Below are 57,671 nucleotides of genomic sequence, written 5' to 3'. Positions count from 1 at the left end.
ACCGATAAAATAAAATACGAGCGCGCCGAAAACGATATCGACGAATACCTTCATAATAATGCTGACGGCGTTCTTTTGCCTCACGAAGCCTGCTTCCAGCAAAGCGAAACCGCCCTCCATCAACAGGATCATCGCTGCTGTCAAAACGACCCAGATCGTGTCCAGACCTCTTGACAGTTCTGTTACGTCCATTGTTTCATCTCCCATTCTTATTGGTTTGGCGTAAGGTTTTCTCTTACATCCGATCCGTTCATCATTATAAATAGAGGAAGTGAACAATGTCAACGCTGAACGTTACGTTTGTTAACGCATGTCAGGTATTTCTCGACAGCGGGACGGCTCGGTCTAGAGACGGATTCTCATTTCAACCGAGCGTCCCTTTTGTGAAGGATTACCGTCCGTTATACTAGAGCTATCACATAATGAAGGAAGCATAAGGAGCTGGGGCTGCTTGAACGGTAATTTTGCAAGCCGGTTGTTCACAGGATTAGTCATTATTTCAATCGGTGTTTTGTTTTTGCTAAGGCAAACGGGTTATGTCGACTTTGATATAGGAGATGCGATATCGGTATTCTGGCCCGTCATCCTGATTATCGTCGGTATCCGCGGGCTGCTGGCGGGCAGGCTGCACGGCTCCGGCTCGGGCTGGTGGGGCGCAATCGTCCTGCTGATCGGTTTTATTTTTCTGGGACGGAATCTCGGGTGGTTCGAATGGTCGATCAGCGACATTATTCCTTATGTTTGGCCTGTCGTCGTCATTTTAATCGGCATTAACCTCATTTGGCGTCCGAAATCGCGCAGAAACGATCCTCCTGAGGATGATTGGACTTCGTACCGTCCGTTTGACGATCAGACGCCTGTGCCGCCGGCACCGCCGCTGCATCCGGATCCGACGAAAACGCCTATTAATCTGAAGAAGGGGCAGGAGAACGCGTCCGCGGACTCTTCTGACCGGCCGTACGATTTCATGAATGTGCCGACGGCGCCTGAACCGCCTGAACTGCCTAATTATAAGAAGTCCTATAAGGAATGGAAGCATGAGCATAAGCGCCGGCATAAAGAGTGGAAATGCCAGCATAAAGAGCATGTGGAGTGGTGGAATCACAGCGATCCGAACGTTCAGACCCGTTCCGGCTTTATCGGCGACATTCATATCGGGCACGATTTTTGGGATCTGAAGCCATTGAATGTGTCTCATTTCATCGGCGATACCGTGCTTGATTTGACCAAAGCGCAGGTTGCGCCGGGCGAAACGAAAATTTGCATTTCATCCTTTATCGGAGATGTGAAGGTGTTTGTGCCGAACGATTTCGAGGTAGGCGTCCAGGTTGTTTCCAGCGCTTTCATAGGCGACGTAAAGGTACTGGGGCGCAAGGAAGGCGGCATGTTCAACAACATTCATATCCAATCCCCCTTGTACACCGAATCGGACAAAAAAATCAAGCTAATCGTCAGCACGTTTATAGGCGACGTCCGTGTTACAAAGGTAGGGTGATCCGGATATGATGGTCCGATTTTTAAGAAGCGGCAAGTGGGAGCTAATCGGGATGTTTGTGCTGGCTTCCGCCGTATCGCTCGTGCTTGCGGGAGCGGCCTGGATCGGCTTGGCGAAGGAAACGGGACAGACGGAAGTGCGCCTTTGGGCCGCCTCCGTCTTCCTGCTTGTGAGCGCGGCTTTCGGCTATTGGGCGGCGCAGCGTATCGGGCGGCGCATCGATACGCTTCATCTGTCGCTGAAGCAGGCTGCCAACGGCAATTACGGCGTACGGATTATGGAAAACGGCCATAATTCGTTTGTTGAGGTTTATCGTGAATTCAATGAGCTTGCGGAACAAATGGAAGACAAAATGAAATGGCTACAGATGAAGGGCGAGGAGTACGTCATGACGGAGTCCGCCTCTAACGAAGCGGCCGTGCTTGAGGAGCGGAAGCGGCTGGCGAGGGATTTGCACGATACGGTAAGCCAGCAGCTGTTCGCCATCCATATGTGCGCCTCTTCTCTTCCAAAGCTGCAGCAGGTTGACCGTGAACGCGCCGATTCGGTATTGGACCAGCTCGTTCAAATGTCCAATCTCGCGCAAAAGCAAATGCGCAATTTCATCGCCCAGCTTCGGCCGATGGAGCTGGAAGGGCGTACCTTGTATGAAGCGCTAGACAAGTGGTTCCCCGATTATTGCCGCCAGAACAATTTGCAGGGCGAGCTGGAATGGAGGCTGAAGGACCGTCTGTCCGAAGCGAAGGAGCATCAGCTTTTTCTGATCGCCCAGGAGGCGATGGCCAATATCGTCAAGCATGCGCGCGCGAGCGGCTGTACGCTGACGCTGTCCGAGAACGAACGGCAGGTGGTTATGATTTTGCAGGATGATGGAGAGGGTTTTAAGGCCGACGAGGTCAAACGGGACTCCTACGGCTTGTCGACGATGCAGGAGCGGGCGCAGAAGCTCGGCGGTTCGGCGGAAATATGGAGCAAGCCGGGAGGCGGAACGAGAGTAAAGGTGACGATACCAAAAATGTTGCGGGGAGAGCGTGAAGGATGAGCGGAACCGGTACGATTAAAGTGATGATCGTCGATGATCATGATATGGTAAGGACGGGCTTGCGGACGTATTTGATGCTGGAGCCTAAATTTGTCGTGATGGCGGAGGCCGGCAACGGGCAGGCGGCGATCGATCTGCTCGGCACGATGAGCGAGGAGCAGAGGCCGGACATTATTTTAATGGATTTGATGATGCCGGGGATGAACGGAATCGATGCGACGAAAGCCGTGCTCGAGAATTACCCCGATGTGAAAATCGTCATGCTGACCAGCTTTCTGGAGGATGATAAAGTATACGGGGCGATTGAAGCTGGCGCGGTCAGCTATGTGCTGAAAACCGTATCGGCCGAGGAGCTTATTTACGCCATCAATGGTGCCTTTAAAGGAATGCCGGTCATGACGGCGGATGTGTCGCAAGCTCTGACAAGAGGACTAAGGCAGCGTACGGCCCAATCGGGCGACGAAGGGCTGACCGAGAGGGAGAAAGAGGTGCTGCTGCTTATTGCGGACGGTCAATCGAACAAGGAAATTGCCGAGGAGCTGCATATTAGCGTGAAGACGGTCAAAACGCATGTCAGTAACCTGCTGATGAAATGCGAGCTGGAGGATCGGACGCAGCTGGCGGTGCTCGCGCACCGCAAAGGCTGGGTCAACCGCACATAATGAGCCGGGCGTCGGGCATACTACTGCTAGCAATCGTTTAAAGGCTGGCATAAAGGAGTAACCGTCATGATACCTATTTCGTCCGTGCTTGAATCACGGGAGCGGCAGTACCTCGATACGAAAGAGCTGCTGGAGTCGCAGCGGTACACGTTGGGCGGCAATTGGGAATATGATAAAGGCTGTTTTGACAGGGCGTTGGATGAAGATCATAAAGTATGGCTGCGCATCCCTTTTGAGGTGTCCGCCGGAAATATCGATTCGGAAGCTGAAGATACGGATGCCGTCATCCGCCTCGGAACGCCCTACGTGCTCCATCATGAATACAGGGAGGGCAACGATCCTGAAGCTTCCTTCCGTGTCATGGGTGCAATGTTCGATCAATTCCAATCGCCGTCCGATCCGGATGCGGAGGTAAATTCTCACTGGGTGGAGCGGGCTAAGGCGGTGTTGAACGAAACGGAAAGGCTGCTGCTCAATTGATTTTCGCGCCCGGCTTTTCAAAAAACGTTACCAAATATTGATTTGGTGCGTTTTTTTTATTTTTGTTTAAATTCCTTTTAAGTTTGTTTTAAGGTAGAATGTGCATGATAGAGATAATTAAATGTTACGCATCGGAGCGGATGGATGCCCCTGATGCCTTATGCAATATGATTTTAGGAGGAGAGCTCAGATGGACGATCAGAACAAAAAGGGGTTTGACGATTTTTTCCGGAAATCGGACGAGGGGAAAGACACATACGGAAATGATAACGAGAGCGGCGAATCGCGGTACGATTCGGCTTCAGAGCCGGAGGAGCAAGCCTCGAAGCCTTCCTACTATTATTCCTATGGACCGTTTAAACCGGGCTCCGGCGAGGAGCATCCGAGCGCTCGTCAATCGGGCGGGTCGGAGCCGAGAAAAATTATTCAAGACGAGCCTTACGGATCGACGGAATCCGTCAGCTCCCCAAGCGCATACCCGAGTGAGCGGGAAGCGCATTATTTGACGGAGGAAGCGGCGCCAAGGACGCAGCAGGCTCAAATCCGCGCCTTTACTCCTTCGCATCAATCGGGCAAGGGCTCCTGGCAGGTTAGAGAGCCGCGGCGCACGTCATTCAAGGCGGTATTTACATCCTTTTTGGCAGGTGTCGTTGTCGTTGGGGCATTGATGTATACAGCGGACGTGCGTAACTGGTTCACGGGCGCTGAGCTAGCGTCGACTCCGCAATCGGAATCAACGTCAACCGGCGGACAGAAGGCGGCAGCAACCGGCGGCGGTACGGCATCGACGGCCGCAGCAAGACCGGACAATATCGCACAACTGTTCGAAACGGCCAGCCCGGCTGTCGTGAAGATCGAGACGTTCCAAAATGCGGCGAGCAGCCGCGGCAACGGCAGCAGCCTGCTTGACGATCCGTTCTTCCGCCAATTTTTCGGTGACGATTATCCGGGAACGACGCAGCCGAACCAAGGCGATCAAGGCGATCAGAATCAGGGACAAATGCAGCAAACGGGAATCGGAACCGGATTTTTCTTTGAGTCGAACGGCTATATTTTAACGAACCAGCACGTGATCGGCGATGCGGATCAAATTAAGGTAACCGTCCAAGGTTATGACAAGCCGTTTACGGCCGAGCTGCTGGGCTCAAGCTACGAGCTGGATTTGGCCGTTATCAAGGTTACGGGTGAAAAAGCATTCCCGACTCTCCCGCTCGGCAGCTCCGACAGCATCGAAATCGGGGATTGGGTTGTAGCAATTGGCAACCCATACGGCTTTGACCATACGGTGACGGTCGGCGTGCTCAGCGCGAAAGAACGTCCCATCGACATTCAGGATACGGAAGGCGAACGTAATTACGAGCATTTGCTTCAAACGGACGCTTCGATCAATCCGGGCAATTCCGGCGGTCCTCTGCTTAATGTGAACGGAGAGGTCGTCGGCATCAATACGGCGGTCAGCTCGCAAGCGCAGGGCATCGGCTTTGCCATTCCGACAAGCACGATTCAGAACGTGCTTGAGGATTTGAAAAACAACAAAAAACCGGCAGCTCCGTTCATCGGTGCAGAGCTTCAAGACGTAACGGAAGATATCGCCAAGCAGCTTGGCATGGAGAAGGTTGAAGGCTCCATCGTCCGTAATGTATACTACAATTCGCCGGCATATATGGCCGGACTGCAGCAATTCGATGTGATTACCGGCATCGGCGGCAAGAAATACGCGAATACGCAGGCATTGATCGAAGCCATTCAAGCTTTGAAAGTCGGCGACAAGGTGAAGCTGAACGTTGCCCGCAAAGGCACGGCTATGGACCTTGAGGTGGAGATCGGCGATAAAAATACGTTCGGCGTCGAGTAAAGCTGCAGGCTGATCATGAGAAACAAGCGCAGAGACAAAGCGACTCTGCGCTTTTTGTTGCAAATAGAGGGGGATAAGCGGATGAGACAGCACATTGTAGTAGTAGACGACGACGATAAAATTATTTCATTGCTCCGGCGGAGCCTGGCGTTTGAAGGCTATGAGGTCACAACGGCCTCTAACGGCATGGAGGGGCTGAAGGTGCTTCTTACGACGGAGCCGGATTTGCTCATTCTGGACGTCATGATGCCTCAGGTCGACGGCTGGGAGGTTTGCCGGCGAGTCCGGGAGAGCGGCAGCACGGTTCCGATACTTATGCTGACGGCAAAGGACGACATTGCAGACCGGGTGAAGGGGCTGGACCTTGGCGCCGACGATTATTTGGTCAAGCCGTTTGCACTAGAAGAACTGCTTGCCCGTGCCCGCGCCTTGCTGCGCCGGAAATCGGATAAAACCGAGCAGGCAAGCAATCAGCTGCTGTACGAGGATTTGATACTGGATATGGACGCGCGGGAAGCGATCCGGGCTGGCCAAAGGATCGAGCTTACCTCGAAGGAGTACGATCTTCTTCTGCTGTTTATGCAAAATCCGCGGCGGGTTCTGACTCGCGATGCGATCATGGAAAAAATTTGGGGCTACGATTTCAGCGGCGAATCGAATGTTTTGGAAGTATACATCGCGATGCTGCGCCAAAAGGTGGAGGAAGGCGGCAAAAAGCGGATCATCCAGACGGTTCGCGGCACCGGCTATGTGCTGCGGGGAGAGGCAGGTTAAGCGTATGTCCATCCGGCTTCGGCTGACACTTTGGTACTCGGGATTGCTGGCTGCGACTTTAGCTGTATTCGGAATTACCATTTATCTTTTTATTAATTGGAACATTTATTCGGATCTGAAGGAGCAATTAAAAAATCAAGACCGTAATATCGGAGTAGTTATCGGTATTACGAATTTTCTTGAAGAGTTGGATCTGGATCTGGACAGGCAATCGAGAATCGAAGGCAAAAGTATGTTTATCCAGCTTGTTAATTATAAAGAAGGCGCAATCAAACAATCCGTGAATTTAAGTCAGCTGAATTTTGTATTGCCTTATCCCGAAGCGGAGTCAAACCCGGAAGAGGGATTCGTAAAAACTCAAGTTGACGTAAATAAAAAAAGATATAATATGCTCATTCATCAAAGGCCCATTTACTTAAATAACGGATCGTTAGTCGGTCTCCTGCAGGTCGGGACGATTCCTTATAATGAGGATAAGGTGCTGACAAGCGTCCGCACTACACTCATTTTTGCTTCACTGCTGGTCGTATTGGTTGCGTTTACGGTAGGACTGTTTATTGCCCGTCAGGCTTTGCGCCCGATCGAGAGGGTCATCCTTGCCACTGAGCAAATCGGGAAGGGGTCGGATTTGAGTGTGCGGATCCCTGCAATGGGTCCGAAAGACGAGATAGGCAGTCTGGTGAGCACCTTGAATACGATGCTCTCGCGCCTCGAGCTCGCTTACAACGAGCTGGACGAAGCCTACACGGCCCAGCGGAGATTTGTATCCGACGCTTCCCACGAGCTTAGGACTCCACTTACGACAATTCGCGGCAATATCGATTTGCTGGAGCGGATGTGGGACAAAGTGCGCGAGACGAATATGACCCAGGAAAGCGGAGAATGGCTGCCGTTAGATGCGAACCGGTGGGAGCTGTCGAAGGAGGCGATGAGCGACATCTCGTCGGAAGCGAAACGGATGAGCGCGCTCGTGAACGATTTGCTGGCGCTTGCCAGGGCCGACGCCGGCTATACGATGGAGATGGAGCCGGTTGCGGTGCTTCCCTTGACCGAGGAGGTCGTGCGCCGGGCGCAGCTGCTGCCGCGGACTGCCGAATGGAAAGTCGGCGATCTGTCCTCTCTGGAAGGCATAACCGTGAAGGCAAACGCCAATTATTTGCAGCAGCTTTTGTTTATTTTTATTGAAAACGGATTTAAATACACGCCGCAGGGATATATCGAGCTAAGTGCTACGGTCACGGAGAAGCAGGTCGGCTTTATTATTCAGGATACCGGCATCGGTATGAACCCCGAGGAAATTCCTCATATTTTCGACCGCTTCTACAGGGCGGATGAATCCAGGGGAGTAACCGTCGGAACGGGACTCGGCTTGTCGATCGCCAAATGGATCATTGACGAGCATAAAGGCTCCGTTGAAGTGACTACGCGCGAAGGCGCAGGCACGAAGTTTACGGTCTGGCTTCCGATAGACTTTTCGGACGACGGGCATTCGATTATAATAGAAGCTACGGATGAGTTGAAGGAATAGCGGATATCCCGATATCCGCCTCAGAAAGCAGGTGCATCAATTTGGAAATTGTAAAGATATCCCCGCGCGGCTATTGCTACGGCGTCGTCGATGCGATGGTATTGGCGTTGCAAACGGCAAAAAATCTCGAGCTCCCAAGGCCTATTTATATTTTGGGAATGATTGTGCATAACGCCCACGTGACGGAAGCTTTCGAACAGGAAGGCGTAATCACGCTTGACGGCGCAAACCGTCTGGAAATACTCGATCAAATCGAGAAGGGCACCGTTATTTTTACCGCTCACGGCGTATCGCCGGAAGTTCGCAAACGCGCCCGTGAAAAGGGGCTGTCCGTCGTTGACGCAACTTGCCCGGATGTGACGAAGACGCATGATCTGATCCGGGAGAAGACAGCCGAAGGCTATCATATCATTTATATAGGCAAGAAGGGGCATCCCGAGCCCGAGGGCGCAATCGGCGTAGCCCCGGACCGCGTCCATCTGATTGAGCGCGAAGAGGATATTGCTTCGTTGGAGCTTCCGGAAGGTCCTGCGATCATTACGAATCAAACGACGATGTCGCAGTGGGATATCCGCCATATCATTGAATGCCTGATGAAGAAATTTCCGGACGCGGAGGTTCATAATGAAATTTGTCTGGCCACCCAGGTGCGGCAGGAGGCCGTAGCCGGGCAGGCCGGAGCGGCGCAGCTGTGCATCGTTGTCGGCGACCCTCGAAGCAACAATTCGAACCGCCTGGCTCAGGTTTCCGAGGAAATCGCCGGCGTTAAAGCCTATCGTGTAGCGGATGTGTCGGAGATCCGGCAGGAATGGCTGAAGGGCATTGAGCGCGTGGCCGTCACTTCCGGTGCGTCGACGCCGACACCGCTGACGAAGGAAGTCATTTCTTATTTGGAGCAATATGATCACAACAAGCCGGAAACGTGGGAAATCCGCCGTACGGTCAAGATGAATAAGCTATTGCCGAACATTAAGCTCAAGCCGGCGGAAGGCAGCGCCGCTCCTGCAGTCGAGAAAGCGGAGTAGCCTGACGCTAGGTTCTTTCAGGATCAGGAGCAGCGGCATTTTTATTTGTGATCCGAACATGTAAAAAGGCCGATTCGATGAAAGTCAGGTAAGCGGATCGGCCTTTCTGTTGGTTAAATAGGTGGGATGGAATGACCGTAACCGTCCACTCGTATTGAGAACTGGATTCCATGCATCTAATATCGCTAACTGGAACCATTGGTTAAATATAAATGGATTTCGTACATCTAAATTTCACTTTTTATGATAATTATTAATTTCTCTCAGATTTAGCTTCGTAAAATCCATCTAAAATATCACGTTTTCGCGCTTTGCAGTATATAGATGCATGCATTCCAGTTATTTCCCGGGCATGGACTTCTGATGAAGCCGTTTGAAAAAAATATAGGCGAATGGGTTGACTGAAAGGGAAATCTCTTGTATATTTACTTTAGTGATTAAAAGCATAAAAGCCGAAAAGCATAAAAGCTATAAAGCGTATAAGCGTTGAAGTGTAACTGCGAACTAATAACTAATCCAATATATAGGAGTGATCACCATGATCGTCATTACAAAAGCCAATATCGAAGAAGACCGCATTTCCGAAATCGTAGCCCATATCGAAAGAGCAGGAGTTCAAGCGCATGTGTCGAGAGGCACGGACCGTACCGTCATCGGTATTATCGGTAAGGCGGAACCGACGCTCGCCGAGCATCTGCGTCAAATGAAAGGCGTCGAAAACGTCATTAAAATTTCGAAATCCTACAAATTGGCAAGCCGTGATTTCCATCCGGACGATACGGTTATCGACATCAAGGGTGTCAAAATAGGAGGAAGCAATCTCGTCATTATGGGCGGTCCTTGCGCAGTCGAGACACCGGAGCAGATCGACGAGATCGCCCGCCTGGTCAAATCCGCAGGCGGCCAGGTTCTCCGCGGCGGAGCCTTCAAGCCGCGTACGGGCCCATACAGCTTCCAAGGCGTAGGCGTGGAAGGTCTGGCTATGATGGCGGAAGCGGGCAAGAAGCACGGGCTTCTGACCATCACGGAAGTAATGACTCCGGAGTACGTAGACGTCTGTGCGGAATACGCCGACATCCTGCAGGTTGGTACGCGCAACATGCAGAACTTCGACCTTCTGAGGAAGCTCGGCACGATCCAGACGCCAGTTCTGCTGAAACGCGGATTCAGCTCTACCTACGATGAGTTCCTGAATGCGGCGGAATACATTCTTGCCGGCGGCAATCCGAACGTTATGCTTTGCGAGCGCGGAATCCGAACGTTCGAGACTTACACTCGCAATACACTGGATTTATCCGCCATTCCGGTGCTGCAATCGCTAAGCCATCTGCCGGTAATCTCCGATCCGAGTCACGGAACCGGACGCCGCGAGCTGGTAGAGCCGATGTCCAAGGCGTCGGTGGCAGCGGGCGCGAACGGTCTGATCGTGGAAATGCACACGGATCCCGATAACTCGATGACCGGAGACGGCGTACAATCGCTCTTCCCGGATCAATTCGCCAACTTGCTCAAAGATTTGGAAAAACTTGCACCGATCGTCGGCAAGCAGTTCGATACGCCGAAAGCGCCTGCTGAAGCGTTCAAGGAATGGAAAATCTAATTGGCAAAAATCGCCGTGCGGCCTTGATTTATAAGGCCGCACGGTTTTTTTTCAGCCATAATTGGAGAAAATGTGAACAAACGTTCAAACCTGTAAGTATACCTTACATACCCGTAAAAAATACCTGACATAGCTATTGACGGAGTCGAAACGGTAGTTTTATAATAGCGTCATGGATTTGGAGCAATTATTGAACAATATCGCTTCATCACAACGCTAATGTTCGGAAATGGGAGGAGAAATTATTCATGTCAGTTCAGAATGTTTTGGACATTATTAAAGAAAACAACATCCAGTTTGTAGACTTCCGCTTCGTGGACCTTCTTGGCCGCGCGCACCACATCACTCTTCCAGCTGCTGAGGTTGACGCTGATACATTCGTTAACGGGGTAGCTTTTGACGGTTCTTCGATCCACGGTTTCCGCGGTATCGAGAACTCCGATATGGTTATGATGCCGGATCCGGAATCCGTGTTTATCGATCCTTTCACAGATCACCCAACGCTGAACATTATGTCCAACATCTACACGCCGGACGGCGAGCGCTATGACCGCGATCCGCGCAGCATCGCTCAAAAGGCTGAAGAATACCTTCAAACGACAGGAATCGGCACGCAAGCATTTTTCGCACCAGAGCCTGAGTTCTTTATTTTCGACGAAGTTCGCTATGAAAGCTCGATGAACGCGTCGTCTTATGTCGTTGACTCCGAAGAAGCAGCTTGGAACACGAACCGCAAAGAAGAAGGCGGCAGCCTTGGTTCGAAAGTTGCAGTTAAAGGCGGCTACGTGCCAGTAGCTCCAGTTGACTCCCAACAAGATATCCGCAGCGAAATGGTTCGTCTTCTGCAAGAAACGGGCCTTCGCGTTGAACGTCACCACCACGAAGTGGCAACGGCTGGCCAAGCGGAAATCAACTTCCGTTTCGACTCGCTGACAAAAACAGCTGACAACCTGATGAAATTCAAATATGTGATCCACAACACGGCTCGCCAATACGGCAAAACGGCTACATTCATGCCGAAGCCATTGTTCGGCGACAACGGCAGCGGTATGCACGTTCACACTTCGATCTTCAACGGCGACACTCCTTTGTTCTATGACAAAGGCGCTTACGCTAACCTGAGTGAACTGGCTATGCACTACATCGGCGGCGTTCTTTACCACGCTCCGGCTCTGATCGCAATCACTAACCCAAGCACGAACTCGTTCAAACGTCTTGTGCCTGGTTACGAAGCACCGGTTAACCTTGTATTCTCGAAAGGCAACCGTTCCGCAGCAATCCGTATTCCGATTGCAGCTGTAACACCAAAAGGCTGTCGTATCGAATTCCGTACACCGGACAACACTGCTAACCCTTACCTGGCATTTGCCGCTATGCTGCTTGCCGGCTTGGACGGCATCAAGCGTAAGCTTGATCCTGTTGCTCTTGGCTACGGTCCTTTCGACAAAAACATCTACGATCTGCCAGAAGAAGAGAAGAAAGAAATCCGCAGCGTTCCTGGAACGCTTGACGAAGCGCTTAGCGCTCTTGAAGCGGATTCCGATTTCTTGACTGAAAGCGGCGTATTCACAAAAGAATTCATCGAGAACTATGTTGCGATCAAACGTGCAGAAGCGAAAGCTGTTTCGATCCGTGTTCATCCGCACGAGTTCAGCCTTTACTACGATTGCTAATCCGATCGTTTTTCACGGAAACAGGCCCATACAGGGCCTGTTTTTTTATGTTTCCACAAAAAACAGGAATAAAAACCGAATGTTTGAAGTCAATTTAAAGGCGGATGTTCGACTTTTGTATAGAAAAGTTGGCAATTAGACTTGAAGCAGGGCTTTAAAATTGCTATCATAACCATATCATGATTAAAGAATCGAAGGTGGTTATCCCATGACACGAGCGTTCAATTTTAATGCAGGACCAGCAGCAATTCCGTTAGAGGTGCTTAAGCAAGCGCAGGAACAGTTAGTCGATTATAAAGGCGCAGGCATGTCCATTATGGAAATGTCGCATAGAAGCGCTATGTACGAGCAAGTTAACAATGAAGCGCAAGCTCTTCTCCGCGAATTGTTCGGAGTACCGGACAATTATCACGTTCTCTTCCTGCAGGGCGGTGCCAGCACGCAATTCGCGATGCTGCCGTTAAACCTGATTCGTCCTGGCAAACCAGGTGCGTACGTGATGACCGGAGCATGGGCGGATAAGGCGCTGAAAGAGGCGAAACTTGTCGGCGAAACGACAATCGCGGCTTCGACAGAAGCCGACAAATTTATGCGTATGCCTGACTTGTCGGAAATTGTCGTACCGGAGAATGCAGCCTACCTTCACCTGACGTCCAATGAAACGATCGGCGGAACGCAGTTTACCGAATTCCCAGAGACGGGCAGCGTGCCGCTGGTAGCGGATATGTCGAGCGACATTTTGAGCCGTCCGATTGACGTTAGCAAATTCGGCGTCATTTATGCAGGCGCACAAAAAAATCTCGGACCTTCGGGCGTAACGGTCGTTATTATCCGCGACGATCTGGTTAAGGAAAGTCCGAAGACGATCCCTTCGATGTTCCGTTACGAAACGCATGCAAAAGCAAGCTCGCTCTATAATACACCGCCATCCTTCTCGGTGTACCTGGTCAGCCTTGTGCTGCAATGGATCAAGGACAAAGGCGGAGTTGCCCAGCTTGATCAGTACAACCGTGACAAAACGAAGCTGATCTACGACACGATCGACCAAAGCGGCGGCTTCTATCGAGGTGCGGCTCAGAAGCAAAGCCGCTCGCTTATGAACATTACCTTCCGAATCCACAGCGAGGAGCTGGAGAAGAAATTTATCAAGGAATCGGAGCAGGAAGGCTTCGTCGGCCTGAAAGGACACCGCGACGTAGGCGGACTTCGCGCTTCGACGTATAATGCCGTCCCGCTGGAAAGCTGCCAGGCGCTTGCGCAATTTATGGCCGATTTCCAAAAACGGAACGGATAACCTCATACCTTGCCATAACGGAAAGGCCCATGCCAATAAGCATGGGCCTTCTTTCATATAAAGTAAGTTATGCAAAAGAGCTTTCGGCTGCGAGCGGTCCGTTGAGTTTATAGCCGACATTGCGTACGGTCATAATATATTCCGGTGTACGTGCGTTTTTCTCAATTTTGTCCCGCAAATGGCTGATGTGTACGTCAACGATCCGGGTATCGCCAAGAAAATGATAATCCCAGACGCCATGAAGCAGCTGCTGGCGGCTCAGCACCTTGCCTTTGTGACGGCACAGGAACAGCAGCAGCTCGAATTCCTTAGGCGTGAGCTCGACGAGCCTGCCGTCGATGTATACCTCGCGCTGCTCCACCTTCACGTTCAAACGCCCGATATCGAACGTAGTATCCTCGGTTGCACCCGGCAATGCTTGTACGCGCCGGAAAATCGCCTGAATGCGGGAGACAAGCTCCTGGGGGCTGAAGGGCTTTGTCATATAGTCATCGGCTCCGTTATCCAGGCCGGCGATTTTGTCCGTAACGTCCTGCAGCGCAGTAAGCATAACGATCGGCACGGCATTGCTTTGCTTTCGAAGCTCGCGGCAAACTTGGATTCCGTCCATTTTCGGCAGCATGAGATCAAGAACAATTAAGTCGGGACGAAAAGGCTTGAGCATATCGAATACGGCTTCTCCATCGCCTACGCATCTGACGTCAAAGCCCGCCAGCTTCAGATTAAATTCAATTAACATCGAGATGGAAGGCTCGTCATCCACGACCAATATCTTTTTTCGCATTGTTCAACTCTCCTTCACGTGTTTCCGCCTTTTATGAGCTTCATTATGAAGGGAAACCTTCAGCCTCAGATTAACGTTGCGTAAAATGGATGTAAAAATGTAAACGATTTTCGTGTATAATAGGCAAAATGAGAGGTGAAATAGACACTTATGCCATTCCATATCGTATTGGTAGAGCCGGAAATTCCGGCAAACACAGGAAACATAGCGAGGACTTGCGCGGCGACGGGGACGCATTTGCATCTGGTGAGACCGCTTGGCTTCGACACGGACGATCGTACCTTGAAGAGGGCGGGGCTTGATTATTGGCATGCCGTTCAGATCAGCTATTACGATTCCTTCGACGAGCTGCGGGCCTTATATCCGGAGGGCCGTTTTTTCTATGCAAGCACAAGGGCGACCAAGGTGTATTCCGAATTTGAATTTAAGGATGGAGATTTTTTCGTCTTCGGGAAAGAAACGAAGGGACTGCCGCAGGCATTAATCGATGAAAATTTGGAAACCTGCATCCGGATGCCGATGCGGACGGACCATGTCCGGTCGCTCAATTTGTCCAATTCGGCGGCGATCATTGTGTACGAAGCGCTAAGACAAAACAAATTTCCAGATCTTCATTAGATTTGCAGGATCTTAAGATATTATAAGATCGGGAAGGAAATGTCCGAGAACCATCGAAAGACTATATTGCAGGGGTTTCTCAATAATAGCTGCGAAACCAGACACAGAAGAGGTGAAAATGTGAAACCAGCAGGTGTAGTAAGGAAAGTGGACCAACTCGGCCGTATTGTACTTCCAAAATCATTGCGAAAACGTTATCTGATGAACGAGGGCGATCCCGTTGAAATTTTCGTCCAAGGTGACCATATTATTTTAGAGCGTTACCGTCCGAAATGCGTATTTTGTGGTTCAATGGTGGATGTCCGTGATTTCAAAGAGCGTTATGTATGCGGAGTGTGTATGGAGGAAATGGCGGAGATGAAGCATTAATCACGCAGCTTCTTCCATTCCTTAAACGAAATGAAGCTTCCCGGAAGGAGCGCTGCTCTTGTCCGGGAAGCTTCATTTGTTTCGCTTTGCATGATTATAAACGGCCTGCAGGCTGCTTATAGTCCCTGTGTTTTGTCATCGTTGTAGGAGCTGGTAAGAATCGCTCCGATGAACAAGGCAAACACAGTCATGACAATGATAAAATTCATCTGTCCTGCACCTCCAGTAACCTTTCCTTATTATAACCAACGATTCCGAAAAAGAAAACTTTAAAAGTTGTGAACACATTGTTAACATAGAGAGTATGAGGATGCGGGCCTGAAGGCCTGCGGCAAGGAGGAGCTTAGTTTATGGAGTATCGTTTTTCATCCAGAGTATCCCAGCTGCAATCGTCAGCCGTGCGCGACATTTTGAAGCTGACGCAGGGCAATGACTTGATTTCGTTTGCGGGAGGACTGCCTGCCGAGGAGCTGTTCCCTGTACAAGCGGTGCGCGAAGCGGCGGACCGTGTATTCGCTGGAGGGCCCGGGGCGCTGCAGTATGGGGTAACGGAAGGGTACATGCCGCTACGGGAGCAGCTGTGCGAGAGGATGGCCGCCAAAAAAATGACGGTAAATCCGAATCAAATGATTTTGACGACGGGTTCGCAGCAAGCCATCGATTTGCTTGTCGGCGTTCTGACGGAGCCGGGCGATGCGATTCTTGTGGAGAAACCGACATACTTGGCCGGCTTGCAGGTATTTGCAATGCGCGGCCTAAAGGTTATTGCCGCGGAAAGCGACGAACATGGCATCATTCCGGAGGATGCCGAGCGGCTTATTCGCGAGCATCGGCCGAAGCTGCTGTACGCGGTGCCGACATTCGGCAATCCGACAGGCCGCGTGTGGAGCCTGGAGCGTCGGCGGAAGCTGCTTGAGCTTTGCAAGCAAAATCATATTCCTATTATAGAAGACGATCCTTACGGGGACATTAAATTCGACGATCAGGAGTATCCTTCGCTCTTCTCGCTCGAGGAAAGGGCGGAGAAGGGGGCTGTGTTCTATACGAGCACGTTCTCGAAAACGGTAGCCCCTGCCCTTAGAACGGGCTGGGCGATCGGTGACAGCAGCGTAATCGCAATGGCGGCCAAAGCAAAGCAGGCGGCAGATATCCATTCCAGCACGATGGACCAGCAAATATTGAGCCAGCTGCTCCGCCATTTTGACCTCGATGCTCATATCCGGCTCATCGCGAAGTCGTACGGCGAGCGGATGAACGAAATGCACACGCTCCTGACAAAGCAGAAGCTGCAGGATGTCACATGGGCAAAGCCGAAGGGCGGGATGTTTCTGTGGCTGGAGCTCCCGGAAGGGCTCGATTCCGAAGCGCTGCTTCGCGGCGCCGTCCGCAACGGCGTAGCTTTTGTGCCGGGCAGCTCGTTCTATGCGTCTAACCCGCAGCGGAATACGGCGCGGCTTAATTATACGTTTAACACCGGCGCACGCACGCAGCTCGGAATCGAGCGTTTTGTTGAAGCGATCGGGGAATTTACGGCGCGGAGCTGATGCTCACCGTTGCGGCCCATTCGGAGATGACGTCATGGTATTCGGACAAGGCGGCCTCCCCTTCGGGCCGAAGGCGGTATTTGCCACGACCGACGCGCTCGAACCAGCCGTAATAATTGTCCCGCAGCGTTGTTCCGCTGCGGCCATAGCCCGTGATGGCGGCCACCTCGCGCGGTGCCATCGGGCTGCTTCCCTGCAGCGCATAAGCGCAGCGCAGCGCCTTCTCGCGATAGGCGGTTACGAGCTTGCGGCCGGTGCTTCCGCCAATATTGTAGTCGCCGCTTCGTTCGCGGAATTCGGTCAGCAGCTGGGCCTGCTTTTTCCGCCTCATCCCCCGCTGGGGCAGCTCGCCGGGCTCGCATAGAATATCGATGACCGGCGGCTTTGTTTTATAGAAGGTGACGGTCATGAAGCCGAGTCCGAGCATACGGCACAGCTCCGTCAGATCGCCGAACCTTTGGTTGTGGGCGCCGCTTTTTTTCCGGTTGCGTTCTACCGCGAGCACGACATGGCTGTTTATTCTCAAACGTTCAATCCCTTGCAGAAGCAGGGCGAGGTTGAACGTTTTTTTCATTTCGACAATAATCGTTGTTTCGAGCTCCGGGTGGACGGCAACCAGATCGCAGTGCAGCACTTCGCTTTTGACGCTATAGCCAAGCTTCTCATAGTACTTTTTGATGGGATTGTAAAGCTCCTCCTCGCGTATAACGGCCAAGGCAATCAACTCCTTCCAGCAGCCAGGCTGCGTTAATCATCTATTTATTATAGCAAAGGTTTCCTTAAGCTTGTCGTAAATTGATGGATGATGGACAAAAATAATGGGCAATTTCCGGGCCGAATAAGCATAGAAATGTTATATCTCAATAAAGAGTCAGCACTACCTCAATAGAACGTCTAGAGACCAATCCCGGGCGTAGAACGATTAGTGGAATGCGGAAGCGATGGGAGGAGGCACGGTATGGACATTTTTAAGCGAATATCGGATTATCAGGCTGAGAGTGAGAAGCTTGCATGGACAGGATCGTTCAAGGAATATATTGAGCTGCTCAGGAAGGATCCAACTCCGGCCATGACCGCACATTCTCGCGTTTATGAAATGATTGAATCTTACGGGGTGGAGGAAGTCGGCGGGCATAAGCAGTATAAATTTTTCAGCCAGGAAATATTCGGCTTGGACCGGGCTGTCGAGAAACTGGTTGAAGAGTATTTCCATTCGGCGGCCCGCAGGCTGGATGTCCGAAAACGGATTCTGCTGCTGATGGGTCCCGTAAGCGGAGGCAAATCGACGATCGTCACGATGCTGAAAAAAGGGCTCGAGCGTTTCTCCAGAACGCAAAGAGGCGCCGTGTACGCGGTGAAGGGCTGCCCGATGCATGAGGATCCGCTGCATCTCATTCCGCAGGAGCTCCGGCCGGAAATCGAGAAGGAGCTGGGCGTCAGAATCGAAGGCAACCTGTGCCCATCCTGCCAGATGAGGCTGCAAACCGATTACCACGGCAACATCGAAAATGTGCTCGTTGAGCGCGTATTCATCTCCGAGGATAACCGCGTCGGGATCGGCACATTCAGCCCGTCCGACCCGAAATCGCAGGATATCGCGGACTTGACGGGAAGCATCGACTTTTCGACGATTACCGAATACGGCTCGGAATCCGATCCGCGCGCTTACCGGTTCGACGGCGAGCTCAATAAGGCGAACCGCGGCTTAATGGAATTCCAGGAGATGCTAAAATGCGACGAGAAGTTTCTCTGGAACCTGCTCTCGCTTACTCAGGAAGGCAACTTCAAGGCCGGCCGCTTCGCCCTCATCAGTGCTGACGAATTGATTATTGCGCATACGAACGAATCCGAGTATAAGTCGTTTATCAGCAATAAGAAAAACGAAGCGCTGCATTCGAGGATGATCGTCATGCCGGTGCCTTACAACTTGAAGGTGTCGGAGGAAGAGAAGATTTATTCGAAGCTTATTGCCCAAAGCGATATGAGGCATATTCATATTGCGCCGCATGCGCTCCGCGCTGCCGCTATTTTCTCCATACTTACCAGACTCAAGGAAACGAAGAAGCAGGGCATGGATTTGGTCAAAAAAATGAGAATGTACGACGGCGAGGAAGTGGAAGGCTTCAAGGAAGCGGATCTGAAAGAAATGCAGAACGAGTATCTGGAAGAAGGCATGACCGGCATCGATCCGCGTTATGTCATCAACCGGATTTCAAGCGCCTTAATCAAGCGCGATACGCAATGCATCAATGCGCTTGACGTGCTGCGCGCCCTGAAAGACGGGCTCGATCAGCATCCTTCCATTTCGAAGGAAGAGCGTGAGCGGTATCTGAACTTTATTTCGGTCGCCCGCAAAGAGTATGACACGCTTGCCAAAAAGGAAATTCAGAAGGCGTTCGTTTACTCTTATGAGGAGTCCGCCCGCACCTTATTCGAGAACTATTTGGACAATATCGAATCCTACTGCAACTGGTCCAAAATCAAGGATCCGTTAACCGGCGAGGAGATGGATCCGGACGAGAGGCTCATGCGTTCGATCGAGGAGCAGATCGGCGTCTCGGAAAATGCCAAAAAAGCGTTCCGCGAAGAAATTCTGATCCGGATTTCCTCGTACTCCCGCAAAGGGAAAAAATTCGATTTTACAAGCCACGAAAGGCTCCGCGAAGCGGTGGAGAAAAAGCTGTTCGCCGATCTGAAGGACGTTGTCAAAATTACGACTTCGACCAAGACGCCGGATGAAAGCCAGCTGAAGCGGATCAACGAAGTAACGAAGCGGTTAATCGACGAGCATTGCTATTGCCCGAATTGCTCGAATGAGCTGCTGCGCTACGTAGGCAGTCTGCTCAACCGTTAACTCGGCGCCGCGGCGGCATGGAACGTCAGAGAAGCTGATAGACAAATGTCTATCGGCTTTTTCTGCCGTTCCAAAGTTTAAAAAAGATTTCGATAGCTAACAATAATTGAGGCTCCTTTTCCGATATAATAGATGGTAGTCGTTACATACTTGTCATCGGAGAGGTCGTGCAACATGATCAACGTTAAGCCAGAACGTCAAAAACAGCTTGCCTTTACGGGAATAACCGAGCGGGATTTACAGCGGCTGGCGGAATGCAAACCCGTCTTCGAACAGATCGTAAATGAAGTGGTGGACCGGTTTTATGACCATATCGGCCGGCAGCCGGAGCTTGTCGCTCTGATCAACAGAGTCAGCAGCATCGAAAGGCTGAAGGAGACGCAGCGCTGGTATTGGCTGACTCTGGCCGTAGGAGTCGTGGATCAGACGTATATCGATAACCGCATCAAGATTGGGGCTGTTCATTCCAGAATCGGCTTGACGACCGACTGGTACCTGGGCACTTATATGATTTATTTGGATATTGCTACGAGCGTGCTGCAGCGGGTGCTTCCGGGCGGCTGGCAGGAAGTAGTGCATGCGCTCACGAAAATGTTCAATCTGGATTCTCAGCTTGTGCTTGAAGCGTACAACTTGCATGAACAGCAGAAGGTGCAGGAGCTTGCGGATACGCGCTCGGCTATGCTGGTGACGGTGACGAATGCGGTGCAGGAGCTGTCTGCGCTGATGCTTGAGCTGGACGAAGGTGCGCAATCCATCGCAGCTACCGCGATTTCCACATCGCAATCGCAGGATAAGACGCATACCTTGCTGGAGGAACTGCGCGGGGAGCTGAACGGCATTACGGAGATGGGAACGCTGATTCGGGGAATGTCGGACCAGACCCATCTGCTTGGCCTGAATGCGGCAATCGAAGCGGCAAGGGCAGGAGAGCATGGACGCGGCTTCGAGGTTGTTGCAGGTGAGGTGCGCAAGCTGGCCGCTTCGTCCAGGAATGCGCTGGAGGGCATACAAACGAAGCTGTCGGAGATCGATAAGAAGCTGGCAGCCGTTCGACGCGAATCGGAGCAAACATCGGTGGAGGCCCGCAACCAGGCCGCCCGCTCGCAGGAGCTGGCTTCGTTTGTGCATATGGTCGACAAGGTGACCAAGGATTTGCAGCAGCTGAATCAATCCTAGTTCCATACGATCCTTGGGTGAAACAGGAATTCTCTCTTTCGGAGGATTCCTGTTTTTATGTAAAGTAAGTTGACACAATTTTCAGACAATAGTATGATAATCCTAACATTATAGTGCTAATAAGAAAATAATGTTAGGTTTTTTATACATATTTCTAACGCGAAAGTTCGAAATGTGCATCATGGAGGAGGCGGTTGTCATGTCGACGGCCAAGCAGTCGCATTCGCATTTTTACGATCCACAAACCTTTTACGATGAAATGTTCGAAAGGGACTTTTCCGTCCGGAGTCATTATGATAGCGTACACCGATTGTTCGGAAAAATGAAGCCGGCGGAGCTGGCCGTTCGCCAACATGCGATTAACCAGCGGATGATGGAGGAGGGCATTACCTTTACGCTTTACAACGGGGAGCAAAACGAGCCGCTCGAGCGAACGATACCCTTCGATTACATCCCGCGGGTTATTCCGAGGCATGAATGGGATGCCGTCGAGCGGGGCGTCAAGCAGCGGATCCGCGCGTTAAACGCTTTCGTGCATGATGTTTATCACGGGCAGCGCATCGTATCGGATGGAATCATTCCAAGGCGGATGATCGTATCCAATACATATTTCCGCCCCGAAATGGCCGGTCTGCATGTACCGGGGGGCATTTATATTACAGCTTCCGGGATTGATTTGATTCGGGATGAGAAAGGCCGTTATTATGTTCTCGAAGATAATTTACGTTCGCCGTCGGGCTTCTCCTATTTGTTCAAAGGCCGGACTTTAATGAGCGAACTTTTCCACGATTTGTATTTGGCAAGCTCCGTAAGAAGCATCGACCGCAGCTTGAACTGCTTCTTAAGCTCGCTCCGCGCGTTATCTCCTAACGGCAACCGCGATCCGTTAATCGTCCTGCTGACGCCGGGTTCTTACAACTCCGCCTATTACGAGCATACGTTTCTGGCCCAGCAGATGGGGATTCATTTGGTCGAAGGCCGGGATCTCGTGTACAAAGACCATAAAATTTATTTGCGGGACTTGCGCGGTCTGCGCCGTGTGGATGTCATTTATCGCAGAATCGACGACGATTTCCTCGATCCGCTTGCGTTCCAGCCGGATTCGATGCTCGGCGTTCCGGGGTTAATGAACGCTTACCGCGCCGGAAACGTTGCGATTGCCAACGCGCCGGGCACCGGCGTAGCCGATGATAAGGCGGTGTACGCGTACGTACCGGATATGATCAGATATTATTTAGGCGAAGAGCCGATTTTGCATAATGTGCCGACCTATATTTTGACCCGTAAGGAAGAAAGGGATTATGTATTGGACCATCTCGATCAGCTGGTTGTGAAGGAGACCTCGCTGTCGGGCGGCTACGGCATGCTGATCGGTCCGTGTGCTTCATCCAAAGAAATCGAGGAGTTTGCGGACGCGATCCGAAGGGAGCCGGAGCGGTATATCGCCCAGACAACGATGAAGCTTTCGCGGGCACCCGTCATGATCGACGGTGTCATGTCTCCGCGGCATATCGATCTCCGCGCCTTTGCGCTAATGGGCGAAGAGACGCATGTCATTCCGGGAGGATTAACCCGTGTGGCGATGAAGGAAGGCTCGCTTGTCGTCAATTCATCCCAAGGCGGAGGAGTCAAGGATACGTGGGTGCTCAATCGATAAAGAAACGGAGGGAAATGCGATGCTGAACCGGAATGCAGAAGCTTTGTTTTGGATCGGCCGCTATATGGAGAGGGCTGAGAATCATGCCAGATTAATCGATGTTCATTATCATCTGCCGTCGGAGGAGGAGCTTACGTCAGCCGAACGGGAGGCGACAGGCCCGAATGCCAAATGGGCGAGAATCGTCGATGCCCTCGGCAGCCGGGAGGCATACGAGCAGCAATACGGCGATTACAACGAACGGGACGTTCTCTTCTATACGACGCTGGACCGCGATAACACTAATGCTCTCCTTTCCTGCGTCAGTCATGCCCGGGGCAATCTCCGTACGCTGAGGGAGAAGATGCCGAGCGAGTTATGGGATACGACAAATGCCTTTTATTTGTGGCTGCGGGAGAAGCAGCCGGAGGATCTGCTCCGTGAATCTCCGCATCTGTTTTACGGCAAAATCAAAGATTGGACGGCATTATTTTTGGGTGTCAGCGAGTCCGTCATGCCCCGCGAGAACGAATGGCATTTTATTAAATGCGGGCGTTACCTGGAGCGCGCCGAGAATACGCTGAGGATCATCAAAGCGGTAGGCAATGCAGCAAATGGCGCAGGCTGGAACAGCTCGAGCGCATATCCTTATCTTCAGGCCGTTCTTCGCTCCGTAAGCGGCTATCAGGCTTACCGCCGCTATTATGCGGATGTGATGTCGGCGGATGCGATTGTCGAGTTCGTCGTACTGAATGCCGCTTTTCCTCGTTCGCTGCAATTTGCGCTGCATTCGCTGGATGAACATATGAAGCAAATCAAGCTACAGGACAAACAGCTGATGGCCGCTCATGAACGCGTCATCCGGCAGGTCAGCAAAGTTAAAGCGGATATGGCATGCCTGGAGCGGGAGGATATGCTTGTTGACCGGAACGGTGCGATCGTAGCCCATTTGCTCGATGCGTGCCAGCAGCTGGGCTTCTCGTTCGCCAACACCTTTTTTCGAATCGGGGAGGCAAGCGCATGAAGCTGAGTATTTCGCATGTGACCGAATACGAATACGCGGAGCCGGTAACGGACAGTGTCAATGAGATCAGGCTGACGCCGAGCACCAATGAGCGGCAATCCTGCTACCAGCAGGCGATTTCGGTCGAGCCTAACGCTTCTCTCTTTTCTTACGAGGACTACTTTGGGAACAGGGTACATGCTTTCTCCGTCAATGGGCCGCATAAGAAGCTGACCATCCGGACGGCGATGACGGTCGTGACCAGGAAGGCGCCGACGGCGGAGGAAAGGGCACATTACTTGAGCGGGAAATCGCCGTTGCAAGAGTGGGAATGGTTAAAGTCGGAGGAAGCGGCGAACCGGTTCACGGAGTTTATGCTGGGAACGGAATATACCGAGGTAACGCCGGAGGTCGAGCGATTTGCACGCAGTCTGATGGGAGAGAAGGGGAACGACGAGACGTGCGTGCTGGACTGGTTAACCGCTTTGTCGGGAAAAATCCGCTCCGACTTCCTTTATGACCCGGAAGCGACGGATGTCAAGACGAGAACGGCCGACATGTTCGAGCGGAAGCGCGGCGTGTGCCAGGACTTCGCCCATTTGATGATTGCTTCAAGCCGTGCGTTCGGCATACCGTCAAGGTATGTGAGCGGCTATCATTTTGTAGGCGATTTGCAGGGCGGCAGCGCGGATTTCGAACAAGCGTCGCATGCCTGGGTGGAAGCCTTCGTTCCGGGACTCGGCTGGTGCAGCTTCGATCCGACCAATGCGGACCCCGTCGGCGAACGTTATGTCAAGTTGGGACACGGACGGGACTACAAGGATATCGTTCCCGTTAAAGGCGTTTACCGGGGCACGGGCGAGCAAAAGCTTCAGGTTACGGTGGATGTCCGCAATATCGAAGACTGAGAACCGGCTTCAAGCCGAAGAATGAAAAATGATCGCTTGCGACATAATAGATCGGGTTACACAAATTGTTAAACATCAGGAGGAAAAGACGATAATGAACCAATTTAACGCAAACAATTCCCAGCTTTCGTCGCAAGCGGAGCAGCTCGTTCAGCAGCTTATTCATCAGACTCAGCAGGCTTCCATGCAGTATCAGCAATTATTGAAGCAAGAGCAGGAAAATGCGGCACTGCTGCAGCAAATCGCTCAGCGCGAGCAGCAGGCCTCCCAAATTATTCAGACGGCGCTCCACGGTCATCAAACGGCAATCCAACAGCTTCAGCAAATTTCCGGTCTTTGCCATCAAATGGAGAGCAGCATCTCCCACCAAATTCCAACTTATATGAGCTCCCAACAACAAGCAACCGGATATTCGAGCTTCAATCAGCACTAAGTCAATATAGCCGCACAGCAAACCCCCATGCCGGGTAGAGCATGGGGGTTTGCTTTTTTTATGACCGGATTATTTTCAGAGGCTTCTCGGCAGGACCTTCGACCACTTCACCGCGATAGGAGAAGCGGGAGCCATGACAAGGACAATCCCAGGTCCGCTCTCCGTCATTCCACTCTACCTCGCAGCCCATATGCGTACAGGTCGTATCGACAAGGAATAACTGCCCGTCGGTATCCCGATAAGCACCGGCTCTGCGTCCGTTCACCTTGACAACGCTGCCTTCATCGTTAGCCAGCTCCTCTGGCCGCTTATGTACGAGCTCCAGCTTGCCTGCGATCAGATGCTTGGCGACGTTGGCGTTCTCGCCGACGAGGTTCACGATTGTTTTGGCGGACAAGGCACGAGACGGCGAATACAGCTGCTCATATGGATTTTCTTTTTCCATAATCAAATCCCGGATCAGAAGTGCCGCCGCCGTCCCGTTCGTCATGCCCCATTTGCGATAGCCGGTAGCGATGAAAATGTTCGGGGAAGAAGCCGTTATCCTGCCGATGAAAGGCAGCTTATCACCCGTGACAAGATCCTGTGCGGACCACCTGTAGACGATCTCCTTCAGGCCGAACTGCTCCTTCGCAAATTTTTGCAGCTCTTCGTAATGGTTAATCGTGCATACGCCCTGACCCGTTTTATGGCTTTGTCCGCCAAGCAGCAGCATGCCGCCGCCATCGGCCAAATTCACGCTCCGGACCGATCTCTTCGGATCTTCGGCGCTTAAATACATACCGCCCGGATACTCATCTTCGACCTTTAGCCCAAGCACGTAGGAGCGGTCCGCATGCATTCTTGCAAAATAAAAGCCATGTCCGTCGTAAAAAGGGAAGTGCGTGCAGGCAACCACTTGCTTACAAGTAATTTTATACCGATCGCCGGTCACCACTCTCGGCAGCGGACCGGGCTCGACGTCAACGGCGGTCGTACCCTCGTAAATTTCACCTCCCAAATCGGTGAATGTTTTGATGAGCGCATGAAGATAGTGAAGAGGATGAAATTGGGCTTGATTGTCCATCTTCACGGCCGCCTTCGAAGGAATCGGCAAAGGGATGCGGCTTTCGAGGGAGCCCTTGATCCCAAGCTTGTCGTAAGCCTTCATTTCGTCTTCCAGCTTCGATAAATAGCTGTCGGAATTCGTATACACATAGGCGTCATGGCGGACTAAGGCGCAATCCGCTTTCAGCTTCCTCGCCGTGCTTTCAATAAACCGGGTAGCATCCATGCTCGCTTCGTAATACAGCCTCGCGTTTTCGGCTCCTCCTTGCTTGATCAGCTCATCGTAAATAAGGTCATGCTGCGCGGTAATTTTGGCGGTCGTGTGGCCCGTCGTTCCGCTCAGCAGCTTGCCGGCTTCAAGCAGGACGACCTTATATCCTTCCATCGCCAGCAAATAAGCGGTCGTTATGCCCGATAAGCCTCCTCCGACTACGGTAACCTCAGTATCCAAATCATGCTGAAGCTTGGGGTAATCGGGGAGGGGCTTTGCGGAATCCAGCCAGTAGGATTCCGGAAACCGGGGCAGCGAAATGGGACTCGTCATGTGCGGCCTCCTTTAATCTTCTTTTGCTTCCTTAATTTGTTCGTTTGGATGAAATCTATTCGTTTTTGAATAGTGACACCCCTCCCGGCATATAGCTGGATTTAGGGATATAGTTGAGGGAGGGAAATCGGAAAGATGGACGAACAGGCCTGGTTCGAACACCGGTTTTGGCTGCAAATTTTAGGGGATCATGCAAGGTTTATTTACCACGCTCTCTCGCCTGATGAAACACGGGACGTTCAGACCGCCCAGAGCTTTATCCGGTTGTTTGACGGACTTCTCGCCATCGCCAGAAACCCCGGCGGCTCTGAAACGGTTTTGACGGAAATCAACAAACAAGCTCACGACGCGGTTCTGAACCTGAGAAGGTTCAAGCTTCAACTGCTGGACCGGAAGCTCCTCGCCCAGGTGCAAATCGGGCTGACTCCTACCTTTCTCAATCATATGGTAAACGAGCTGGAGGAATATTTGAAAATCTTGAACGAGCTGGTGGCTGGAAACCCGGTGCCGCGTTTTCCGTCCCTGCATCATGACCTGCTCTGGCTGCCGGATGCGGCCGGTCATGCCGCGTCGATAGCAATGGATCTGGATTCCGTAGAACAGAGGCTGATTCAAAAAAGCGAGCAATTCGAAAAGCATTTTAATGACTTCTACTTAAAGGCGATTGAGCTGACCGGATATTTCCGGACGATGCGCGAGCATTACCCGGCGCTGGCGAAATTCCATTCGGACGTAAACGTGGAGATGGCCATTTTTATGGCTTTTTTAAAGGAGCTGGAGGAGCAGGGCATAACCGCGGAGATGCTGAGCCGGTTAAATCCGCTGGTACCGGATCATATGTACAGGGAAGAATGCTATTATTTGTTGAAGCTGTCCCAAAGCGGCGCAGCGGCGCCTCCTAATTGCGATCCTGCAAAGCCGCGGCTGGAATAAACCGCATCGGATAGGACATTTTAAAGGGGGTGATCGTCGATAAAGGAGGAACGCTTGCGTTGGAAAGCTCATTTGAACATGCCGTCATGCCCCTTACCTCAGTAACCAGCGGCGAAGGGCTCGCTTACCGGCCCGACATTTACTGCTACCCCATTCAAATCGTCAACGTTTGTTTCATAGGAGATCCCTCCAAGAAGGAAGAGGGCTGGGTGCTCATTGATGCGGGCATGCCCCGGTCGGCCGGTAAAATTATTAAAGAAGCAGAGGAGCGGTTCGGAGCCGGCCCGAAGGCTATCGTGCTGACGCATGGACATTTCGATCATGTAGGCGCTATCGTCGAGCTGATCGAGCATTGGCAGGCGCCTGTTTATGCGCATAAGCTGGAGCTGCCGTATTTAACCGGGCAAAAAGATTATCCGCGTGCGGATCCGACGGTGGATGGCGGGCTTGTCTCGGAGCTGTCGCCGTTTTTCCCTCATGACGGAATCGATTTGGACAATCGGGTACAGGCACTGCCTGAAGGCGGAAGCATTCCCGAGCTTCCCGGCTGGAGCCTTATTCATACGCCTGGACATACGCCGGGACACGTCTCGCTGTTCCGGGAGGAAGACGGCACGCTTATCGTTGGTGATGCATTTGTTACGGTCAAGCAGGAATCGCTATACAAGGTGATGATGCAGGAGCAGGAAATTAGCGGGCCGCCAAAATATTTTACGACGGATTGGAATTTGGCTGAACAGTCCGTCAGGAAGCTGGCGTCGCTTGAGTCGTATATGGCGATTACCGGGCACGGAACGCCGATGTTCGGGGAGCCGCTTAAAGCAGGATTGCAGCTTCTTACGGAAAAATTTCGGGAAATTGCCGTCCCCGAGCATGGCCGATACGTTCATTAACCGCAAAAGAGCTGCACGAACCCGAATCCGGCTTCGCGCAGCTCTTTTGCTTATACTTCGATAACGATCGGAAGAATCATCGGCCTTTTCTTCGTTTGGGCGTATATAAATTTTCCTGTCGTTTCCTTCACCCTGCGTTTGAGCGCCGGCCAGTTGGCAAGATCGCCGGTTTCCTCGATCGATTTGACGGTTTGGCGAACGACTTGCCTGACTTGGCCGATCAGCTCTTCGGATTCCCGCACGTATACAAATCCCCGGGTAATGACGTCTAAGCCGATATCGGCATTCTCGGCCAAATGCAGCGTCATGACGAGAATGATAATCCCGTCTTCGGCAAGATGCTTCCTGTCGCGCAGCACGATGCTGCTGACGTCTCCGATGCCCCAGCCGTCTACAAGCGTGTTTCCGGCTGTGACTCTCCGGCCCCGGCTCGCCGTTTGATTCCGGATGTCGACAACCTCGCCGTTGTTCACGATATGAATGTGATCGGGCAGCACTCCGACCGATTCGGCAAGCTGGCGGTGCTTGACAAGCATCCGGTACTCGCCGTGAATCGGAATAAAAAATTTCGGTTTCATCAAGGCGAGCATGAGCTTAAGCTCCTCTTGGCTGGCATGGCCCGATACGTGCATGCCGGTTTGCTGACCGGAACCATAGATGACTTTGGCGCCCAGCAGATACAAATGGTCGATCGTCCTTGCCACGTTACGCTCATTGCCCGGAATCGGAGACGCCGCGAAAATAACGGTATCGCCCCGCGATATGCTGAAATCGCGGTAGCTGGCGCTTGCCAGCCGCGCCAGAGCGGCCATCGGTTCGCCTTGGCTGCCGGTGCAGAGAACGGCAACCTTCTCCGGAGCCAGCTCGTTGGCCGTATGGGCATCGATCAGCATGTCGGGCGGCATGCTGAGATGGCCAAGCTCTATGGCAACGGAGACGACGTTGACCATGCTTCTGCCAAGCAAGAGAAGCTTTCTATCCGTCCGGAAAGCCGCATCGATGACCTGCTGCACGCGATGAACGTTGGAGGCGAAGGTGGAGACGAATATTTTTTGACGGGCTTGTTGAAAAGCCCCCTCCAGCTGCTCGCCCACTTGCCGCTCCGAGGGCGTAAAGCCCGGCCGTTCTGCATTCGTGCTTTCGGATAACAAAGCTAGGACGCCGCTTTCTCCGATGCCGGCCATTCGATGAATGTCCGGAAAAGCCTGGTTTACGGGAGTAAGGTCGAATTTGAAATCTCCCGTATGTACGACCGTGCCTTCCGGCGTATGGAGGACGACGCCCAAACAATCCGGAATGCTGTGATTCGTTCGGAAAAAGGTGGCCGAAATTGTCCCCAAATCGATACGGGAGTCCGGGGTGATCTGGTGAAGCATCGTTTGTTTCAGCAGGCCGTTCTCAGCGAGCTTGATTTTGATTAAGCCTAAAGTAAGGCCGGAGCCGTAAACGGGGATATTGAGCCGCTTCAAAATATAAGGAATCCCGCCGATATGGTCCTCATGACCGTGGGTAACGATAAGGGCGCGTACTTTCTCCCGGTTTTCAAGCAAATAAGTGATGTCCGGAATGACCAGATCGATGCCGAGCAGACTTTCATCGGGAAATTTGGACCCGCAGTCAATGACGACAATCGATTCGCCGTATTGAACGACATACATATTTTTACCGATTTCATGTACGCCGCCGAGCGCAAAAATCGATAATGATTCCTCTTGCATCGTTTGATTGGCAGCTTCCACGGCATTTCCTCCTGATGATCTGTATTAAAAACTAAACACCCTGTAACATTTCCCAGGGTGTTTAGTTCGAGTAACTTGTTATAAAAGGCTGTTAAGTGCGATCGCGGTCGCGTTCGCGGTTGCGCATGCCGGCTAATCCGAGCAGTCCAAGCAGACCAAGCCAGCCCCAGTCGAAGTCTCTGTCGTCGTTTGTAGCGTAAGGACGGTAGTTGTTCGTACGAACTCGGCCGTTATCCATGCCGTCAATTGTGTTGATGTCCGTGCCTAATGCACGGTTCGTGTTTGTAATTCCACGGTTGACGTCTTGGCGAATTTCGTTTCCTACTGTTCCGTTATTATTGGTGCCGTAAGTTCCCGTGCGGTTCATGTTGTCGGCGAAGGCAGGCACAGCAGCCGCCAGCATAAAGCAAACCATCAAGCTGAGCATCAAAACAGTTTTCTTCATGTTCTTACCCCACTCGTATTGGATTTAATTACGAGCTTATCTTTGTCTTAATGCCGTTCCTTTATGAGTGGTTAAATTTATCAAATGAACCGGCCGGATCAATCCCGCTTCTTTCGCCGCTCCTTGAAAAGGCGGATAAGCGTTGTGATTCCAAGCCACAGAGCGATAAATATGCCGGACAGCGTAAGGACAAAAGCAAAATGCTGAAAAATCGAGTAGCCTTGCAGCTTGCTCCAATCGATATCTCCCTTCAAGTCCTCGATGACCTGGTTCATTCCATAAATGCCGCTGACTACCGTATAAATCGTCAAAATCAGCAGCAAATAATTGTTCCGTTTGGAATTGAAGTTTTCCTGGTACTTATACAAATCGGCCAGCGTATGTTTTACGTCGCCGAACAGCTCTTCATTGCCGAAATGATTCCGGAGCTGAATGAAAATTTCCTTCCCTTGCGATTGCGAAACGACTTCATTAAAATAATACTTTGCCGAAAAGGACGTAATCGACCGGATCAGTTCCTCGATCTTATCCTGATTGGCGTCGAGCCTGACCTTCGAATACAAAATGGACAGCTTGAGAAGCACGATTTTATGGAACAGGTTAATGAGAAGGGCATAATAATATTCACCGTACATATGATTCGCAAGCTTCGTAGTGATGTCGCGCTTCTCCTTCGTCAGGCAAACAAACGACGATTCGTCCGTCATGTAATAAGTATTAGGGCCCCAGCGGTCGTACCGGTGCTTCTCTACATACCGGTCAATATAGCTGACGTTCGTAGAACTGACATACGGCCGATTGCTCAAATCGACTCCGTCGACTTGCGAAGCCCGGTACAGGTCGACATTTGTAATGTCGTGCTCGTCCCGAAAGGAAAACAATCCCTGCACATACATTCGTTCATCGACAAAAAAAGGATGCTTGGCAAAATAAGTTTCGCTCATATTTTCCGAATCAACGTAAGAAACCATGTCGGGCACGAGCGAAGCAAACATAAATTCCTCGACATCGTCAAACTCTTGCCCGCCGGATGTCCAGCGCGTCTTTTCGTCTTGAGCGTTCCGGTTTTGCAGCACCCGGAAACGTTTGGCGAATTCCAGGGCATCCGTAAAGGTAACCTCTTCGCAAGGCAATTCGACCCGTACCGTAACGAAGCCAAGATCGAAAGGACAAAGAAACACATCCACCGATTGCACGGTAAACCCGATTTGGCGGTAATCGGATTTCATGGCACCGCTTTGCATCAGCGATTTTGAATAACGGTGCAGTCCGGGATCAGTATCATGATGCGGAAATAACATCGTATTGGTAAAAGGCAAATAATATCTTTCCAGATTGAGGTGGGAAACCGAATAACGTTCGCCGTAATAGGCGTTTTCCATTTCGGTATGGTCGAGTGAAAAACGTTTGTAGCCATCGTATTGAAGCTGCTTCCTCAGCTTATCCTGGCAGTTTGTATTTAGCGAGAACGGGAAAATAAACTGAAACAATGCGGCATTCAGCTGTTTTTCTTCTATGACGGGCTTCGCCATCGCAGCACTCCTCCATTTCAAGCGAAAACAATGTACTGCCTAATACACGATTCGGACTGTTTCTAAACGGAGCACTAAGGGAGAACGGTAGGTTAGAGGCTATGATTGTTTAGATTGGGGCATGTACGCAAATCCATTTCGTTTGCTACGATATTTGTGTAGTAGAATTGTTATAGAGAGGGGAAAACAAATGAAACAGAAAAAATGGATTTCGCTCATGCTAGTTCTTGCTCTTACATCCGTTGTCGGCTGTTCGTCGGGAGGCGGCAGCAATTCCGGCAATGAAACGAACGCTACAGGCGGGGAAACGCAATCCTCGCAAAACGCCGACGGCAAATTCGATCCGCCCGTCACCATTACGACCGCCCGGCCGGTAGGGACGGACTACACGTTTATTAATGGAGAGGATATCAACAACAACGTTCATAATAAATGGGCGAAAGAGAAGCTGGGCATTGAAATCAAGGATCTTTGGAATACGGCCGATAACGGTGCGTATCATACGAAGCTCAGACTTTCGCTGACGACGCAGGATCAGCTGCCCGATGTGTTCATCGTGCAGGACGTGAATTTGATCGCAGATTTGATCCAATCCGGCAAGGTGAAGGATATCGGAGCGGATTTCGATAAATATGCAAGCGACCGGATCAAGAAGATTTATGAAGACAACAGCGCGGCATTAAATCAAGTGAAAAAAGGGGATCAGCTGCTTGGTCTTCCGATCTATGCGGGAGGCGACGGAACAAATCCCGTCCTCTGGATCCGCCAGGATTGGCTGGACAAGCTTAACTTAAAAGCTCCGACGACGATTGAAGAATTTGAAGCGGTGATGGATGCGTTTACGAATCAGGACCCGGACGGCAACGGCAAGAAGGATACGTTCGGCTTCAGCTTGTCCGCACGCAACGGCTTTTCGAACTGGATGTCCGACGTAAGCTTCGTATTCGGTGCTTATACCGGTAAGTTTATTCCCGGAGCCTGGCAAAAAGCGGACGACGGCACGCTGAAATACGGCTCCGTACAGCCGGAAATCAAGACAGGCCTCGGAAAGCTGCAGGAGTGGTACAAAAAAGGTTATTTGGATCCCGAGCTTGCGGCAATCGATGAAGTGAAGGCGACGGAAAGCTTTATCCAAGGCAAATCCGGCATGATCGCTGCGCCGTTCTGGGCGTACGGATGGCCGCTTGGCGACGTAAAGGGGAACAATTCGGACGCAATGCTTAGAGCCTACATTCTGCCGACCGGTCCGGACGGCAAATCCTCTCGTTACACCGGATATGTGAACGAAGGCAAGGTTATGATGTTTAACAAGGATTTTAAGCACATGGATGCTTTCTTTACTTATTTTGACAAAATTTATGATCATCCATTCGAGACGGGCGATTTCAAGAACGGCTTCTTTGAAGGCTATGATTATGCTATGGCAGACGGAGAGCCTGTCTACGATCCGGCGAAGTTCCCGACTCCGATCGAAAAAGCGGCTTCTTCGGGCAAATACAACTTATTCTGGAATACTCCTGCCATTCCGTTCAACGATTCTTCGATTTATGATTATATGTTCAACGGCGGCGAAGTGAAGTCGAGGAAGCATAAAGAGATTGCGATCCAGGATCCGGAGATGATCCGGGCAGGGGCCTTGAACTACCAAATGAGCAATATGAATGCGCCGACCGAGTTCCTTGGAGCTCCGACCGAAACGATGAGAAGCAAAAGCGATAATTTGAAGACGATGGAGCTCGAGACGTTCGCCAAAATCATTTACGGCAACGAACCGCTGGATAAATTCGATTCCTTCGTGGCGGATTGGAAAAGCAAAGGCGGCGATCAAATCGAAAAAGAAGTTAACGAATGGTATAAGAGCGTAAATCCTTAATCAATGACAAAAAGCTGTCCTCATGCGTGCAGACGCTTTCAGGACAGCTTTTTTTCGTTAATTATATTAAGCTTGGCGGTTGCGGTAGTTTTGCGGCGTACACTCGTAAAATTCCTTGAAGATATGGATAAAATATTGCGTTTTCTGATAACCGACCTCCTTGGCGATATCGGCCACCTTCCTATTGGTCGCGGTCAGAAGCCGTGCGGCTTTCTCCATTCTCATTCTGGTAATATAGGCCGATAAGCTCTCGCCTGTTTCTTTTTTATACAGCCTGGACAGATAGACCGGATGAAGATAGACATGCTCGCCTACGCGGGTAAGAGAAACGTCTTCCTGCAGATGGCGATCGATAAATTCATGGATTTGCCGGACAATATGGCTGCGGTTAGACGAAACATCCTGCAGTGACCGCTTGAATTGCTCGATCAGCGGGAGCGCCCATTCTTTGATCTGGTCCGTGGATTGAAATAGAGAAGTCTCGCGCTGAACCGAGGGAAGGTCGACCATCTCGGCAAACGAATCTCCTTGCTTATGCGCCATGTAGGAGAAGCAGCCGAACAAGTAATAGACGACCTCCATGAGATGCTGCTGCGCCCGGTAAGCGGGCATATTCAGCTCCTCCAGTATCAGCTCGAGCTTACCGGCAACCTCCTCCCAGCGTCCAGAGTCCATTAATTGCTGCAGGGTCGGAGATTGATGAAGTCTGGTCAGCGATTTCATCGCCGGTTCGCCGATTGCATCCTCCCTGGACGTCTCCAGCGCAAGAACGACGCCGCTGCGGGTGCCTATAGACCTCCAAAATACGTTTAATGCTTGTAAATATTGCTGCTGAAGCTCATGCTGAAACGCGAAAGGCTGCGTGTAAAGCACGGACAGCGTTCGTTTCATATAATCTTGGACGGCCGTTTGCAGCCTGCCGATCCGCAAGTCAAGCTCCCGCCGGTCTTCGAAGCGACCGGCCGGCAGTACGGCGATAACCAAACGGTTGTAATCTTTGCAGGACCATAGGGAAGGGATATCCGTGATCTGCTCGAAAATAATCTCCTCCGCCATATTCAGCAGAGCAAAGCTAAGCAGTTCGTAGTCCTCGCGCTTGATGTCTTCCGTTCCCGTTTCGATTCTAAACAGTACGAGGCTGCACGGCGTTTCCGGTCCGAAGGGCAAATTTAGTGCTTTAAGATGGCGCGTTAATTCACCCGAGGCATATTTCTTTCCGAATAACAGATCGAGCAGCAGATGCTCGCGCATACGGGTAATCCCAAGCTTCAAGACGTCGCTTGCCGCTTCGAGATGCTCCTTATGACGTTTTTCATCTTCTATTTTGACTAATACCTTCTTCAGGCACATCAACACTTCATCCTCGGTGACGGGCTTAAGCAAATAATCGGAAGCCCCTAGCTGCAGCGCCTTTACGGCATAGGAAAAATCGGAATGGCCGGATAATAAAACGACCTTCGTAGCCGGGTATTTCCGCTGCAGCGCCGAGACCAGCTCGAGCCCGCTCATCTCCGGCATCCGGATATCCGTCACGACGATCGCAAGAGGAACGCGGCTTGCGAGATCGAGCGCCTCCTTTGCGGAGCCCGCACGATAGACGTTCGCGATTCCAAGGCTCGTCCAAGGAATATCCGTCTCCAAATAGTCTAAGACATAATCCTCGTCATCTACCAGTAATACGTTCATTGGATTCCTCCTGCTTCGTTGACAAGATTTGAAGGGTTACGCGGAAGCCTCCCCATTCGTTAGTGGAGAAGCTCAGCCCGGACTGATTGCCGTACCGGTTGACTAACCGGTGGTGGACGTTTCTCAGCCCGCAGCCCATCTCCTCCGCAGCCTGATAGCTGCTGTGCACGCGCTCGTTCAGCGGTTTTAGCTGCTTCTCCGGCAAGCCGGCTCCGTCGTCATCCACCACGATGGTATAAAGGGCGTCGTTGCTGAAGCCCTGGATTCGAATTTTTCCCGAATCCCGTTTCTGCTCGATGCCATGGACAATCGCATTTTCTACAATCGGCTGCAGCAGAAGGCTTGGGACGGAAAGCCCGAGCATGGCGGGCGGAATGTCAATCGTATACGTCAGCCTCTTATTTCTCAAGGATTGCACTTCCAGATAACTTTCGATCAGGCGGATTTCGTCCTCCATAGCGGTATTTTCGCCGGCTTTGCGTGTGATATAGCGGTAGAAATCGGATAAATTTTTGGCCATGGAAATGACGGCACCAGGCGATTTGTTGGCCATGCTCACAATATAAAATAAGCAATTGTACAAAAAATGCGGGTTGATTTGCGACTGCAAATGCTTGTATTCAGCTTCCCGCGTCCGGACTTTCTCTTCATACACGTTCTCGATCAGCGATTGGGTGCGGGAGGCCATATCGTTGAAGCGGTCGAACAAATAATCGAATTCGGTATTCGTTCTCAAGGTGGCCCGGCTCGCATAGTCGCCCGTGCCGAGATTTTCAATCTTGCGGACCAAATAACCGAAAGGCATGCGGAAATGCCTGTAAAACATAAAGGAGATCGTAATTCCCGCAATAAACAGGAAGAACAGGCTGCCATTGACGAGCCAATTCACCTTCTGAAGCGGACCCAGAAACTCGTCCAATTCGATATAGGTGACCAGTGTGCCTCCGATGGAAGGGCTGCTCATCGCTTGAACCAGGTATTCAATGCCTCCCATTTCAAAGACGGCGGCTTCGGGCTCCTCCGTATTGCCGCCCTCCAGTACGTTCTCTTTCATGAGCAGCGGCAGCAGGCCTTTGTCGACATCTTCATTTGCAATCAGATCATCCTCGGAAAAATAAAAAAAGGATTTGCCGTTTCCCGTCTCGTCAAGTCCCCTGAGCACGGTTTGCAAGTATTGGCTAGATACGGTAGTCTCCACAATCGATACGGTATGGCTCAAATCCGTTGTGATGACCGAAGGGCTCGTAAGCAGTAAATGAAAGCTGAGCTTCCCGTCGTTTTTCTGGGCGAACCAGCGGTTTTTCGGCTTTTGGACGAGCTCTTCGTATCGAAACTGCACGTTTCTTGATGTTGATACGCTTTCCCGGGAGGACGGCCAATAGGCGGTTAATTCGTGAATGAGAGGTTCGGCCTGGCTTTGCAGCTCAAGCTTCTCTTCAATCGTCTTACGGAGCAATAAATGATTTAAATACTCGGGAAATTCCCAGGAGCTTGCATAAGCCTGGATCGTCGGATCGTTTGCCAGCAGCAGCGTCTGCTTTTCGAGCTGCCGAAGCGATTGCTCCATCTGCTGGATCGTAAATTCCAGCTGCTTGGCTGCCGAGCTTTCAAGCGTTTTCCGGACTACGTCCTTACTTGCTTGATTGGCATAAGCGAACAATAAAGTTGCCGGGATGAGCAGAAAAGCCAGCATAAGCAGCAGCTTCTGGAACACCTTATATTTTACCATGCAGATCTCCGCCTTCGTTGTTGTTAGCTCAATAGGTTTCGAGAGGGGTTATAGATGTTAAGACCTCGTCATAGGTAGGGTCAAAGGCCGTTGGTATAATAGTAGCAGAAGCTGTCGAAAGTGCAATCACGGCAATTATAGAGAGGGGTATTCGTATGAAAAGCGGAATACTGGCGCCTGCCGCACGGCCTGTGGCGGTCAAAGCGGAATCGAAATGGAGAAAGGGGCTGAAAAAAACGTGGCCGCTTCATCTGCTGATTTTGCCGGCGACTGTGATCGCTGTCTTGTTTCATTATTTGCCGATTATCGGGCTTGTCATGGCCTTTCAGGATTATAAGCCATGGCTCGGTTTTTTCAAATCCGAATGGGTCGGACTGCAGCATTTCGAAGCTTTGTTCCTGTTCGACGAATCGGTGCAGGTGATCTGGAATACGCTCATTATTTCGGTGCTGAAGATCGTATGCGGTCTATTCGTGCCGATCGTCATTTCTTTACTGCTGAATGAAGTGCGTAAAAACGGAATCAAGCGCGGCATTCAGACGCTTGTTTATCTTCCGCACTTCCTGTCATGGGTTATACTTGGCGGGATCCTCATCGACTTATTGTCGGTAAAAGGAGGCATCGTCAACCGGATGTTAACCGACTGGTTCGGCATACAGCCGATCTTCTTCCTCGGGGACGGCGACTGGTTCCGGTTCGTCGTCGTCGTCAGCGATATATGGAAGGAATTCGGTTTTGCGATGATTATTTACCTGGCGGCGATCGCCGGCGTAAATCCGGCATTGTACGAAGCGGCGGAGGTGGATGGAGCGACCCGCCTGCAGCAGACGATCAACGTGACGCTGCCGGCCATGATGCCGATCATTGTCGTCGTGGCGACGCTGCAGCTCGGGAACGTGCTGAATGCCGGCTTCGATCAGATTTTTAACTTATATAATCCTCTCGTTTACGCCAAGGGCGATGTCATCGATACGTTTGTTTACCGCTCGGCCATGCTTAACGGCGATTTCAGCTTTGCCACTGCGGTAGGCTTGTTCAAATCGGTCATCAGCTTCGTGCTGATCATCGTATCCTACCGGCTGGCTTACAGATTCGGGAACTATCGGATTTTCTAAACAATGAGGGGGATGGCATATGTACTATAAATCACCGGGGTATCGAGCTTTCAGCATTTTCAATCATCTTTTTATGATCATATTGTCGCTGCTTTGCATTTTGCCGCTTATGCACGTGCTCGCGGTATCCTTCAGCGGCAAATCGGCTGCAACAGCAAATATTGTCAACCTTTGGCCGGTCGATTTTACGCTCGAGTCCTACGAGAAAACGATCGATAACCCCGCTTTTATAAGAGCGCTTCTGTATTCGGTTTACCGGACCTTACTCGGGACTGCGATCGGCATGGGGGTTATTATTTTCGCCGGATATGCTTTATCGAAGCGAAACGCGGCGTTTAAATCACGTAACGTCTACATGTGGTTTTTCGTGTTTACAATGCTGTTCTCGGGCGGTCTGGTACCGGGCTACATCCTGATAACAAATCTGAATCTGATTAATACGATTTGGGCGCTCGTTCTTCCGTCGGCATTAAGCGTGTACAACATGATACTGCTGATGAATTTCTTCCGTACCATTCCGGCGGAGCTTGAGGAAGCGGCGCTGATCGACGGAGCGGGGCTGTTCCGGATTTTGTTCAGCATACATTTGCCGGTATCGATGCCCGCGCTGGCGACAATTACATTGTTCACGCTCGTCGGTCATTGGAATTCCTGGTTCGACGGACTCATCTACATGATGGATACAAAAAAATATCCGCTCGCTACGTTTCTGCAAACCGTTGTCGTGCAGCAGGATTTCAGCAAGATGAGCATTAACCCGCAGGATATGGAAAATCTGTCCCAACGGACGGTTAAAGCGGCGCAAATTTTCATCGGCGCGCTGCCGATTCTGCTCGTCTATCCGTTTCTGCAAAAATACTTCGTAAAGGGCATCGTGCTTGGTGCCGTGAAAGAATAGGGAAGGGGCTGTTAAAACGTGGAAACATACGGTTTGCCGTCCGAGGCATTTTACTGCAGCGCAAATTCCGTGATTCATCCGATCGACGCGAACGGGTTCCGTATGGAAACTACGAAGCAGGGCGGAAGCGTGCAGATGCCGGCCGGAACGGTTCCGGCAAACGTCTGGGCGAATTACGGTTATTTGGTGGCGGACATCTATCATGAATCTCATGACGTTCTTGTTGTCATTTTTTCCTTTACCGATGCGGCGAACCGCAAAATTGACGTTCATTACGGAGTATTGCCTCATGCTGCAACAAGGATATGCCTGCCAATGACGGCATTAAACGGAGAGAAGCTGTTTCTTGCCCGCTATCCGGGCGTTATGCAATCCGTGCTGCGTGGAGATGCGTTCGTGGATCGAAACCGGATTGCCGGCTTCTCGGTCTCGACGATCGCTTCGGTGAGCGAAAGAAGTCTGGTCATCTCCGGGTTGTCCTTACGGCAAGCCGTTCCGGCCTTTCAGTACGAGAAGCTGCTCTATATCGATGAACTCGGCCAGCTGTCTGGAAAGGATTGGACAGGTAAAATGAGCGGACCGGATGAGCTTGCCGACTCTTTGAGGAAGGAGTGGGAGCTTACCCGGGATGACATCTCCATCGCCGATTACGGCCCGTATGGCGGCTGGAAGCAGCTTCGTTTCGAAGCGACCGGTTATTTCCGGACGCATCATGACGGCGAGCGATGGTGGTTCGTCGACCCGGACGGTTATGCTTTGTTCAGTGCCGGAATGGATTGTATCCATCCGGCCGAAGCGATGCATGTATCCGGAATGGAGCATCTCCTGCCGGAGCTTCCCGGCAAAGACGGGGAATTCCGCGAGGCGTGGGTGCAGCGCGGCTACAGCTTCGGCATTGCCAATCTGATCCGCGCATTCGGTGCGGATTGGCACGAGAAGTGGGCGGAGCTGACGGAATTCCGCATGAGGAAGTGGGGATTGAACACGATCGGCAACTGGTCCAGTCCTGCCTTTATCCGGCACTCCCGGCTGCCTTACGTTTATCCGATGGCGGACTTCCCGTCCACGGAGCAGACGATTTTCAGAGATTTTCCGGATGTATTCAGTCCGGAATACGAGAATCATGCAGCGGTTTTTGCAGAGCAGCTAAACTCGCTCAAGGATGACCGCCGGATGATCGGTTATTTTATGCGAAACGAGCCTCATTGGGCATTTGTCGACGGCTTGAACCTGACGGAGCAGCTGCTCCGGTCGCCTGTCCGTTTCGCCAGCAAGTCCGGCTTCATTGATTGGCTCAGAGCGAGGCATGGCTGTGAGGACTTGTGGAATGCCGCTTGGGGCACTTCTTTTGCGAGGTTTGAGGATTTGTACGACTCTGCGGCATACGATGAATGGCCGGACAGCCCGGCCCGCCGGGAGGACTTCGCCGCATTTAACCGTATTTTGATCAGGCGTTATGTGGAGGTGCCCGCCAAAGCTTGCAGGAGAGAGGATCCGAACCATTTGAATTTAGGCATGCGTTACGCATGGGTAGGCAGCAGCGATGTGCTTGAAGGCTGCGAGGCGTTCGACGTATTCTCCATTAATTGCTATCAGTTCGAACAAGACCGGGAAATGAGCCGGCGTATCAGCGTGCGGCTGAACAAACCGCTCATGATCGGCGAATTTCATTTCGGGGCAGCCGATGCCGGCCTGCAGGCTTACGGTATACGCGCGGTAGAGACCCAAGCCGACCGGGGAAGGGCTTACCGGTTTTTCGTCGAGCAGGCGGCTTCCATGCCGGAGCTGATCGGCGTTCATTATTTCCAGCTGAACGATCAGCCTGCTTTAGGCCGATTTGACGGTGAAAATTATCAAATCGGAGCGGTGGACGTATGTCAGCAGCCTTACCGGACGTTTGGGGAAGAGATGAAGCAGGCGCATGACCGGATGTATGCGATTCGAGTCGGGATGCTGGCGCCGAGCGCCGATTGTCCGAAGGAGATTCCGAAAACGGGCTTTTGACGGAGAAGCGGGAAATTGGCCGAAACGTTGAGAAGGTAACGGATCACTTGTCCGTTACCTTGAATGCTCGTATAGGTTTATGCATTTTTTTCTTTGCAGGTTTGATAAAAAACAGAGCGATCAGAAGGCAGGCGCAAGCAATAGCCGTAAATAAGTAAAAAAGCCATGCGTCTTTATTCAACAAAAGAGATGCGACTAACGGACCGCATGCCACTCCGATAAATCTGGCGCTGCTGTAGATGGACGTAATCGTACCCCGCTGTTTTTTATCGATCCCTTCCGTAATAAGCGCATCCAGGCTGGGCAAGGCGAGACCGATTCCCGTACCGCCAATGAACATAAAGGTATTCAACAGAACCAAGCCTTTTGTGTCCATGATTCCGCATGTTAGCATCGACGCGGCAAGCAAGGAGAGTCCGGCTGCCGTAAACCATTTCATTTTTGACTTGTTTTCTCCGACCAATTTCCCTGTTATAAAAGCGGCTAAGCAGATGGCGCAGAGCGGGATGGCAAGCAGCGCCCCTTTTTTGATTCCCTCGATATGATAATGATCCTCAAGCACCGAAGATAAGTAATAGAGAAATCCGAACATAATGAACATGATGTTGCCGCCTATCGCAAAAATGGCATACAACCAGTGTCCCTTTTCGGAGAGAATGGATTTAATAGATGTTAAAAACTCCTTAAATTTAACTTTTGTTTTTTCTTTCGTTGGAACCTTAACCAGAAATATTACGGCGGCAATAGATATAGCGGATATAACGGGTATGACTGCTAAAGGGAGGTACCAGACAACAATCGCCAAAACGGAGCCGAAGACGGGGCTGACAACTTTGCCTAATGTGTTGGAGGTTTCAATCATGCCCAGTCCGCTGCTTACGGCTTCCTCGTTATCAAACATATCGCCGACCAAAGGCAGAACGATCGGAAATGCGCCTGCAGCTCCGATGCCCTGAATAAGTCTCCCCGCCAAAATAACTCCGTAAGCATGGTTGTCCATCAGCATGGCCGCCAAGCCGGATATCAATCCGCCGGCAGCGGCGATGGATAGTCCGGTGACAATGACAGGCTTCCGGCCGTAACGGTCGGACAAATAACCGGCGAACGGAATAAAGAGGATCGATACCGCAGCATACACGGTAATGATAAGGCTCGATTGCACGGACGAAATCTTTAGTTTTTTTTGCATAAGGGGAAGAACGGGGATGAGCATGGAATTGGCAAGCGTCATAATTAACGGAATGGAGGAAATTGCCGCCAAATCCCATTTTTTTTTCTTCTCGTTCAATTCGTTTTCCCCGCATTCGATACGGGCCCGCTTCGGCGGGCCCGTAAATTTTCATTTGCATCACTGTTGGTATTGATTCGGCATTCCTGTTGCAGGCGCCTGATTCATGCCCTGCATCATGGCAGGGTTCATCGCCTGGTTCATTGCCGGGCGATAGCTGTGCAGCACGGTGTTGGTCGTTTCTTCCTTCATCGTCGGCACCTGGTAATAGCCCATATGATTCATATACTGCCATACTTCGTAAGCCTGCTCGGAGCAGTTGATCGAGCTCTGCTGCATCATCCGGCGAAGCTGCGGATTCGCGCATTCAAGCGCGGCCATCATTTTTTTGGCGGCCGAATTTTTATGGCAGGACAGCATGCTGCTCGACACATCCCAATCGTCCAATTGATTCATTGATACGTTCGGGCTTTGCGGCGCCGGATTGTCCAGCCCGTATACAGGCGCCCCCATGCTTTCGGAGCGGTATGGCGCAGCTTGGCCAAAGCCTTCCTGACTCAACGTCTGGAGCATATGATTGTACTCGTTCGTCATGAACTGAAGCTGACGGTCCAGCATTTGAAGAAGACGCTGATCCTTCACGAAGGAACGGTACAGCTGGAAATGATTGATTGCGTTAATGGAAGACGTTAAAATTTCATGTACTTCCATCGTTTCGTGCGCGCCTAAATGTGCTGCCATTTGGAAAATAACCTCCTCTAGATTTCTAACGGTGGAACGATTTAACCTGGAGTAGTATTTCCGCAACAGCCATTCGTATGCACCAAATCGAATCATCCATGCTTACCGGTAATACAACAAACGGTTTGCCGCGGCGTTCCGGAAGCTGGTCGGCGTCAAATTTGTCATTTGCTTGAAGGATTTCATGAAGTGATGGCTGTCATGATAGCCGAGCTGCATCGCAATTTCTTTGATGCTTTGATTCGTGTCGGTCAGCAGGAAGGAAGCGGCTTCGATTTTCTGCTGCAAAATATATTGTTTGAGAGACATACCGGCGGCCTTGTGGAACAAATGGGACAAATATTTCATATTGTAGCCGAAGTGCACCGCAATCTCCGACACCTTGAGCGGCTCAAACCGGTTCCATTTGACGTAATCGACGATGTCGTTGTACAGCTGAAGCTGCTTCAGCTTTTGGATGGGAGCGTTTTTGACAAAATAAGCTTGATTGTACAGCTCGCATAAAATGCTGGTCGTCATGTAATTGTTCAGCGTCTGGTCGTGATAGCTCCGTACGGAGTCCTGCAGCTGCTTCATCATGACGATAATTTTATCCGCGCTGCTGAGTGTACCCTTGCCCGGGATCATGATGGTCCCTGATTGCGCGGTATACTCCTCGACCGGGCAGGAGGCTGTCAGCTGCTCATCCGCTGTAAAATGAAGCCAATAAAAACTGCAATCCGATGCCTGGTAGCCGAATTGCCTCGTCCGGGGCGTCATCAGCAGAAAATCCCCTTCCTCAAGGACGTGACTCTCTTCTTCATCCGCAATGAAAAATCGGCCTCTGGTTTGTACGAACAATTCATAATCCATGAGAACCCTGCTTGCATGCATCCAATCGGGAGACGGGGAAACGAATTTTCCCGTCATGTTTAAATGAAGCGGTTTCTCGATTTGAAACGTATGCCCTATTATCCGGATCAGCCCCTTGTTTTCTAACCTTTTCACACCTTATGGAATCGCTTAAATATTAGGATAGCAGTGAAATTGACCCGGAACAATGACCAAGACATGACTTTTTTACACAAATTCGAACGTTTCGCCATTTACCCCGTAATTTCCAAAACGGTAAGCTGTAGTAGAAGATGATTGAGCCGACAATACGGTAAAGGTAAGGGGAGACGGAATGATGACAAAACAAACGCTGCTCCGGAAGAGCACGCTGCGGGATTTCAGGCTGGATCAGGTGACGCTGACCGGTGCTTATCATGCGAATGCATTTGCGAAGGAGCTCCAATATTTACACAGCTACGAAGCGGACCGATTGCTTGCAGGCTTCCGGGAAACAAAGGGACTTGAGCCGAAGGCCGAGAAGTATCCGGGCTGGGAAAACACGGAAATTCGCGGGCATACGCTTGGACATTTTTTAACGGCCTGCGCACAAGCTTATTCGTCCACCAAGGATCCCGTACTGCTGGAGAAGCTGAATTATATCGTATCCGAATTGTCGGAAAGCCAGTTTGATAGCGGTTATTTGTCGGCGTTTCCCGAGTCGCTCATCGACAATATCGAGAGGAAGCAGCCGGCATGGGTGCCTTGGTATACGATGCACAAAATTATTGCAGGGTTGATCTCGGTCTATCACGCGACGCAATCCCGGGCTGCGTTTGACACCGTTGTGAAGCTTGGCGACTGGGTCGCTTCGCGGACATCGCTCTGGTCGGATGAGCTTCAAGCGACTGTGCTGGCGGTAGAATACGGCGGAATGAACGCTTGCCTCTACGACCTGTACAAAATTTCCGGGGACCGGAAGCATCTTGACGCGGCCCATAAGTTTGACGAGCTGCCGCTGTTTGAAGCGATCCGGCAAGGCCGGGATATTTTGAAAGGAAAACACGCCAATACGACCATTCCTAAATTTCTGGGAGCGCTGAACCGTTACCTGGCAGTAGGCGAAAGCGAGCGTTCCTATTTTGAAGCGGCCGAGAGGTTTTGGGATATTGTCGTCTACCAACACAGCTATATCACCGGCGGCAACAGCGAAAACGAGCATTTTGGCGAGCCGGATAAGCTGGACGGAAGACGTACCGATGTTACCTGCGAAACCTGCAACAGCTACAATATGCTGAAGCTGACCCGCGAGCTGTTCAAATTGACCGGAGACCGGAAATATGCGGATTACTATGAGCGCAATTACGTAAACGCCATTTTGTCCTCGCAAAATCCGGATACGGGGATGACGATGTATTTCCAGCCGATGGCCACGGGATATTTCAAAATTTACAGCTCTCCGTTCGAGCATTTCTGGTGCTGCACCGGTACGGGAATGGAAAGCTTTACGAAGCTGAACGACAGCATCTACTTCCACAACGCTAATGAGCTTTTCATTAATCAGTACATCAGCTCGAAGCTGAATTGGGAGGAGCAGCAGATCACCTTGACGCAAAGCTCCGGCATTCCCGAAAACGATCGGGTAACCATTAAGGTGGAGACGGACGGTCAGGCGGCCAAAGAACTGAAGCTGCATCTCCGAATTCCTTATTGGATCAAAGGTGAAATCGAAGCAAAGGTGAACGGCGCCCCTGCAGCGGCGGAAAGGACGGAGCACGGCCTGGTTATCGGGCGCAAATGGAGCGATGGCGATACGCTGGAATTGACGCTTCCGATGGGGATTATCGTTTCGCGTCTGCCTGACAACAAGTATGCCGCCGGCTTCCAATACGGACCGGTCGTGCTCAGCGCGGCGCTTGGGACGGAAGATCTGTCGAAGGCGCAAACGGGAATTATGGTACAGGTACCGACGCGCAAAATGCTGGTCAAGGATTTTATTATTCCGGCTGGCATGAGCCCGGAGCAGTGGCTGGACGGCATTGACCGGCACTTGGTGAAGGAAGAAGGCGGCTTGACGTTCAGGCTCCGCCATACGGACGAGGACGAACGGCTTGTGTTCACCCCGCACTATAAGCAGCATCGCGAGCGGTACGGCATTTACTGGAACATCGTCGAAGCCGATTCCGAGCAATTGAAGCGGCATCTCGAGCTTGGCCGAATGGAGCAGCTGATCAAGGATGCGACGATCGACAGCGTCCAGGTCGGCAACGATCAATATGAACTGCAGCATGAGATTAAAGGGGAAGAGACGTTCGGCGGAGCATGGGACGGCCAGAACGGAAGGCTGGCGCATGCAGGCGGCTGGTTCAGCTACAAAATGGCGGTGGAGCCGGGAGGTGACAATCAGCTTCAGGTGACTTATTTCCTGCTTAACCATAATCGCGTCATGAATATTTACGTGAACGGCAGCTTGCTGGTCAGCGAAAAACTTTCTCCCGAACGGAAACGCCAGTTTGTCACCCAAAACTATCCGATTCCGGCCGGGCTGATTGACGGTAAGGAACATGCGGAATTTAAATTCGTTCCGGAAGACAAGGTCAACGGCATTTACGGCATGCTGCGGACGATGCGGCCTCTGTCGGAGCTCTAAGGATGACGGGCAACTGCGCTCGGCGATTGACACGGCGAATAATGTAATGAACGGTTGAAAAAGGGGCTGCGCCTTGTATCAGGTGCAGCCCTTTCGCGTATTTTATCAAACAAACTTCCGGCTCGTCTTTTTCCCGTCGCAGCTGAACACGATTTTTTTGTCCTCGACGATCGTCTCCAGATGAACGTTTTTGCCCCATAGCTGAACGACGTAAGGCAGGGTGCGTTCGACGTACTTCAAATCCAGCTCTGTGCCCTCATACTCGTGGATCAGGTACAGCTCGCCGACGCGGTTGAAATCGCCGTCCTTCACGAACAAGCTCGGGAAGCCGCCGTTAACCTTCGAATAAACGAGCTGATCGCGGATGTTCTCCCATGTCTTGTCGGTAATTTTCCACTCGGGCCCCTTTTTCTCGAAAATATACAGGTCCAGATCCTTCACCAAATCTTTCGTCAAATAGTTGCGCAGGAAGGACGTGTCGGAATCAAGCTCGCGAACCTCGAAAATTTTCTCCCGTCCTTTGCCGGGCACGCGGCCGAAGCGCTCGCGCTCCTCCTTGGTCGGGTTATCCCAGCGCCGCTCGATGTCTTCGAATATTTTGAGTCCCAAATAATACGGGTTCAGCGTATGCCGCGACGGCACGACGACGGAGGAGTTCAGCTTCGCGAATTCGATCGTCTCGTCGCTGGTCAGGTCCAGCTCGCGGATGATGCGCTGATGCCAATACGAAGCCCAGCCTTCGTTCATGATCTTCGTTTCGATCTGCGGCCAGAAATAAAGCATTTCATCGCGGAGCATGGAAAGAATGTCCCGCTGCCAATCCTGCAGAACAGTCGAATATTCTTCGATAAACCAAACGATGTCCTTTTCCGGCCTCGGCGGGAAGCGCTTCGTCTCTCCGGCATGCCTCGCCGCGGAATGAGACGGATCGGCATCCAGATCCCAGAGATCGTCGTAAGGGGAACCTCCGCCATGCGAAGCGGACTTTTCGCTGTCCTTTTGCGCCATTTCGATATACCGTTTTTTGTCCAGCTGGTACGGCTTGATGAGGGTAGGGTCGACATGCTCCTGGATGGCCAGGATGGCATCGATAAATTTTTCGACGGCTTCCGTGCCGTGATCCATCTCGTATTGGTGGATGCGGTCGGCCGTGGCGGACATGCTCTCGACCATGTTGCGGTTCGTTACGCCGAAGCGGGAGTTGTTCTTGAAAAAATCGCAATGGGCCAGCACGTGAGCGACGATAAGCTTGTTCTGGATCAGCGAGTTTCCTTCCAGCAAAAAGGCGTAGCAAGGGTTGGAGTTGATGACCAGCTCGTAAATTTTACTTAATCCGAAGTCGTACTGCAGCTTCATTTTGTGAAAGGTTTTTCCGAAGCTCCAATGTCCGAAACGTGTCGGCATCCCGTAGGCGCCAAATGTATAAATGATGTCTGCGGGACAGATTTCATATCTCATCGGATAAAAATCCAGGCCGAAGCCGCTGGCGATTTCCGTTATCTCATCTATCGCGCGCTCTAAATCACGGATATAATCAGCATTCATAATTACCCCTCCGTGTATTCGTTATACGATTCATACCATTTGTATGAAGCGATGGCCAAGGTTATGACCGGCTGCCGGCAACAAAATTTTCATATTATTTTAAGGTTTCGTTCAGCTTGAATTCAGTACGCTCCGTTAAACTGAAATATAATAGCCAAGCCAAGGAGGTACGTATGAACAAAAAAATAATTGCCGGGCTGGCGGCCGGCATTTTGGTCCTCGGAGGAGGGCTTTATTGGGCGGTCGGCGAATTGACGGGCAATCGGGTTGAAATAGAAAGCGTCATAGCAGAGGGGCCTGCGGAAAATAACGTGACGGAGCTCGCAGGACAAACAAGCGCCGGCGGCGAAGGGAGCGCGGAAGCGGCTTCTGCCGCGGAACCGGCGGATGTCGACGGAACATGGACGATCCAGCCTGATTCGAAAGCTTATTTTTCGGTGACGACCTCGCGCGAGAGCGTGAATTACGAGATGGATCAGGTTTCGGGAACATGGACGATCAATAGCGGGGATCCGTCCTTGACGAAAGCCGATGGAACCGTCGAGCTTTCCAGCATGGATTCCGGCAACGCCCAACGGGACATCCATATATCCGAGGCCGAATTTATGGATGTCGCCCAATTTCCGACCGCTCATTTTACCGCAACATCCTTTGAAGGAATGCCGGCCGAATGGACGGATGGACAAGTGTACGAGGTGAACATCCGCGGAAATTTGACGGTAAAGGGGATTACGAAAGAGGTCGCGTTTACGGGGAAAGCGACGGTAGAGCAAGGCCAATTGAAGCTCGAAGCCGGCACAATCGTCACATTCGAGGATTTTGGCATGAAAAACCCGCATAACGTCGTCGTTCAAACGGAAAACGAGCTGACGGTCGAATTGAGGCTTATTTTAAGCAAGTCATAAACGGCAATTTGGAAACTTAATAGGATCGAACAAAAACCCTTCCGGGGCAAGCGGCTGGTATGTATGCCAGTAAAATCGCGCCTTGGAAGGGTTCTTTTTGTTAACGCCTGAATTAATTAATATACTAATTCAAAACTATCAAAATTAACACTTGAATTAATTTAAATCATGTAGTTAAATAAGTATATGAATTTAACAAAAAGCTTATTAATTAATGAAATTATTAATTTAGGGCAGAGGTGACCGAAGGTGACAAACAAAGCATCGATGATCGTGGATAAGGATTTTCAAATCGGCGAAGTTGACAAACGGATTTACGGTTCTTTTATCGAGCATCTGGGACGTGCGGTTTACGGCGGCATTTACGAAGCGGATCATCCATCGGCGGACGAGAACGGCTTCCGTTCGGACGTGCTCGAGCTGGTACGGGGTCTTGACGTTCCGATTGTCCGTTATCCGGGGGGCAACTTTGTATCCGGATACAACTGGGAGGACGGAGTCGGGCCGGTAGACAAGCGCCCTAGACGTCTGGAGCTTGCCTGGAGAACGGTCGAGCCGAACTGGATCGGCTACAACGAATTCATGGACTGGTGCAAGAAAGCGAACACGGAAGCGATGATGGCCGTGAACCTCGGTACGCGCGGCATTGACGAGGCCCGCAATCTGATTGAATATTCCAATCATAAATCCGGCTCGTATTGGAGCGATCTCCGCATCGAGCACGGCTATAAGGATCCGCACAATGTAAAAACCTGGTGCCTGGGCAACGAAATGGACGGCCCTTGGCAGATCGGCCACAAAACGGCGGTCGAATACGGACGTTTGGCGAACGAGACCGGCAAGGCGATGCGCTGGGTCGATCCGTCGATCGAGCTGGTCGCATGCGGAAGTTCGAATATCAATATGCCGACCTTCCCGGAATGGGAATCGACTGTGCTTGATTTGACGTATAATACGGTGGATTATATTTCGATTCACCAGTATTTCGGCAATGCCGAAAAGGACACGATGAATTTCCTCGCCAAATCGGTGGGCATGGACTCTTATATCAATACAGTCATTTCAACATGCGACTACATTCAAGCGAAGAAGCGCGGCAAGAAGAAAATTAACCTGTCCTTCGACGAGTGGAATGTATGGTTCCATTCCCACGCCCAGGACAAGCAGCTGGAGCCTTGGACGATCGCGCCTCCTCAGCTCGAGGATATTTACAATCAAGAGGATGCGCTTGTTGTCGGCTGTATGCTGATCAGCATGCTGAAGCGCGCGGACCGCGTCAAGATGGCCTGCATCGCGCAGCTTGTTAACGTCATTGCGCCGATCATGACCCAGAACGGCGGGCCTGCCTGGAAGCAGACGATTTATTATCCGTACATGCACGCAAGCCTGTTCGGCCGCGGGACGGTGCTTGTTCCTCTCGTGAAATCGCCGAAATACGATTCGAAGGAATATACCGACGTTCCGTATTTGGAAACGGTAGCCGTTCACAACGAAGAGAAAGAGGAAGTAACGATTTTCGCCGTGAACCGCAACATCGAAGAAAGCCTCGCTTTCGAAATCGATCTCCGCAGCTTCGGCTCGTTCCGGGTAATCGAGCACATCGTGCTTGAGCATGAGGACCTGGAAATGACGAATACGGCGGAGGCGCCTAACCGCGTTTCTCCTCATACGGGAGGTAACGCGCAGGTCGGCGACGAAGGAAAAATTCAGGCGATACTTGGCAAAGCATCGTGGAACGTCATCCGCATAAAGGTTTAAGGTTGAAATAGCTGCTTAAAGTACTAATAACAACGGACAGGGTGTCCAAAGGCCAAATTCCGGCTTTTGCGATGCCCTTCTATTGTTATAGAATAGCGGAAAGGGGAGAAGCAGATGATTCATGCGAATACGGATAACGCCTGGCTGCCGCTTTACGAAGCGTTGGCAAGCCCGGTAAGGTTATCGATTATTAATTTATTGGCCGCCGATACGATGAACGTGAAGGAGCTTGCGGAAGCGCTTGGCCTTAGCAGCGCGATCGTCACGATGCATATCCGGAAGCTGGAGAAGGCGGGACTCGTCCATACGAAGATGGTTCGCAAGCACGGAGGCACCCACAAAATCTGCACGCTGGCGGAGCGCTCGATCTCGATTGAGCTTCCGCATCCTTCGATGGACGTCAAGAAGGTCCATGAAGTCAGCGTACCCGTCGGCCATTATACGCAGTTCGAGGTATTTCCGACATGCGGCATTGCGACTGTCGAGAAAATGATCGGGCAGTTCGACGACCCGAGATTTTTCCTGGAGCCTGAACGGATGAACGCAGGAATTTTATGGTTTGGGAAAGGCTATGTGGAATATAAGGTCCCGAATTATTTGCTTGCCGGCCAGCGTCCTGTCGCACTGGAAATTACGATGGAACTTGGCTCAGAGGCTCCGGGCGTAAACGAAAACTGGCCCTCCGATATCGATTTTACGCTTAACGGCAAAGAAATCGGCATGTGGACAAGCCCAGGCGACTACGGTGAAGTAAGAGGCCGCTATTCTCCCGTCTGGTGGCAGGACCGCATTAACCAGTACGGCCTGCTGAAGGTGATCCGCATCGAGGAGAACGGCACCTTTATCGACGGCCAGCAGATGTCGGGGGTCGGGATCGGGGAAATCGGGCTGGACCGCAATTACTGGAGTTTCCGCATCGGGGTCAGGGAGGACGCGGACCATGTAGGCGGCTTAACGTTATATGGAAAAGGGTTTGGCAATTACAATCACGATATTTTGTTCCGGGTTTTCTACGAGGATGCCAGAAACTCTTAATGCGGCTTCGTTCCGTCCGTCAATTGCGCGACTTCAATGCCATATTCCGCATATGCCGCTATAATAGAAACTAAGGCAATCTATGAGCTTATATCCGGGGGATGAACGATGCGTACGATGTTTGCGTTTTTAGGGAAATACCGCTTCGCGGCCGCCATTGCTCTCATGCTGATGCTGATCGAGCTTGCGGTCGAGCTGCTGCAGCCTTACGTCATTTCAAAAATTATCGACGACGGCATCGGGCGGCAGGATCTATCGGTGGTGATGAAATGGGGAGGCATACTTTCCGCGTGCTCGCTACTTGCTTTTGCGGTCGGCATCTTGAGCTCTTTCTATGCTTCGCATGTCAGCCAAAGCTTCGGCTTTGACCTCAGGGAGCGCTTGTATGAGAAGGTACAATCCTTTTCCTTCGCCAATTTCAGCCGGTTTCCTGAATCGTCGCTGATCACCAGGCTTACGAATGACGTGATGCAGCTTCAGAATACCGTGTTTATGGGCCTTAGGATTATGCTACGTGCTCCGCTACTAGTTATCGGGAGTATCGTAATGGCATTTGTGGTGCACCCGAAGCTCGCGCTCTGGCTGGCGGCGGTCATTCCGTTTTTGTGCGTGTTTCTGCTTTGGGTGCTCAAGAAAGGAGAGAGGCTTTTCCGCGCGGTGCAGCAGCAGCTGGATAAAGTGAACGGAGTCATGCAGCAAAATCTGATCGGGATGAGAATGGTCAGGGTATTCGTGCGGATGAAGCATGAGTCGGACCGGTTTGCGCAGGCAAGCCGGCAGCTCATGGACAAAACGGTATCCGCGCTGCGCTTGACCGAGGCGACGATGCCGGTTATATTGCTCGCCATGAACGCGGCGGTTATGGCTGTGTTGTGGTTCGGCAGGGTTCAGCTCGATACGAACGGTGCGACGGTCGGGGAGGTTGTCGCGATCGTGAATTATGCTACCCGCACGACCGCCGCCTTGTCGATCATGTCGATGATCGTCGTGAACTTTTCTCGCGCCCGCGCTTCCGCCCAGCGGATGGAAGAAGTCATTGTTACCGAGATCGATTTGAAGGACGAACAGGAAAGCGATGCCGCTGCAAAGCTGCAAAGCGGAGCGGTCACATTTGAGCAGGTATTCTTTAAATATCCGGATACGGAGCTGCCTGTGCTAAGCGGAATATCGTTTGCGGTTAAGCCCGGCGAGATGATTGCCGTTCTTGGCGCGACCGGCTCCGGCAAATCCTCGCTGCTGCAACTGATTCCGCGGCTGTACGATGCGGAGAGCGGCTCGGTATACTTGGACGGTATACCGGTACGCCGGATGAAGCTCGAGCAGCTGCGCAAGCAAATCGGCTACGTCCCTCAGGAGATTGTGCTGTTTACCGGAACGGTGGCCGACAATATCCGCTGGGGCAAGGAAGACGCCTCTATGGAGGAGGTCATCGAAGCGGCGAAGTTGGCGCAAATTCACGACACGGTCATGAAGCTGCCGCAGCAATACGACACGATCGTCGGGCAAAAGGGCGTTAATCTGTCCGGCGGCCAGAAGCAGCGGCTGACAATCGCGAGAGCTTTGGTCCGCAAGCCGGCCATTCTTCTGCTGGATGACAGCACGAGCGCGCTTGATGTACATACGGAAGCGGCCCTTCTGCAGGCGCTGAAGCAAATGAAATGCACCACCTTCCTCGTCACCCAGAAGATCAGCTCAACCTTCGGAGCGGATCAAATATTGCTGCTGGACGACGGAGAGCTGCTTGCCAGAGGCACCCATGAGCAGCTGCTGCGGGAATCAGGTTTATACCTCAAAATCTACGAATCGCAGTTCGGGAAGGAAGGTGTATGCCATGCTTAAATTATGGAAGGAGCCCTTCCTGTACCCGAAGCCGGGAACTGCGGCGGAAGCGCTTCCGCACGGTAATCCCCCAGCAGCCTCGGACAAACCGAAGTCTAAAGCTAAAGCGAAAAACGCTTCAGGCACGCTTAGACGCATGTGGTCTTACTTGATCGCGTATAAAGGAAGGCTGTTCTCCGTCATCGCGATGGTTGTGCTGAGCTCGGCGTTTTCGCTGCTCGGCCCTTATTTGGCGGGAACGGCCATCGACCATTATCTGATTAACCGCGGCAGCGGGTTTATTCGATTTTTGGCCGCAATGGCAGCCGTGTATGCTTTACATTCCCTGACGATGTGGCTGCAAAGCGTATGGATGATTACCGTCTCCCAGCAGACGGTCTACCGTATGAGAGTACAGCTGTTCGAGCATTTGCACCGGCTTCCGATTCCTTATTTCAGCAAGCGCCAGCACGGGGAGCTCATGAGCAGGGTGACGAATGACATCGAGAATGTCAGCTCCTCCTTGAACAGCTCGGTTATCCAGCTGCTCTCAAGCGTGCTGCTGCTGATCGGGACGGTGACGGTAATGCTGACGCTCAGCCCGGCGCTTACGCTGCTGACCTTTCTTGTCGTCCCTCTAATGGTGCTCGGCATGAAATGGATCACGGAAAGGACGGGAAAACTGTTTAAAGCCCAGCAGCGCAATCTCGGCGATCTGAACGGCTACATTGAGGAAACGTTATCCGGCCAGAGGATCGTCAAGGCCTTCTCGCAGGAGAGGACGGTAATCGAGGCGTTCCGGGAGCGCAATGAGCGTATACGGGTGTCCGGCTTTTGGGCTCAGGCCATTTCCGGCTTTATTCCAAAGCTCATGAACGCATTGAATAACCTCAGCTTTGCGATTATAGCGGGAATCGGCGCCGTCTTTGCGCTGAATGGCGCGATCACCGTCGGCGTTATCGTTATTTTCGCGGAATATTCCAGACAGTTTACCAGACCGCTCAATGATTTGGCGAATCAGTGGAATACGCTGCTTTCGGCGGTTGCCGGCGCGGAACGGGTATTCGACGTGCTTGCCGAGGAGGAGGAACGGACGGACGAGTCGAGCGCCGTCGAGCTGTCCGGGATTCGGGGAGAGGTCGTGTTCAAGCATGTGTCGTTTGCATACGAAGGGCGCAATTCGACCATCCAGGACGTAAGCTTTCGGGTTAAGCCCGGGGAAACTCTTGCCCTGGTCGGTCCGACGGGAGCGGGAAAAACGACGCTGATCCAGCTGCTGTGCCGGTTTTACGATCCAAGTTCGGGAAGCGTGACGATTGACGGCATGGATACCCGCGAAATAAAACGCGAAAGTCTGCGGTCGCAAATGGCCTTCGTGCTGCAGGATCCGTTTCTGTTCGAGGGGACAATCCGCGAAAACATCCGTTACGGCAAGCTGGACGCTTCGGACGAGGAAGTCGAGCGAGCTGCGATGCTGGCTAATGCGCATTCCTTTATTGTCCGGATGAAGGGCGGTTATGACGCGATGCTCAAAATGGACGGAAGCGGCATCAGCCAAGGGCAGAAGCAGCTGCTTGCGATTGCGCGGGCGATTTTAGCGAATCCTTCCATACTCGTTCTTGATGAGGCGACCAGCAGCATCGATACCGTCACCGAAATTAAAATACAGGAAGCTCTTCAGCGCTTGATGGAGGGCCGGACCAGCTTTGTTATTGCACACCGGCTAAATACGATCCGGCAGGCGGATCAAATTGTCGTGCTGCAGGAGGGAGCGATTGTCGAGAAAGGTTCGCATGAAACGCTTTTGGGTAAACAGGGGTATTACAGCAAAATGGTCAAGGGCCATGCGAGCAACGATTAACGATGCAGGAGGCGAGATGAGATGGCAGTGATACCTTGCCCGGGCTGCGGGCATCCTAACGAGGTGAAGCCGGAGGGACTGATGGCTTGGGTATGCTCTTCTTGCGGCGAAAAGCTGGTCGAGGAGCCTATGCCGTACGAGCCGTCCGCAAGCGAGCTGGAGTCGTCGCTGGAGAAGCAGGCTGCGGAGGAAGACTCGACGCGGGAAGTTGACATTCAGAAGTGGATAGCCAAAATCGGGGACCAGGACAAGCAAATCCGATACGTGGAGGAAGGCTTTTGGGCAAAAGTGAAGCGCTATGCGGCCAAGGTGCCTTTTTCGAAGGAGGTTATGGCGCTATATTACTGCTCCATCGATCCGAAAACGCCAATTTCCGCCAAGGCTACCGCGGTAGGGGCGCTGGCGTACTGGATTTTGCCGATCGACCTGATCCCGGATTTTCTGCCCGCGGCCGGCTTCGTGGACGACGCGACAGCCGTTTTGCTGGCTTATAAATCGATCAGCGCTCATATTACGGACGATCACAGGGAGAAGGCGGAGCAATTTTTTGTTCTGAATAAAAACGTTAAGCTGTCAAAGCCCGGCTATTAAGCAGGCAAAGAGGCGCAAATTGGATGAGTCAGTACCTTCCATTATGCGCCTCTTTTTTTGCTCTAAAACAAGCTCCAGTCGAGCTCCTGGGACAGGGCTTCGAGAAGTGCGACGCCTGCGATGCTGTTCCCTTTCCTGCCTAAAGCGGGGCCTACGACCCCTATTCCGTATTTGCCGGGTACCATCGTCAGAATTCCCCCGGATACGCCGCTCTTGGCGGGCAAGCCGACTTGTATGGCGAATTCCCCCGATGCATTGTACATGCCGCAGGTAACCATGAAGGTTTTGGCGATCTGAACGTAACGGCGGGGAATCAACGATTCTCCCGTGATCGGGTTGTTGCCGTCATGCGCCAGCACGAGGGCCATTTGCGCCAAGTCTGCGCAGGTCACCTGGACGGAGCAATGACGGAAGTAGACGTCCAGCACATCCTCGACTCTTCCTTTGAGCACGCCGTTATCCTTCAAAAAGTATGCCATCGAACGATTCAGATTGGCGGTGTCCGATTCCGATCTGTAAATGTCCATGTCGTAGTGGAGGGAGGGATTGCCTGCCAGCAGCCGGAGGAAGTCCAGAACACGTGCAGACTTTTCCGTCGTGCTGCTCCCGGCGATCAACGAAGAGATTGCGATGGCACCCGCGTTAATCAGCGGATTGAACGGGATGCCCGGCTGCACAAGCTCCAGCTTCAGCATGGAGTTAAAATTGTCACCGGTCGGCTCCATGCCTACTTTATCAAATACGACTTCCTCGCCGTTATCCATAAGAGCTAATATTAACGTAAACACTTTGGAAATACTCTGCAGCGTAAAAGGCAGCCGGCTATCGCCGCCCGCAACCGAACGGCCCTGTGCGTCGGTAATATGGATGCCCAAGGCTTCGGCGGGGGATTTCGACAGCTCCGGGATATAGGAAGCCACCTTGCCGTACTGGCATTTCCGCCGCTTCTCTTCAAGCCAATTAGGCAGTAAGGCTTCGATTCGATCCAGTTCTGCTGCTGACATGTCGACGCTCCTTTCATAAGGATTACTAATTGCTTTTTATTTAGAAATGCTCTTACTAAGCATATTATAAATAATGAATGGAATTAAAGCATTATCTCACTAGCTGTGCTTAATTGTTCAGCCGGTACAAAAAGCATGATAAAAAAGTGTTGCAATTAAGGGTGGTTATCGATTATTCTATATATCGTGCGATTTAAACATTGGCTAATAAATCAATGTGTAAAGCCATAAGAGGTCATATGTAGAGCTGCTGAGACAACTGGTTACGAACTGGTTCCGATTAAATTCGGCAGAATACAACAAATAAAAAGTTTTTTCGATAAAAAGCTTGACCGATTAGGCGAATGCATGGTATATTCTAATTCCGGCCGAGAGAAACACGCGGACGGCGAGAAAGAAAAGCTTGTTCTTTGAAAACTGAACAACGAGTGAAACTGCCCCTTTAATCCTCACGGATTAATGGAAAAGCGATAATAAAGTAATGAGCAAGTCAAACACTTTTATGGAGAGTTTGATCCTGGCTCAGGACGA

The 57,671-nt window shown here is 51.6% G+C and carries 47 protein-coding genes (1 of these 47 running past the window's edge); 33 read left to right on the top strand and 14 right to left on the bottom strand.

Going from position 1 to position 57,671, the window contains the following annotated elements:
- On the bottom strand, positions 1 to 192 hold the 5' end (the start) of the coding sequence (locus tag KP806_RS10625; RefSeq protein WP_224723576.1) for an ammonium transporter. The gene continues 1,107 nt to the left of window position 1, outside the view; the window shows 192 of its 1,299 coding nt (coding positions 1-192); it begins with the start codon at positions 190 to 192; its stop codon lies beyond the left edge, outside the window.
- A 259-nt stretch (positions 193 to 451) separates the two neighbouring features.
- Between KP806_RS10625 and liaF the strand changes: the two genes are divergently transcribed.
- The 11 genes from liaF (at position 452) to serC (ending at position 13,428) form a co-directional block, all read left to right on the top strand.
- Positions 452 to 1,495, top strand: a complete 1,044-nt coding sequence (gene liaF, locus KP806_RS10620) for a cell wall-active antibiotics response protein LiaF (protein ID WP_224723575.1) — start codon at positions 452 to 454, stop codon at positions 1,493 to 1,495.
- A 7-nt stretch (positions 1,496 to 1,502) separates the two neighbouring features.
- Complete coding sequence (locus tag KP806_RS10615; protein ID WP_224723574.1) at positions 1,503 to 2,537, top strand: sensor histidine kinase; 1,035 nt, start codon at positions 1,503 to 1,505, stop codon at positions 2,535 to 2,537.
- A complete protein-coding gene (locus KP806_RS10610; protein WP_224723573.1) occupies positions 2,534 to 3,199 on the top strand; it encodes a response regulator in 666 nt (221 codons plus the stop codon). Before KP806_RS10615 ends, KP806_RS10610 begins: the two co-directional genes overlap by 4 nt.
- 66 nt (positions 3,200 to 3,265) lie before the next feature.
- A complete protein-coding gene (locus KP806_RS10605) occupies positions 3,266 to 3,679 on the top strand; it encodes a YugN family protein (RefSeq protein ID WP_224723572.1) in 414 nt (137 codons plus the stop codon).
- Between the two features lie 190 nt (positions 3,680 to 3,869).
- On the top strand, positions 3,870 to 5,534 hold the full coding sequence (locus tag KP806_RS10600; RefSeq protein WP_224723571.1) for a S1C family serine protease: 1,665 nt from the start codon (positions 3,870 to 3,872) through the stop codon (positions 5,532 to 5,534).
- Positions 5,535 to 5,615: 81 nt separating this feature from the next.
- Positions 5,616 to 6,308: a response regulator transcription factor gene (locus KP806_RS10595; RefSeq protein ID WP_224723570.1), complete on the top strand. Its 693-nt coding sequence runs from the start codon at positions 5,616 to 5,618 to the stop codon at positions 6,306 to 6,308.
- A gap of 4 nt (positions 6,309 to 6,312) precedes the next feature.
- Positions 6,313 to 7,836, top strand: a complete 1,524-nt coding sequence (locus KP806_RS10590) for a sensor histidine kinase (RefSeq protein ID WP_224723569.1) — start codon at positions 6,313 to 6,315, stop codon at positions 7,834 to 7,836.
- A 41-nt stretch (positions 7,837 to 7,877) separates the two neighbouring features.
- Positions 7,878 to 8,861: a 4-hydroxy-3-methylbut-2-enyl diphosphate reductase gene (locus tag KP806_RS10585; RefSeq protein WP_224723568.1), complete on the top strand. Its 984-nt coding sequence runs from the start codon at positions 7,878 to 7,880 to the stop codon at positions 8,859 to 8,861.
- A 538-nt stretch (positions 8,862 to 9,399) separates the two neighbouring features.
- Complete coding sequence (aroF, locus tag KP806_RS10580; protein ID WP_224723567.1) at positions 9,400 to 10,461, top strand: 3-deoxy-7-phosphoheptulonate synthase; 1,062 nt, start codon at positions 9,400 to 9,402, stop codon at positions 10,459 to 10,461.
- 248 nt (positions 10,462 to 10,709) lie between these two features.
- Complete coding sequence (gene glnA, locus KP806_RS10575; protein WP_224723566.1) at positions 10,710 to 12,134, top strand: type I glutamate--ammonia ligase; 1,425 nt, start codon at positions 10,710 to 10,712, stop codon at positions 12,132 to 12,134.
- A 208-nt stretch (positions 12,135 to 12,342) separates the two neighbouring features.
- Entirely contained in the window at positions 12,343 to 13,428 is a 1,086-nt protein-coding gene (gene serC / locus KP806_RS10570) for a 3-phosphoserine/phosphohydroxythreonine transaminase (protein WP_224723565.1), read from the top strand.
- 67 nt (positions 13,429 to 13,495) lie between these two features.
- Here serC and KP806_RS10565 read toward each other — a convergent pair whose 3' ends face one another.
- On the bottom strand, positions 13,496 to 14,212 hold the full coding sequence (locus KP806_RS10565) for a response regulator transcription factor (RefSeq protein ID WP_224723564.1): 717 nt from the start codon (positions 14,210 to 14,212) through the stop codon (positions 13,496 to 13,498).
- A 150-nt stretch (positions 14,213 to 14,362) separates the two neighbouring features.
- Between KP806_RS10565 and trmL the strand changes: the two genes are divergently transcribed.
- From trmL to KP806_RS10550, 3 genes are all read left to right on the top strand, one after another.
- Complete coding sequence (trmL, locus tag KP806_RS10560) at positions 14,363 to 14,830, top strand: tRNA (uridine(34)/cytosine(34)/5-carboxymethylaminomethyluridine(34)-2'-O)-methyltransferase TrmL (RefSeq protein ID WP_224723563.1); 468 nt, start codon at positions 14,363 to 14,365, stop codon at positions 14,828 to 14,830.
- A gap of 120 nt (positions 14,831 to 14,950) precedes the next feature.
- Positions 14,951 to 15,199 carry an AbrB/MazE/SpoVT family DNA-binding domain-containing protein gene (locus tag KP806_RS10555; RefSeq protein WP_224723562.1) on the top strand — a complete coding sequence of 83 codons (249 nt, stop codon included), beginning with the start codon at positions 14,951 to 14,953 and terminating at the stop codon, positions 15,197 to 15,199.
- A 350-nt stretch (positions 15,200 to 15,549) separates the two neighbouring features.
- Positions 15,550 to 16,743 (top strand): aminotransferase-like domain-containing protein, encoded by a 1,194-nt coding sequence (locus KP806_RS10550; protein WP_224723561.1) that lies wholly within the window; start codon positions 15,550 to 15,552, stop codon positions 16,741 to 16,743.
- On the opposite strand, the gene KP806_RS10545 is transcribed toward KP806_RS10550, so the two are convergent.
- Positions 16,727 to 17,458 (bottom strand): DUF2161 family putative PD-(D/E)XK-type phosphodiesterase, encoded by a 732-nt coding sequence (locus tag KP806_RS10545; protein ID WP_224723560.1) that lies wholly within the window; start codon positions 17,456 to 17,458, stop codon positions 16,727 to 16,729. The two genes, KP806_RS10550 and KP806_RS10545, sit on opposite strands and share 17 nt — an antisense overlap.
- Before the next feature lie 243 nt (positions 17,459 to 17,701).
- Here KP806_RS10545 and KP806_RS10540 point away from each other — a divergent pair, with 243 nt between their 5' ends.
- From KP806_RS10540 to KP806_RS10515, 6 genes are all read left to right on the top strand, one after another.
- Positions 17,702 to 19,597, top strand: a complete 1,896-nt coding sequence (locus KP806_RS10540; RefSeq protein ID WP_224723559.1) for a PrkA family serine protein kinase — start codon at positions 17,702 to 17,704, stop codon at positions 19,595 to 19,597.
- A gap of 174 nt (positions 19,598 to 19,771) precedes the next feature.
- Positions 19,772 to 20,776: a globin-coupled sensor protein gene (locus KP806_RS10535; protein ID WP_224723558.1), complete on the top strand. Its 1,005-nt coding sequence runs from the start codon at positions 19,772 to 19,774 to the stop codon at positions 20,774 to 20,776.
- 199 nt (positions 20,777 to 20,975) lie between these two features.
- Complete coding sequence (locus KP806_RS10530; protein WP_224723557.1) at positions 20,976 to 22,433, top strand: circularly permuted type 2 ATP-grasp protein; 1,458 nt, start codon at positions 20,976 to 20,978, stop codon at positions 22,431 to 22,433.
- 19 nt (positions 22,434 to 22,452) lie between these two features.
- Complete coding sequence (locus KP806_RS10525; protein WP_224723556.1) at positions 22,453 to 23,436, top strand: alpha-E domain-containing protein; 984 nt, start codon at positions 22,453 to 22,455, stop codon at positions 23,434 to 23,436.
- A complete protein-coding gene (locus tag KP806_RS10520; RefSeq protein WP_224723555.1) occupies positions 23,433 to 24,323 on the top strand; it encodes a transglutaminase family protein in 891 nt (296 codons plus the stop codon). The genes KP806_RS10525 and KP806_RS10520 overlap by 4 nt, the downstream gene beginning before the upstream one ends.
- A gap of 94 nt (positions 24,324 to 24,417) precedes the next feature.
- Complete coding sequence (locus KP806_RS10515; RefSeq protein WP_224723554.1) at positions 24,418 to 24,756, top strand: AMP-dependent synthetase and ligase; 339 nt, start codon at positions 24,418 to 24,420, stop codon at positions 24,754 to 24,756.
- 58 nt (positions 24,757 to 24,814) lie between these two features.
- Here the strand turns inward: KP806_RS10515 and KP806_RS10510 are convergent, their stop codons facing one another.
- The gene (locus KP806_RS10510) at positions 24,815 to 26,347 is read right to left on the bottom strand and encodes an FAD-dependent oxidoreductase (RefSeq protein WP_224723553.1); all 1,533 of its coding nucleotides are present in this window, start codon (positions 26,345 to 26,347) and stop codon (positions 24,815 to 24,817) included.
- Between the two features lie 135 nt (positions 26,348 to 26,482).
- Between KP806_RS10510 and KP806_RS10505 the strand changes: the two genes are divergently transcribed.
- Together KP806_RS10505 and KP806_RS10500 are read left to right on the top strand one after the other, a co-directional pair.
- Positions 26,483 to 27,280, top strand: a complete 798-nt coding sequence (locus KP806_RS10505; protein WP_224723552.1) for a DUF2935 domain-containing protein — start codon at positions 26,483 to 26,485, stop codon at positions 27,278 to 27,280.
- Positions 27,281 to 27,366: 86 nt separating this feature from the next.
- On the top strand, positions 27,367 to 28,173 hold the full coding sequence (locus KP806_RS10500; RefSeq protein WP_224724014.1) for an MBL fold metallo-hydrolase: 807 nt from the start codon (positions 27,367 to 27,369) through the stop codon (positions 28,171 to 28,173).
- Between the two features lie 50 nt (positions 28,174 to 28,223).
- On the opposite strand, the gene KP806_RS10495 is transcribed toward KP806_RS10500, so the two are convergent.
- The 3 genes from KP806_RS10495 to KP806_RS10485 form a co-directional block, all read right to left on the bottom strand.
- The gene (locus KP806_RS10495; protein WP_224724013.1) at positions 28,224 to 29,891 is read right to left on the bottom strand and encodes a ribonuclease J; all 1,668 of its coding nucleotides are present in this window, start codon (positions 29,889 to 29,891) and stop codon (positions 28,224 to 28,226) included.
- 112 nt (positions 29,892 to 30,003) lie between these two features.
- Positions 30,004 to 30,357: a WGxxGxxG family protein gene (locus tag KP806_RS10490; RefSeq protein WP_224723551.1), complete on the bottom strand. Its 354-nt coding sequence runs from the start codon at positions 30,355 to 30,357 to the stop codon at positions 30,004 to 30,006.
- A gap of 98 nt (positions 30,358 to 30,455) precedes the next feature.
- Positions 30,456 to 31,889: a hypothetical protein gene (locus KP806_RS10485; protein WP_224723550.1), complete on the bottom strand. Its 1,434-nt coding sequence runs from the start codon at positions 31,887 to 31,889 to the stop codon at positions 30,456 to 30,458.
- Between the two features lie 190 nt (positions 31,890 to 32,079).
- On the opposite strand from KP806_RS10485, the gene KP806_RS10480 reads away from it, so the two are divergent.
- On the top strand, positions 32,080 to 33,762 hold the full coding sequence (locus tag KP806_RS10480; protein ID WP_224723549.1) for an extracellular solute-binding protein: 1,683 nt from the start codon (positions 32,080 to 32,082) through the stop codon (positions 33,760 to 33,762).
- Positions 33,763 to 33,828: 66 nt separating this feature from the next.
- Here KP806_RS10480 and KP806_RS10475 read toward each other — a convergent pair whose 3' ends face one another.
- Positions 33,829 to 35,448 (bottom strand): response regulator transcription factor, encoded by a 1,620-nt coding sequence (locus KP806_RS10475; RefSeq protein ID WP_224723548.1) that lies wholly within the window; start codon positions 35,446 to 35,448, stop codon positions 33,829 to 33,831.
- Positions 35,426 to 37,177, bottom strand: a complete 1,752-nt coding sequence (locus KP806_RS10470) for a histidine kinase (RefSeq protein WP_224723547.1) — start codon at positions 37,175 to 37,177, stop codon at positions 35,426 to 35,428. The genes KP806_RS10475 and KP806_RS10470 overlap by 23 nt, the downstream gene beginning before the upstream one ends.
- 155 nt (positions 37,178 to 37,332) lie before the next feature.
- Between KP806_RS10470 and KP806_RS10465 the strand changes: the two genes are divergently transcribed.
- From KP806_RS10465 to KP806_RS10455, 3 genes are read left to right on the top strand one after another with little or no spacing between them, the layout of a single operon-like run.
- Positions 37,333 to 38,292, top strand: coding sequence for an ABC transporter permease (locus tag KP806_RS10465; protein ID WP_224723546.1), 960 nt, complete (start codon positions 37,333 to 37,335; stop codon positions 38,290 to 38,292).
- Between the two features lie 19 nt (positions 38,293 to 38,311).
- The gene (locus KP806_RS10460) at positions 38,312 to 39,190 is read left to right on the top strand and encodes a carbohydrate ABC transporter permease (RefSeq protein WP_224723545.1); all 879 of its coding nucleotides are present in this window, start codon (positions 38,312 to 38,314) and stop codon (positions 39,188 to 39,190) included.
- Positions 39,191 to 39,208: 18 nt separating this feature from the next.
- On the top strand, positions 39,209 to 41,194 hold the full coding sequence (locus KP806_RS10455) for a hypothetical protein (RefSeq protein ID WP_224723544.1): 1,986 nt from the start codon (positions 39,209 to 39,211) through the stop codon (positions 41,192 to 41,194).
- Positions 41,195 to 41,237: 43 nt separating this feature from the next.
- Here KP806_RS10455 and KP806_RS10450 read toward each other — a convergent pair whose 3' ends face one another.
- The 3 genes from KP806_RS10450 to KP806_RS10440 form a co-directional block, all read right to left on the bottom strand.
- Positions 41,238 to 42,482, bottom strand: coding sequence for an MFS transporter (locus tag KP806_RS10450; protein WP_224723543.1), 1,245 nt, complete (start codon positions 42,480 to 42,482; stop codon positions 41,238 to 41,240).
- Between the two features lie 60 nt (positions 42,483 to 42,542).
- Positions 42,543 to 43,163 carry a spore coat protein gene (locus KP806_RS10445; protein ID WP_224723542.1) on the bottom strand — a complete coding sequence of 207 codons (621 nt, stop codon included), beginning with the start codon at positions 43,161 to 43,163 and terminating at the stop codon, positions 42,543 to 42,545.
- Between the two features lie 102 nt (positions 43,164 to 43,265).
- A complete protein-coding gene (locus KP806_RS10440) occupies positions 43,266 to 44,072 on the bottom strand; it encodes an AraC family transcriptional regulator (RefSeq protein WP_263575672.1) in 807 nt (268 codons plus the stop codon).
- A gap of 259 nt (positions 44,073 to 44,331) precedes the next feature.
- Here KP806_RS10440 and KP806_RS10435 point away from each other — a divergent pair, with 259 nt between their 5' ends.
- Positions 44,332 to 46,623, top strand: coding sequence for a glycoside hydrolase family 127 protein (locus KP806_RS10435; RefSeq protein WP_224723541.1), 2,292 nt, complete (start codon positions 44,332 to 44,334; stop codon positions 46,621 to 46,623).
- Between the two features lie 105 nt (positions 46,624 to 46,728).
- On the opposite strand, the gene KP806_RS10430 is transcribed toward KP806_RS10435, so the two are convergent.
- Positions 46,729 to 48,168 carry a SpoVR family protein gene (locus KP806_RS10430; RefSeq protein ID WP_224723540.1) on the bottom strand — a complete coding sequence of 480 codons (1,440 nt, stop codon included), beginning with the start codon at positions 48,166 to 48,168 and terminating at the stop codon, positions 46,729 to 46,731.
- A gap of 173 nt (positions 48,169 to 48,341) precedes the next feature.
- Between KP806_RS10430 and KP806_RS10425 the strand changes: the two genes are divergently transcribed.
- From KP806_RS10425 to KP806_RS10400, 6 genes are all read left to right on the top strand, one after another.
- Positions 48,342 to 49,073 carry a YceI family protein gene (locus tag KP806_RS10425; RefSeq protein ID WP_224723539.1) on the top strand — a complete coding sequence of 244 codons (732 nt, stop codon included), beginning with the start codon at positions 48,342 to 48,344 and terminating at the stop codon, positions 49,071 to 49,073.
- A 267-nt stretch (positions 49,074 to 49,340) separates the two neighbouring features.
- Positions 49,341 to 50,831, top strand: coding sequence for an arabinosylfuranosidase ArfA (gene arfA, locus KP806_RS10420; protein ID WP_224724011.1), 1,491 nt, complete (start codon positions 49,341 to 49,343; stop codon positions 50,829 to 50,831).
- Positions 50,832 to 50,945: 114 nt separating this feature from the next.
- Complete coding sequence (locus tag KP806_RS10415) at positions 50,946 to 51,866, top strand: ArsR/SmtB family transcription factor (RefSeq protein ID WP_224723538.1); 921 nt, start codon at positions 50,946 to 50,948, stop codon at positions 51,864 to 51,866.
- Positions 51,867 to 51,974: 108 nt separating this feature from the next.
- The gene (locus KP806_RS10410; RefSeq protein WP_224723537.1) at positions 51,975 to 53,705 is read left to right on the top strand and encodes an ABC transporter ATP-binding protein; all 1,731 of its coding nucleotides are present in this window, start codon (positions 51,975 to 51,977) and stop codon (positions 53,703 to 53,705) included.
- Positions 53,698 to 55,545 (top strand): ABC transporter ATP-binding protein, encoded by a 1,848-nt coding sequence (locus KP806_RS10405; protein ID WP_224723536.1) that lies wholly within the window; start codon positions 53,698 to 53,700, stop codon positions 55,543 to 55,545. The genes KP806_RS10410 and KP806_RS10405 overlap by 8 nt, the downstream gene beginning before the upstream one ends.
- Before the next feature lie 21 nt (positions 55,546 to 55,566).
- Positions 55,567 to 56,136 (top strand): YkvA family protein, encoded by a 570-nt coding sequence (locus KP806_RS10400; RefSeq protein ID WP_224723535.1) that lies wholly within the window; start codon positions 55,567 to 55,569, stop codon positions 56,134 to 56,136.
- 62 nt (positions 56,137 to 56,198) lie between these two features.
- Here KP806_RS10400 and glsA read toward each other — a convergent pair whose 3' ends face one another.
- Positions 56,199 to 57,140: a glutaminase A gene (glsA, locus tag KP806_RS10395; protein WP_224723534.1), complete on the bottom strand. Its 942-nt coding sequence runs from the start codon at positions 57,138 to 57,140 to the stop codon at positions 56,199 to 56,201.
- Positions 57,141 to 57,671: the final 531 nt, after the last annotated feature.

The sequence above is a fragment of the Paenibacillus vietnamensis genome (assembly GCF_020169515.1).
Taxonomy (GTDB): domain Bacteria; phylum Bacillota; class Bacilli; order Paenibacillales; family Paenibacillaceae; genus Pristimantibacillus; species Pristimantibacillus vietnamensis.
Note: the sequence above shows the minus strand (reverse complement) of the source record. Positions and strands in the feature narration are given on the sequence as shown.

Coding starts and splice junctions, on each gene's coding strand:
- KP806_RS10605 (WP_224723572.1), top strand. CDS start 3,266: ATGATACCTATTTCGTCCGTGCTTGAATCACGGGAGCGGCAGTACCTC.
- glnA (WP_224723566.1), top strand. CDS start 10,710: ATGTCAGTTCAGAATGTTTTGGACATTATTAAAGAAAACAACATCCAG.
- KP806_RS10540 (WP_224723559.1), top strand. CDS start 17,702: ATGGACATTTTTAAGCGAATATCGGATTATCAGGCTGAGAGTGAGAAG.
- KP806_RS10485 (WP_224723550.1), bottom strand. CDS start 31,889: ATGGCGAAGCCCGTCATAGAAGAAAAACAGCTGAATGCCGCATTGTTT.
- KP806_RS10440 (WP_263575672.1), bottom strand. CDS start 44,072: ATGACGGGAAAATTCGTTTCCCCGTCTCCCGATTGGATGCATGCAAGC.
- KP806_RS10490 (WP_224723551.1), bottom strand. CDS start 30,357: ATGAAGAAAACTGTTTTGATGCTCAGCTTGATGGTTTGCTTTATGCTG.
- KP806_RS10600 (WP_224723571.1), top strand. CDS start 3,870: ATGGACGATCAGAACAAAAAGGGGTTTGACGATTTTTTCCGGAAATCG.
- KP806_RS10595 (WP_224723570.1), top strand. CDS start 5,616: ATGAGACAGCACATTGTAGTAGTAGACGACGACGATAAAATTATTTCA.
- KP806_RS10410 (WP_224723537.1), top strand. CDS start 51,975: ATGCGTACGATGTTTGCGTTTTTAGGGAAATACCGCTTCGCGGCCGCC.
- KP806_RS10500 (WP_224724014.1), top strand. CDS start 27,367: ATGCCCCTTACCTCAGTAACCAGCGGCGAAGGGCTCGCTTACCGGCCC.
- KP806_RS10535 (WP_224723558.1), top strand. CDS start 19,772: ATGATCAACGTTAAGCCAGAACGTCAAAAACAGCTTGCCTTTACGGGA.
- KP806_RS10565 (WP_224723564.1), bottom strand. CDS start 14,212: ATGCGAAAAAAGATATTGGTCGTGGATGACGAGCCTTCCATCTCGATG.
- KP806_RS10515 (WP_224723554.1), top strand. CDS start 24,418: ATGAACCAATTTAACGCAAACAATTCCCAGCTTTCGTCGCAAGCGGAG.
- KP806_RS10430 (WP_224723540.1), bottom strand. CDS start 48,168: ATGAATGCTGATTATATCCGTGATTTAGAGCGCGCGATAGATGAGATA.
- KP806_RS10510 (WP_224723553.1), bottom strand. CDS start 26,347: ATGACGAGTCCCATTTCGCTGCCCCGGTTTCCGGAATCCTACTGGCTG.
- KP806_RS10470 (WP_224723547.1), bottom strand. CDS start 37,177: ATGGTAAAATATAAGGTGTTCCAGAAGCTGCTGCTTATGCTGGCTTTT.
- KP806_RS10520 (WP_224723555.1), top strand. CDS start 23,433: ATGAAGCTGAGTATTTCGCATGTGACCGAATACGAATACGCGGAGCCG.
- KP806_RS10445 (WP_224723542.1), bottom strand. CDS start 43,163: ATGGCAGCACATTTAGGCGCGCACGAAACGATGGAAGTACATGAAATT.
- KP806_RS10405 (WP_224723536.1), top strand. CDS start 53,698: ATGCTTAAATTATGGAAGGAGCCCTTCCTGTACCCGAAGCCGGGAACT.
- KP806_RS10615 (WP_224723574.1), top strand. CDS start 1,503: ATGATGGTCCGATTTTTAAGAAGCGGCAAGTGGGAGCTAATCGGGATG.
- KP806_RS10465 (WP_224723546.1), top strand. CDS start 37,333: ATGAAAAGCGGAATACTGGCGCCTGCCGCACGGCCTGTGGCGGTCAAA.
- arfA (WP_224724011.1), top strand. CDS start 49,341: ATGATCGTGGATAAGGATTTTCAAATCGGCGAAGTTGACAAACGGATT.
- KP806_RS10610 (WP_224723573.1), top strand. CDS start 2,534: ATGAGCGGAACCGGTACGATTAAAGTGATGATCGTCGATGATCATGAT.
- KP806_RS10530 (WP_224723557.1), top strand. CDS start 20,976: ATGTCGACGGCCAAGCAGTCGCATTCGCATTTTTACGATCCACAAACC.
- KP806_RS10480 (WP_224723549.1), top strand. CDS start 32,080: ATGAAACAGAAAAAATGGATTTCGCTCATGCTAGTTCTTGCTCTTACA.
- KP806_RS10400 (WP_224723535.1), top strand. CDS start 55,567: ATGGCAGTGATACCTTGCCCGGGCTGCGGGCATCCTAACGAGGTGAAG.
- KP806_RS10495 (WP_224724013.1), bottom strand. CDS start 29,891: ATGCAAGAGGAATCATTATCGATTTTTGCGCTCGGCGGCGTACATGAA.
- KP806_RS10525 (WP_224723556.1), top strand. CDS start 22,453: ATGCTGAACCGGAATGCAGAAGCTTTGTTTTGGATCGGCCGCTATATG.
- serC (WP_224723565.1), top strand. CDS start 12,343: ATGACACGAGCGTTCAATTTTAATGCAGGACCAGCAGCAATTCCGTTA.
- KP806_RS10590 (WP_224723569.1), top strand. CDS start 6,313: ATGTCCATCCGGCTTCGGCTGACACTTTGGTACTCGGGATTGCTGGCT.
- KP806_RS10425 (WP_224723539.1), top strand. CDS start 48,342: ATGAACAAAAAAATAATTGCCGGGCTGGCGGCCGGCATTTTGGTCCTC.
- aroF (WP_224723567.1), top strand. CDS start 9,400: ATGATCGTCATTACAAAAGCCAATATCGAAGAAGACCGCATTTCCGAA.
- KP806_RS10475 (WP_224723548.1), bottom strand. CDS start 35,448: ATGAACGTATTACTGGTAGATGACGAGGATTATGTCTTAGACTATTTG.
- glsA (WP_224723534.1), bottom strand. CDS start 57,140: ATGTCAGCAGCAGAACTGGATCGAATCGAAGCCTTACTGCCTAATTGG.
- KP806_RS10550 (WP_224723561.1), top strand. CDS start 15,550: ATGGAGTATCGTTTTTCATCCAGAGTATCCCAGCTGCAATCGTCAGCC.
- KP806_RS10435 (WP_224723541.1), top strand. CDS start 44,332: ATGACAAAACAAACGCTGCTCCGGAAGAGCACGCTGCGGGATTTCAGG.
- KP806_RS10505 (WP_224723552.1), top strand. CDS start 26,483: ATGGACGAACAGGCCTGGTTCGAACACCGGTTTTGGCTGCAAATTTTA.
- KP806_RS10460 (WP_224723545.1), top strand. CDS start 38,312: ATGTACTATAAATCACCGGGGTATCGAGCTTTCAGCATTTTCAATCAT.
- KP806_RS10415 (WP_224723538.1), top strand. CDS start 50,946: ATGATTCATGCGAATACGGATAACGCCTGGCTGCCGCTTTACGAAGCG.
- trmL (WP_224723563.1), top strand. CDS start 14,363: ATGCCATTCCATATCGTATTGGTAGAGCCGGAAATTCCGGCAAACACA.